General features: G+C 71.8%; 37 protein-coding genes and 1 pseudogene. 22 read left to right on the top strand and 16 right to left on the bottom strand.

The window, feature by feature from the left end; all coding sequences use genetic code 11:
* Window positions 1-107 precede the first annotated feature (107 nt).
* Together AB0H86_RS40315 and AB0H86_RS40310 are read right to left on the bottom strand one after the other, a co-directional pair.
* Window positions 108-1,478, bottom strand: a complete 1,371-nt coding sequence (locus AB0H86_RS40315; protein WP_362450519.1) for a trypsin-like serine protease — start codon at window positions 1,476-1,478, stop codon at window positions 108-110.
* Between the two features lie 136 nt (window positions 1,479-1,614).
* The gene (locus tag AB0H86_RS40310) at window positions 1,615-3,237 is read right to left on the bottom strand and encodes an alkaline phosphatase D family protein (RefSeq protein ID WP_362450516.1); all 1,623 of its coding nucleotides are present in this window, start codon (window positions 3,235-3,237) and stop codon (window positions 1,615-1,617) included.
* A 265-nt stretch (window positions 3,238-3,502) separates the two neighbouring features.
* Between AB0H86_RS40310 and AB0H86_RS40305 the strand changes: the two genes are divergently transcribed.
* Window positions 3,503-4,702 carry a glycoside hydrolase family 64 protein gene (locus AB0H86_RS40305; RefSeq protein WP_362450514.1) on the top strand — a complete coding sequence of 400 codons (1,200 nt, stop codon included), beginning with the start codon at window positions 3,503-3,505 and terminating at the stop codon, window positions 4,700-4,702.
* Window positions 4,703-4,715: 13 nt separating this feature from the next.
* Here the strand turns inward: AB0H86_RS40305 and AB0H86_RS40300 are convergent, their stop codons facing one another.
* The gene (locus AB0H86_RS40300; protein WP_362450512.1) at window positions 4,716-5,582 is read right to left on the bottom strand and encodes an isocitrate lyase/PEP mutase family protein; all 867 of its coding nucleotides are present in this window, start codon (window positions 5,580-5,582) and stop codon (window positions 4,716-4,718) included.
* A 301-nt stretch (window positions 5,583-5,883) separates the two neighbouring features.
* Between AB0H86_RS40300 and AB0H86_RS40295 the strand changes: the two genes are divergently transcribed.
* The 6 genes from AB0H86_RS40295 to AB0H86_RS40270 all read left to right on the top strand — a co-directional run bounded on the left by AB0H86_RS40295 (window position 5,884) and on the right by AB0H86_RS40270 (window position 13,262).
* The gene (locus AB0H86_RS40295) at window positions 5,884-7,014 is read left to right on the top strand and encodes a substrate-binding domain-containing protein (RefSeq protein ID WP_362450632.1); all 1,131 of its coding nucleotides are present in this window, start codon (window positions 5,884-5,886) and stop codon (window positions 7,012-7,014) included.
* A gap of 125 nt (window positions 7,015-7,139) precedes the next feature.
* Window positions 7,140-8,471 (top strand): extracellular solute-binding protein, encoded by a 1,332-nt coding sequence (locus AB0H86_RS40290; RefSeq protein ID WP_362450510.1) that lies wholly within the window; start codon window positions 7,140-7,142, stop codon window positions 8,469-8,471.
* A gap of 27 nt (window positions 8,472-8,498) precedes the next feature.
* Window positions 8,499-9,479 (top strand): sugar ABC transporter permease, encoded by a 981-nt coding sequence (locus AB0H86_RS40285; protein WP_362450508.1) that lies wholly within the window; start codon window positions 8,499-8,501, stop codon window positions 9,477-9,479.
* Window positions 9,476-10,339: a carbohydrate ABC transporter permease gene (locus AB0H86_RS40280; protein WP_362450506.1), complete on the top strand. Its 864-nt coding sequence runs from the start codon at window positions 9,476-9,478 to the stop codon at window positions 10,337-10,339. The genes AB0H86_RS40285 and AB0H86_RS40280 overlap by 4 nt, the downstream gene beginning before the upstream one ends.
* 41 nt (window positions 10,340-10,380) lie before the next feature.
* A complete protein-coding gene (locus AB0H86_RS40275) occupies window positions 10,381-11,361 on the top strand; it encodes a hydroxyacid dehydrogenase (protein WP_362450629.1) in 981 nt (326 codons plus the stop codon).
* Window positions 11,358-13,262, top strand: coding sequence for a DUF2264 domain-containing protein (locus AB0H86_RS40270; RefSeq protein WP_362450505.1), 1,905 nt, complete (start codon window positions 11,358-11,360; stop codon window positions 13,260-13,262). The genes AB0H86_RS40275 and AB0H86_RS40270 overlap by 4 nt, the downstream gene beginning before the upstream one ends.
* A 64-nt stretch (window positions 13,263-13,326) precedes the next feature.
* Here the strand turns inward: AB0H86_RS40270 and AB0H86_RS40265 are convergent, their stop codons facing one another.
* Window positions 13,327-13,560, bottom strand: coding sequence for a hypothetical protein (locus tag AB0H86_RS40265; protein ID WP_362450627.1), 234 nt, complete (start codon window positions 13,558-13,560; stop codon window positions 13,327-13,329).
* Window positions 13,561-13,872: 312 nt separating this feature from the next.
* Window positions 13,873-15,192 carry an endo-1,4-beta-xylanase gene (locus tag AB0H86_RS40260; protein WP_362450503.1) on the bottom strand — a complete coding sequence of 440 codons (1,320 nt, stop codon included), beginning with the start codon at window positions 15,190-15,192 and terminating at the stop codon, window positions 13,873-13,875.
* A gap of 356 nt (window positions 15,193-15,548) precedes the next feature.
* Here AB0H86_RS40260 and AB0H86_RS40255 point away from each other — a divergent pair, with 356 nt between their 5' ends.
* The 6 genes from AB0H86_RS40255 to AB0H86_RS40230 all read left to right on the top strand — a co-directional run bounded on the left by AB0H86_RS40255 (window position 15,549) and on the right by AB0H86_RS40230 (window position 26,372).
* Window positions 15,549-17,132 carry an acyl-CoA carboxylase subunit beta gene (locus AB0H86_RS40255; RefSeq protein WP_362450501.1) on the top strand — a complete coding sequence of 528 codons (1,584 nt, stop codon included), beginning with the start codon at window positions 15,549-15,551 and terminating at the stop codon, window positions 17,130-17,132.
* A gap of 110 nt (window positions 17,133-17,242) precedes the next feature.
* Window positions 17,243-19,051 (top strand): fatty acyl-AMP ligase, encoded by a 1,809-nt coding sequence (locus tag AB0H86_RS40250; protein WP_362450499.1) that lies wholly within the window; start codon window positions 17,243-17,245, stop codon window positions 19,049-19,051.
* The gene (locus tag AB0H86_RS40245) at window positions 19,048-23,238 is read left to right on the top strand and encodes a type I polyketide synthase (protein WP_362450497.1); all 4,191 of its coding nucleotides are present in this window, start codon (window positions 19,048-19,050) and stop codon (window positions 23,236-23,238) included. The genes AB0H86_RS40250 and AB0H86_RS40245 overlap by 4 nt, the downstream gene beginning before the upstream one ends.
* A gap of 60 nt (window positions 23,239-23,298) precedes the next feature.
* Window positions 23,299-24,231, top strand: coding sequence for an alpha/beta hydrolase family protein (locus AB0H86_RS40240; RefSeq protein WP_362450494.1), 933 nt, complete (start codon window positions 23,299-23,301; stop codon window positions 24,229-24,231).
* 122 nt (window positions 24,232-24,353) lie between these two features.
* Entirely contained in the window at window positions 24,354-25,598 is a 1,245-nt protein-coding gene (locus AB0H86_RS40235) for a helix-turn-helix domain-containing protein (RefSeq protein WP_362450492.1), read from the top strand.
* A 132-nt stretch (window positions 25,599-25,730) separates the two neighbouring features.
* Window positions 25,731-26,372, top strand: a complete 642-nt coding sequence (locus AB0H86_RS40230) for a cutinase family protein (protein WP_362450490.1) — start codon at window positions 25,731-25,733, stop codon at window positions 26,370-26,372.
* 63 nt (window positions 26,373-26,435) lie between these two features.
* On the opposite strand, the gene AB0H86_RS40225 is transcribed toward AB0H86_RS40230, so the two are convergent.
* The 4 genes from AB0H86_RS40225 to AB0H86_RS40210 all read right to left on the bottom strand — a co-directional run bounded on the left by AB0H86_RS40225 (window position 26,436) and on the right by AB0H86_RS40210 (window position 31,227).
* Entirely contained in the window at window positions 26,436-28,157 is a 1,722-nt protein-coding gene (locus AB0H86_RS40225) for a hypothetical protein (RefSeq protein ID WP_362450488.1), read from the bottom strand.
* Between the two features lie 169 nt (window positions 28,158-28,326).
* Window positions 28,327-28,500, bottom strand: coding sequence for a CsbD family protein (locus tag AB0H86_RS40220; RefSeq protein ID WP_362450486.1), 174 nt, complete (start codon window positions 28,498-28,500; stop codon window positions 28,327-28,329).
* Window positions 28,501-28,632: 132 nt separating this feature from the next.
* Window positions 28,633-29,514: a YegS/Rv2252/BmrU family lipid kinase gene (locus tag AB0H86_RS40215; RefSeq protein ID WP_362450484.1), complete on the bottom strand. Its 882-nt coding sequence runs from the start codon at window positions 29,512-29,514 to the stop codon at window positions 28,633-28,635.
* 114 nt (window positions 29,515-29,628) lie between these two features.
* Window positions 29,629-31,227 carry an FAD-binding oxidoreductase gene (locus AB0H86_RS40210; RefSeq protein WP_362450482.1) on the bottom strand — a complete coding sequence of 533 codons (1,599 nt, stop codon included), beginning with the start codon at window positions 31,225-31,227 and terminating at the stop codon, window positions 29,629-29,631.
* Between the two features lie 77 nt (window positions 31,228-31,304).
* On the opposite strand from AB0H86_RS40210, the gene AB0H86_RS40205 reads away from it, so the two are divergent.
* Together AB0H86_RS40205 and AB0H86_RS40200 are read left to right on the top strand one after the other, a co-directional pair.
* Entirely contained in the window at window positions 31,305-31,901 is a 597-nt protein-coding gene (locus AB0H86_RS40205) for a TetR/AcrR family transcriptional regulator (protein ID WP_362450480.1), read from the top strand.
* Window positions 31,898-33,523 (top strand): glycerol-3-phosphate dehydrogenase/oxidase, encoded by a 1,626-nt coding sequence (locus AB0H86_RS40200; RefSeq protein WP_362450477.1) that lies wholly within the window; start codon window positions 31,898-31,900, stop codon window positions 33,521-33,523. The genes AB0H86_RS40205 and AB0H86_RS40200 overlap by 4 nt, the downstream gene beginning before the upstream one ends.
* A 16-nt stretch (window positions 33,524-33,539) precedes the next feature.
* Here the strand turns inward: AB0H86_RS40200 and AB0H86_RS40195 are convergent, their stop codons facing one another.
* The 4 genes from AB0H86_RS40195 to AB0H86_RS40180 all read right to left on the bottom strand — a co-directional run bounded on the left by AB0H86_RS40195 (window position 33,540) and on the right by AB0H86_RS40180 (window position 37,613).
* Entirely contained in the window at window positions 33,540-34,178 is a 639-nt protein-coding gene (locus tag AB0H86_RS40195; RefSeq protein WP_362450476.1) for a methyltransferase domain-containing protein, read from the bottom strand.
* Between the two features lie 157 nt (window positions 34,179-34,335).
* Window positions 34,336-34,623, bottom strand: a complete 288-nt coding sequence (locus tag AB0H86_RS40190; RefSeq protein ID WP_362450474.1) for a hypothetical protein — start codon at window positions 34,621-34,623, stop codon at window positions 34,336-34,338.
* Window positions 34,616-35,449, bottom strand: coding sequence for a lysozyme (locus tag AB0H86_RS40185; RefSeq protein WP_362450471.1), 834 nt, complete (start codon window positions 35,447-35,449; stop codon window positions 34,616-34,618). The genes AB0H86_RS40190 and AB0H86_RS40185 overlap by 8 nt, the downstream gene beginning before the upstream one ends.
* A 133-nt stretch (window positions 35,450-35,582) precedes the next feature.
* The gene (locus AB0H86_RS40180) at window positions 35,583-37,613 is read right to left on the bottom strand and encodes a DUF1996 domain-containing protein (protein WP_362450469.1); all 2,031 of its coding nucleotides are present in this window, start codon (window positions 37,611-37,613) and stop codon (window positions 35,583-35,585) included.
* A gap of 345 nt (window positions 37,614-37,958) precedes the next feature.
* Here AB0H86_RS40180 and AB0H86_RS40175 point away from each other — a divergent pair, with 345 nt between their 5' ends.
* A complete protein-coding gene (locus tag AB0H86_RS40175; RefSeq protein ID WP_362450466.1) occupies window positions 37,959-38,558 on the top strand; it encodes a hypothetical protein in 600 nt (199 codons plus the stop codon).
* A gap of 79 nt (window positions 38,559-38,637) precedes the next feature.
* Here the strand turns inward: AB0H86_RS40175 and AB0H86_RS40170 are convergent, their stop codons facing one another.
* Window positions 38,638-39,051 carry an SRPBCC family protein gene (locus AB0H86_RS40170; protein ID WP_362450463.1) on the bottom strand — a complete coding sequence of 138 codons (414 nt, stop codon included), beginning with the start codon at window positions 39,049-39,051 and terminating at the stop codon, window positions 38,638-38,640.
* A 190-nt stretch (window positions 39,052-39,241) separates the two neighbouring features.
* Between AB0H86_RS40170 and AB0H86_RS40165 the strand changes: the two genes are divergently transcribed.
* The 3 genes and pseudogenes from AB0H86_RS40165 (at window position 39,242) to AB0H86_RS40155 (ending at window position 40,786) form a co-directional block, all read left to right on the top strand.
* Window positions 39,242-39,775, top strand: coding sequence for a DoxX family protein (locus AB0H86_RS40165; RefSeq protein WP_362450460.1), 534 nt, complete (start codon window positions 39,242-39,244; stop codon window positions 39,773-39,775).
* Between the two features lie 35 nt (window positions 39,776-39,810).
* A pseudogene (locus tag AB0H86_RS40160) lies at window positions 39,811-40,066 on the top strand (metallophosphoesterase family protein); the annotation flags it as partial.
* A gap of 156 nt (window positions 40,067-40,222) precedes the next feature.
* The gene (locus tag AB0H86_RS40155) at window positions 40,223-40,786 is read left to right on the top strand and encodes a hemerythrin domain-containing protein (RefSeq protein WP_362450457.1); all 564 of its coding nucleotides are present in this window, start codon (window positions 40,223-40,225) and stop codon (window positions 40,784-40,786) included.
* Window positions 40,787-40,822: 36 nt separating this feature from the next.
* Here AB0H86_RS40155 and AB0H86_RS40150 read toward each other — a convergent pair whose 3' ends face one another.
* Both AB0H86_RS40150 and AB0H86_RS40145 read right to left on the bottom strand, forming a co-directional pair.
* Entirely contained in the window at window positions 40,823-41,350 is a 528-nt protein-coding gene (locus AB0H86_RS40150) for a hypothetical protein (RefSeq protein WP_362450454.1), read from the bottom strand.
* A 529-nt stretch (window positions 41,351-41,879) separates the two neighbouring features.
* Entirely contained in the window at window positions 41,880-42,881 is a 1,002-nt protein-coding gene (locus AB0H86_RS40145; RefSeq protein WP_362450624.1) for a LacI family DNA-binding transcriptional regulator, read from the bottom strand.
* A gap of 371 nt (window positions 42,882-43,252) precedes the next feature.
* Between AB0H86_RS40145 and AB0H86_RS40140 the strand changes: the two genes are divergently transcribed.
* The 3 genes from AB0H86_RS40140 to AB0H86_RS40130 form a co-directional block, all read left to right on the top strand.
* A complete protein-coding gene (locus AB0H86_RS40140; protein WP_362450451.1) occupies window positions 43,253-44,179 on the top strand; it encodes a sugar ABC transporter permease in 927 nt (308 codons plus the stop codon).
* Between the two features lie 4 nt (window positions 44,180-44,183).
* Window positions 44,184-45,131 carry a carbohydrate ABC transporter permease gene (locus AB0H86_RS40135; protein WP_362450448.1) on the top strand — a complete coding sequence of 316 codons (948 nt, stop codon included), beginning with the start codon at window positions 44,184-44,186 and terminating at the stop codon, window positions 45,129-45,131.
* An 86-nt stretch (window positions 45,132-45,217) separates the two neighbouring features.
* Window positions 45,218-46,113, top strand: an 896-nt coding sequence (locus tag AB0H86_RS40130; RefSeq protein WP_362450446.1) for an extracellular solute-binding protein, incomplete at its 3' end; no start/stop codon positions are given.

Genomic DNA, 46,113 nt, shown 5'->3' with positions numbered 1-46,113 from the left:
TTCTAAATCCACTTCTGTTACTCACTGACTGCCCCCCCCCCCCCCCCCCCGCGGGGGGGGCCCCCCCCCCCCGGCCCCCCCCACCGCTCAGTCGCTCTCGGACGTCGTCAGGCGCGCTGCCACAGAGCGGGCGTGGCGGCGGGCTGCAGCACTCCCTGCGCCTGGTGGCTCTGCAGACACAGATAGGTGACACCGTTGTACGTCACCCGTGCTCCGGTGTCGTAGACCCGGCCGCTGGCCCACGAACCGTTCGGTTCGGCGGGGGTTGTGGGGGGCTCGGCCTGCGCGGTGTTCGTCTTCAGGACGAGTCCGTAGGTGGTCAGCACCGGGTTGATCGGCTGGTAGAAGGTGGTGCCGCCGGTCGTGCAGTTGCCGGAGCCGCCCGAGAGGACTCCCTGCGCCTGCGCGCCGGAGACGTAGGGGCCGCCCGAGTCGCCCGGCTCGGCACACACCGTCGTCCGCGTGACTCCGGTGATGGTGCCCTCCGAGTAGGTGACGCTGGTGTCGTGCTGCTGGATCGTGCCGCAGTGCCAGCCGGTGGTCGATCCGGAGCGGCAGACCGCGGCGCCGACCAGGGCCTGCGCCGAGCCGGCTACCTCAATGTTCTGGTCGCCGGCTCCCTTGACGTAGGGCGTGGCGGTCCAGTCGCTGTTGGCGGCGACCCACGACATGTCGCGGCCGGGGAAGACGGAGCCCTGGAAGGCGCCCTGCGCCACCTTGTTGAAGCCGGTGGTCGTGTCCCCCGTGCTGCCGCAGTGCCCCGCGCTGACGAAGCCCTGGCGCTCCGCCTTGGTGACGGCGAAGCCGACGGAGCAGCGGGCGGTGTCCTTGATGTAGTAGGCGTCGCCGCCCCGGATGTCGTACAGGGCCCGCGGTTGTTCCGCCGACACCTTCACGTCCACCAGTTTGGCGTCGATTCCGGCCATGGCGACGAGAGCGTCCGCGGCGGCCCGGCTGGTGGCCTGGAGCGTCACGCGGTTGGTGCGCACGTCGACGTAGCGGACCGGTGTCTTCTGGGCGGTGCCGGCGGTGATGGCGCGGTCCAGCTGCGACTTGGCGACCCTGAGTTCCTTCAGACGGTTCTTGACGACCGCGGCCTTCGCTCCTCCGGCCTCGATGGCGGCGGTGTCCGCGGCGTCGGTGGTCGCGACGGTGAGGTCGGCGGAGGTCGCGCCCTGCACCCAGGCGCCCGCGAAGCGCTTACCCAGGGCGATCTGCAGCCGTCCCGCCCGGGCGCCTGCCTCGGCCTCGTTCTCCAGTCGGGTCCGGGCCTGAGCGTCCGTCAGTCGCAGATCGTCCCGCAGCGCGCGCAGCATCTCGGGCGCCGGCTTGTCGGCTCCGAGTGTCCGCGCGGCCGAGGGCGCGTCCACCGCCGGTACGGGGGACACGGCGGCCGACGCCTCGGGCAGTTGGGTCAACACCAGGGCGCCGAGCGCGGTCACGGCGGCGCAGGCCGCTGCGATGTGTCGGTTGGGCATACACGTCTCCTTGATCTCAGGGGAAAAACGCCTCGAAGCAGAGCCTTTGCCGCAAGCCGGGCGGATGATGTCCCGCGTGCGCCGGTTCCGCGTATCGGACGACATGGGGAACCCGCCCGGCGCAACGGGACGCCTCTCACGCGGGCTTGAGTCCCGGGTCGCCGGCCTCGGTCACGAAGGACGCGGCCGTGGTGATTCCGGCGCCCGGAGTCGTCACGGCCGGGACGGTCCTGAAGTCGGCGCGTGCCGTCTGCCTCCCGAGCTCGACCCGTGCGTAGCCGCGCCGGCCGTTGGCGAACCTCAGGTGCGGATTGGCCCGCATGTAGGTGTCCCAGTTGGGGGGCTGCTCAGCACCGTCCTGGCCGCTCGCGACGGAGGTGGCGGCGATCTCCGTACCCAGGGTCCTGGACGCCGGGTCGTCGAACGCGTCCTTGATGTCGAAGGCGTAGCTCACATGGACGTCACCTGTGAGCACCATCAGGTTCTCGACTCCGGCCGACTTCGCTCCGGCGAGGATCCGGCCGCGGGAGGCGCGGTAGCCGTCCCAGGCGTCCATGGACACCAGTGCCTGGGCGTTGAGGTCCAGCCTGCGCTGGGAGAAGCAGACCTGTTGGGGCATCACGTTCCACAGCGCGTCCGCGGACCGCCACCCGTCGATCAGCCAGTTCTCCTGCGTCTTCCCCGTCATGGTGCGGGAGGGATCGTCCGACTCGGGTCCGGGTACGTGCAGAGTGTCGCCGTACGCCTGGTCGGAGCGGTACTGGCGGGTGTCGAGCACGTCGAACTGGGCGAGGGTGCCCCAGTGGAGCCGGCGGTAGAGCCGCAGGTCGGGTCCGACGGGCATCTGGGCGCCGCGCAGGGGCTGGTTCTCCCAGTACGCGCGGTAGGCGGCGGCTCGGCGCAGCAGGAACTCCTGGGCGGGGCTCCCGTGCTCGTCGACGGTGCCCGCGTAGTTGTTCTCGGTCTCGTGGTCGTCCCAGGTGACGACGAACGGATGCGCGGCGTGGACCGCCCGCAGGTCCGGGTCGCTCTTGTACAGGGCGTACCGCAGCCGGTAGTCCTCCAGCGTGAGGGTCTCGCGGTTGAAGACGTCGGGAAGGGTGCCGCTGGGGTAGCGGCGGGCGCCGCCGGAGGAGTTGACGGCGTACTCGTACAGGTAGTCGCCGAGATGGAAGACCACGTCGACGTCGTCCTGGGCGAGATGCCGGTGAGCGGTGAAGTAACCGTCGTGGTAGGCCTGGCAGGACACTGCGGCGAACGTCATCGTGGTGGCGGCAGCGGTACGGGCGGGGGCCGTGCGGGTGCGGCCCGTCTCGCTGATCCAGCTTCCGGTGCGGAAGCGGTAGTAGTACTCGCGGCCCGGGTCGAGGCCATCGACCTCGATGTGCACGGTGTGGTTGTACTCGGGGAACGCGGTGCCGACGCCGTCGCGGACGACGACGGCGAACAGCTCGTCCTGGGCCACCTCCCATTGCACCGTGGCGGCGAGTCCGCCCATTCCGCCGCCCGGCTCGAACGGGGAGGGTGCCAGCCGGGTCCACAGCACCACCGAGTTGGGCAGTGGGTCTCCGGAGGCGACCCCCAGGGTGAACGGGTCGTCGGCGAGCTTGGCGGTGTCCAGTTTTCCGACGGCGGCCGCGCCCGCGGCCGGGACGTTGGTGGCGAAGGCCAGCGCGGCCGCCGCGGCGGTGAGGGAGAGGAATCGGCGGCGCCCGAAGTGACGGGCGGCGGCCCGCAGTTCGCGGTCTACAGAGCTCATGGGGTCCTGGTCCACGGTCGGCGGTGCGTAGGCATGCCGGTTCCACGAGCCCGAACCGACACATAGCGGACGTGCGGATCCTAAGGAGACAAAGATCGAAATCCCGACCATCACACGGCTCGCTAGGCCACCCGTGGGGCGGCGCGCGTCATCGCGTACGGCCGTGGACCGACGCGCTTATTGACATGCACTCGTCGCAGGCGCAACGTTGAGAGCGCTCTCAGATAGGTATGGACCAACCTCGTTCCCCCCACGGAGGTGGAGAGTGCTCGAAAGACTCAAACCCCGGCTGCTGCCCCTGACCATGGCGGCCGCGCTGCTTGGATCGCTGCTCGCGTTCGCGGCGCCCTCGTCCGCCAGGGCGGCGGTACCGGAGACGATCCCGCTGAAGCTGGCCAACAACTCCGGCCTGGGCCAGCCGGTGTACGTCTACACCATCGGTACGTCACTGACGACCGGCCAGCAGGGCTGGGCCGACGCGAACGGCACGTTCCACGCCTGGCCCGCCGGAGGCATTCCGCCCGTGCCGGCGCCCGACGCGTCGATTCCCGGGCCGGCGGCGGGTCAGACGAAGACGATCCGGATCCCCAAGCTCTCGGGCCGGATCTACTTCTCGTACGGGCAGAAGCTCGTCTTCAAGCTGACGACCGGCGGTCTGGTGCAGCCGGCCGTGCAGAATCCGAGCGACCCCAACCGCGACATCCTCTTCAACTGGTCGGAGTACACGCTCAACGACTCCGGTCTGTGGCTCAACAGCACACAGGTCGACATGTTCTCCGCCCCCTACGCGGTCGGCGTCCAGCGCGCCGACGGCAGCACCGTGAACACGGGACACCTGAAATCGGGTGGGTACAACGCCGTGTTCAGCGCGCTGCGGGCGCAGTCGGGCGGCTGGGCGGGGCTGGTACAGACCCGCTCCGACGGCACCGTCCTGCGCGCCCTCTCCCCCGGCCACGGTATGGAGAGCGGGGCGCTGCCCGCCGCGGTGCTCGACAATTACATCAACCGGGTCTGGCAGAAGTACGCCACCGCGACCCTGACGGTGACGCCCTTCGCCGACCAGCCCGCCACCAAGTACTACGGCCGGGTGTCGGGCAACGTCATGAACTTCACCAACGGCGCCGGAGCGGTCGTCACCACCTTCCAGAAGCCCGACGCCGACAGCGTCTTCGGCTGCCACAAGCTGCTCGACGCGCCCAACGACGCGGTGCGCGGGCCGATCTCCCGCACGCTGTGCGCGGGGTTCAACCGGTCCACGCTGCTCGTCAACGCCAACCAGCCCGACACCTCGGCGGCGAACTTCTACCAGGACTCGGTGACCAACCACTACGCCCGGACCATCCATGGGCAGATGGCCGACGGCAAGGCGTACGCGTTCGCCTTCGACGACGTCGGTCAGCACGAGTCGCTCGTCCACGACGGCAGTCCGCAGCAGGCGTATCTGACCCTGGATCCGTTCAGCTAGACCGTCGTCCTGATCAACAGGCCGTGGGGGCACCGCCGTCATCGCGGAGGCGTGCCAGGTTGCGCTCCAGCAGCGCCGTGGATTCGGCGACCCCCACGCCCCCTTCCTCCGCCACCGGCGCGAGCCGGCCGTCGGCCGCCTTCAGCTCGGTGAGCGCCGCGTCGATCGCCCGGTGTGCCGCGAACAGACAGGGCGTGCTGTAGATCGCCATGTCGACGCCCAGTTCGGACAGCTCGGACAGCGAGAGGCGCGGGGATTTTCCGCCCGCGATCTGGTTGAACAGCACGGGCTTGTCGCCGACCACGTCACGGATCCGGCGGATCCACTCCACGCTGCGGACCCCGTCCACCAGCACCACGTCGGCGGCGGTCGCGGCAAGGGACTTCGCCCGCAGCAGGATGTCCTCCTCCTCGGTGGCGTCCGTGCGGGCGACCACGACCAGGTCACGGCGGGTGGCGAGGACCGCCGCCAGCTTGTCCAGGTACTCCTCCAGCGGCAGCACCTGTTTGCCGTCCGCGTGCCCGCAGCGGCGCGGGCGCTTCTGGTCCTCCAGGATCACTCCGGAGGCCCCGATCCGTTCGAGGTTCTCCACCACATGGCAGGCCACCTCGGTGTCGACATAGCCGTCGTCGATGTCGACCAGCAGGTCGTGCCGAGGGAAGGCGCCGCGCAACCGCTGGACGAACGCCACCATGTCCGGCCAGGCGAGGAACCCGATGTCCGGCAGGCCGTAGTGGGACGCGGCGAAACCGAACCCGGAGACGAACATCCCGTCGTAGTGCCGCGCCGCGAGGGACGCGGAGTACATGTCGTGGACGCCGATCAGCGGGGTGGTCCCCGGTGCGGCGATCCGGTGGCGCAGAGTGCTCCCGTACGTCAACGTGTGGCTCCTCCTCGGGCGCGGTGCCCGGTGTCGTGCGGCGGTCGGACGTGCGGGGGCCGCCGCCACTCGGTGGCCCTTCGCCGACGCCGGATGATTGAGACGCCAGATGATTCACGGGCCCGGCCGCCGGGCGCGCGTTCGGACCGGGCGCGCTCACTCGCCCGGCGTAGCGCATTCACCGCAGAAACGTCACTCGACCGTGGGCGCGCGCATGGAGTACGTGTGGCCCCGTTTCCCGGGACGATCGTTATGATGGCGCGCATCGCTCAAACGAACATTCATGCGCTCGGGAGGCCTCGTGCGGGAGCCGGTCGATCTCAGGCATCAGCGGATCGTGGCCGCGGTGGAGGGGCGGGGCACCGCCCGGGTCAGTGATCTCGCCGCCGAGCTGCGGGTGTCGGTGGTGACGATGCGCCGGGACGTGGAGGACCTGGCCCGCGCGGGCAGGCTGCGCCGCGGACACGGCGTGGTCCACTCGACCCGGCCCGCACAGCACTTGCCCGCACAGCACCTGCCCGACAGCGGCGGCACCCGCACCGGCACCCCGGCCCCGGACGGGGACACGGTGGCGGTGGTCGTACCGGAGCGGCACTCGTACCTGTACGAGACCCTGCACGGCGCGCGCACGGTGCTCGCGGAGGCCGGCCTGCGTATCGCGCTGCACATCGCGCCCCAGACCGCCGGAGCGGAGCGCCCGTTGGCGGAGCGGGCGCTCGCGGCCGGCGCACGGGGGCTGCTGCTGGCGCCCCGGTGGCGCACCCCCGCGGTCGAGGAGGCCGACTACGGATGGCTCGCCGCGCTGGAGGTGCCGGCGGTGCTGATGGAGCGGCGGCCACGGGCGGGCAGCGCCCTGCACGCCCTGGACTCGGTGTGTTCGGACCACTGGTACGGCGCGCATCTCGCGGTGGAGCACCTGGTGGCGCTCGGCCACCGGCGGATCGTGTTCGCGACCCGGGACGACAGCCCCACCGCGCGGAGCCTGCGGGCCGCGTTCACCGAGATCGCCGGGGAGCATCCCCTGGTCGAGGAGTGGGCGTGGGCGCTGAGTTCGCCGGGGGTCGGCAAGGACGGGCCGTACACGGCGCACGAGACGGCGGACGTTCCCGCGCTGCTGCGCAAGCTCGGTGCGACGGCGGCGGTGCTGCACAGTGACGTGGACGCGCTGATGGTCGCCCAGCAGTTGGCGGAGAACGGCGTGCGGGTGCCGGAGGACTGCTCGGTGGTGGCGTACGACGACGTGCTCGCCGGGCTCGGCACCATCCCGCTCACCGCCGTGGCCCCGCCCAAGGCCGAGGTCGGGCGGGTGGCCGCGGAGTTGTTGTCGCAGCGCCTGAAGAGCGGGCACGGCACCGGGTCGCCAGTGCGCCGTGTCCAGTTGTTGCCGTCGCTCACGGTGCGGGGCTCGACGCGGCAGCCGATAGCCCCGTAGGAATGAGCGTTTGACCGCTTTATTTTCTTCTGATCGATCTATTGACCGTTTGCGGTCGGCGCGATGAGGATTCCCGTGTCCCGAACCGCCGTGTCCCACCGACACGCAGAGCCGCGGGAGGCGCCATGCTCGGTCGGCCCAGTCGCCGATCCGTGCTCGCCGCGACGGCCGCCGTACCTCTGTCAGGAGCCGTGAGCGCCTGCAGCGGGACGTCGGATTCCTCGTCGCGCAGCACGGGCAAGACCACGCGCGTCACGTTCTGGTCCGCCCTGCGCGGCAGCCAGGAGGTGGTCGACGCCTTCAACAAGACCCACGACAGCGTCCAGGTCGACTTCCAGCAGATCCCCTCCGGAACCCAGGGCGGCTACGCGAAACTCAGCAACGCGGCCCGGGCCGGCAACGCCCCCGACGTCGCCACCATCGAGTACCCGCAGATCCCCGGGTTCGCCATCGACGGTGTCGCCCGCGACATCACCGACCTGGTCGGCGACGGTCTGCGCGGCAAGCTGCTGCCGCAGGCGCTCGGGCTGACCACCTTCCAGGGACGGGTGTTCAGCGTCCCGCTGGACGTCGAGCCCATGGTGATGCACTACCGCGCCGACCTGTTCGACCGTTTCGGCCTCCAGGTCCCCGGCACCTGGGACGAGTTCGCCGAACTGGCCCGCACGGTGCGCCGCGAGGCGCCCGGCCGGCGGCTGGTGCTCTTCCCCACCGACGGGGGGACCCAGTTCGCCGCCTACTCCTGGCAGGCGGGCGCCCGGTGGTTCGACACCGGCAAGGGTGCCTGGAACGTCTCCCTCGCCGACGCGCCCACCCGGCGCGTGGCCGCGTACTGGCAACAACTCATCGACCGCGACGACGTGTTCGTGAACGCCGCGGACAGCAGACAGTCCGACGCGCAGATCGCCGAGGGGCTGGCGCTCACCCGGCTCAGCGGCGCCTGGGACGCCGGCGCGCAGATGAACGCGCGCCCGGAGCAGAAGGGCCAGTGGCGGATCGCGCCGCTGCCGCAGTGGGACACCGGGCGCCCGCAGGTCGGCACGCACGGCGGCTCGACGTTCGCCATCACCAAGGACAGCCGGGTGCCCGAGGCCGCGATGGAGTTCATCGAGTGGCAGGTGTCCCATCCGGACTCGCTGCGCGCCCGTCTGTCCAGCGGAGCCAGCAGCCAGTACCCGGCCGCCTCCGCGCTCGTCGCCGTGGGACGCGAGGCGTTCGACCGCTCCTACTACGGCGGCCAGGACATCTACGCCCTCTTCCAGCAGGAGGCCGAGAAGATCCGGGACGGCTGGGTGTGGGGGCCGCGGATGACCGCCACTCTGAAGGTCATGCAGGACAACTTCGCCCGCGTCAGCGGCGGCCAGGGCTCCCTCGTCGCATCCGTGCGCGCGGCCCAGGACGGCACCATGCCCGACCTCAAGGCCCTGGGCCTGTCCACCACCCAGCACAGCACCTGAGCCGCCCGAAAGGCAGGTGAACTCCCCATGACCGCGACCACCACCCAGCCCCCGTTGCCCGCCTCAGCGCCACCGAGCGCCGCACCGGCCGTCGACCGGCGCGCCCGCAAGGCTGCCCGCCGTCGCCAACTCACCGCCTGCGGCGTGCTGATGACGCCCTTCTTCGCCCTGCTGGTCACCGTCTTCTTGATCCCCGTCGGTACCGCCGTCTACCTGAGCTTCTACAGCGACGACCAGCCCGGCCTCGGCTTCGGCCCCGAACGCACCGTCTTCGTGGGCCTGCGCAGCTACGGGGCGGTCCTGACCGACCCGACGTTCCTCGGCGGTCTCGGCACCGTCGCCCTGTACTGCCTGATCTACATCCCGCTCATGGTCGTCGGCGCGCTCGCCCTGGCCCTGCTGCTGGACTCCGGTGCCGTGAAGCTGCGCGCCTGGGCGCAGTTGGGGCTGTTCCTGCCGCACGCGGTGCCCGGCATCATCGCCGCCCTGATCTGGCTGTACCTGTACACGCCCGGAATCAGCCCGGTCATCGACCTGTTCGCCCGCGCGGACATCACGATCGACCTCCTGGGCGTGCACACCGTGATCCCGTCCATCGTGAACATCGCCCTGTGGAGCAACCTCGGCTACAACATGGTGGTCTTCTACGCCGCTCTCCAGGCCGTGCCCCGTGAGGTGATCGAGGCGTCCGTGGTCGACGGTGCCGGGCCGGTGCGTACGGCGTTGCAGGTCAAGACGCCGCTGGTGCGGGCCTCGATCGTGATGGTCGCGATGTTCACCCTGATCTGGGCGTTGCAGCTGTTCACCGAGCCGATGCTGCTCAGCCAGTCCTCCCCGATGATCAACTCCCGGTTCTCGCCGAGCATGTACATCTACGACGCGGCGTTCACCCGCAACAACTACGGCCTGGCGGCGGCCGCCTCGGTCGTCCTGCTGCTGTGCACGATCGCCCTGTCCTACGGCGTCACCCGCTGGACCAGCCGTGCCGACGCCCAGGAGGTCCGATGAGCGCCACAGACAGAACCCTGCCGCGCCCGCGACTGCTGGGCCGTACGACGGTCAATGCCGTCGTCCTCATCTCCGTTCTCTACACCCTGCTGCCCGCGCTGTGGCTGGTGCTCGCCGCGTCGAAGAGCCGGGACGCGCTGTTCGGCAGTGACCTGCTGTCGCTGAGCGACTTCTCCTTCGCGCAGAACCTGCGCGACCTGTTCGCCATTGACGGCGGCCAGTACGGGCGCTGGTATCTCAACAGCCTGCTGTACGCGGTGCTGGGCGCCGGAGTCGGCGCACTGGTGAGCGTCGCGTGCGGCTACGCCTTCGACAAGTACCGCTTCCGCCACAAGGAGAAGATGTTCGGCCTGGTGCTCGCGGCGGTCATGGTCCCGCAGACGGTTCTCGCGCTGCCGCTGTATCTGATGGCGTCGCGGGCGGGGCTGGTCAACACCTTCTGGGCGGTGTTCATCCCGGTCCTGTTCAACCCGTTCGGCGTCTACCTCGGCCGGATCTTCAGCCAGGGCTACGTCCCCGACGAGGTGCTGGAGGCAGCCCGCATGGACGGCGCGGGCGAGCTGACCGCCTATGTGCGGGTGGCGCTGCGGATGCTCGGGCCGGGGCTGGTCACGGTGTTCCTGTTCCAGCTCACGGCGATCTGGAACAACTTCTTCCTGCCCATGGTGATGCTGTCCGACCAGGACCTGTATCCCGTCAGCCTGGGCCTGTACCAGTGGAACAGCTCGGCGACCGTCTCGCCCGAGTACTACCCGGTGGTGATCATGGGCTCGCTGCTCGCCGTCCTGCCGCTCGTCCTCGCGTTCGTCCTGCTCCAGCGTTTCTGGCGCGGCGGGCTGACCGCGGGAGCCGTCAAGTGAGCGCCCCGGGGCCGGGGTTCCGCCCGCGGGCCGCCCTGGCGATGTCCCAGGACGCCGCCCGGGCCGTCCTCGATCCCGCCTCGCTCGACGCCCTTGCCCGGATCTGCGATCTCGCCCCGCTTCCGGTCCTCCACGACCTGAGCACACCGCGCGCGCACGAGGTGCTCGCCGACGTGGATCTGCTGGTGACCGGCTGGGGCTGTCCTGAGCTGGACGCGTCGGTGCTGCGGGCCGCGCCCCGGTTGCGGGCCGTGGCGCACACGGCGGGCAGCGTGCGCGGCCATGTCACCGACGCGTGCTGGGAGCGCGGCATCGAGGTGTCCTCCGCCGCCGCGGCCAACGCCGTGCCGGTGGCCGAGTACACCCTCGCGATGATCCTGCTCACCGGCAAGCACGTGCTGGAACGGGCCCGGGACTACCGCACCTCGAAGCGGCGCGCGAACTGGCTGCGGACACCCGGCGAAGTCGGCAACTACCGCCGCACGGTGGGCATTCTGTCGGCCTCGCTCGTGGGCCGCCGGGTCATCGAACTGCTGCGTCCGCACGATGTCGAGGTGCTGCTCCACGACCCGTACGTCTTGGGCCCGGAGGCGGCCGAACTCGGTGTCCGGCGCGTGGAGTTGGCGGAGCTGTTCACCCGCTGCGACACCGTCAGCGTGCACACCCCGTTGCTGCCCGCGACCCGCGGTCTTGTGAGCCGTACGCTGATCGACTCCATGCCGGACGACGCGGTGCTGATCAACACCTCGCGCGGTGCCGTCGTCGACCAGGAGGCGCTCACGGACGCCCTCCTGGACGGTCGGGTCCGAGCCGTCCTGGACGTCACCGATCCCGAGGTGCTTCCGCCCGACCACCCGTTGTGGACCTGCGAGAACGCGCTCATCACCCCGCACCTGGCCGGCTCCGAGGGCAACGAGTGGCGCCGGCTGGCCGATCACACGCTCGCCGAGATCGAACGGTGGGCCTCCGGCGCCGGATTCCGGCATCCCGTACGACGCGAAAGGCTGGCCTTCCTGGCATGAGCATCCCCTTCGAACTGCCCGCGGAGGACCGCGAGTCCAGCCCGTACACCGGCTACACCCGAGCCCACTGGGAAGCGGTGGCCGACGGGCTGCTGACGTCGGCGTGGCGCTGGGCCACACCCGGCGGCGCGCTGCTCGACCTGCCCGGCCGGCCCTCACGTTCGGGGGTGCGCTCCGACGGACTGGAGGGCTACGCCCGGACGTTCCTCGCCGCCGCCTTCCGGGTGGCGGGCGCCGGTGGCGACGATCCGCACGGCTGGCTGGACCGCTACGCGCACGGCCTCGCCGCCGGCACCCGCACCCCCGGCCGCGAGGACACCGAGTCCTGGCCGCTGATCCTCGATCACGATGTGCAGGGCCAGCCCATGGTCGAGTCGGCGTCGGTGGCGCTGGGGCTGCGGCTGACGGCCCCCTGGCTGTGGAAGCACCTCGACGGCGACGTGCAGGACCGGGCCGAGGAGTGGCTGCGCGGGGCGCTGCGGCACACTCCGGCGCCGAACAACTGGTACCTGTTCCCCTTCACCGTCGCCGGGTTCCTGGAGTCCGTCGGCCGGGGCGACGCCGAGACGGCGGCCGTGCGGGAACGCGCGCTGGAGCTGATGGAGACCTGGTACCGGGGCGAGGGCTGGTACGCCGACGGCGACGGACGCGCCTTCGACCACTACAACGGCTGGGCGCTGCATCTGTATCCGGTGCTCGACGCGCACCTGGGCGGCGACACGGAACGGTCCGCGCGCTACGGCCCCCGCCTGCGCGCCCACCTGGAGGGGTTCGCGCTGATGTTCGGCGCGGACGGGGCGCCGCTGCACTTCGGCCGTTCCCTGTCCTACCGGTTCGCGGCCTCGGCGGCCGTCGGCCTGGGCGCCCTGACCGGGGACACCCCGCTCTCCCCCGGCACCTCCCGACGGCTGGCGAGCGGCAGCCTGCGGTACTTCCTGCGGCGCGGCGCGCTGACCGACGACGGTCTGCTGAGCCTGGGCTGGTGCGGCCCGCACGAGGCGACGCTGCAGTCGTACTCGGGCCCCGCCTCGCCCTACTGGGCGTCGAAGGCGTTCGTGTCGCTGCTGGCGCCCGCGGACCATCCGCTGTGGACGGCCCGCGAGGAGGCCGCGCCCGTCGAGGAGGCCGACCGGGTGCTCGCCCTGCCGTCGCCGGGTCTGCTCGTTCAGGCGACGCGCGCCGACGGGATCGTACGACTGCACAACCACGGCAGCGACCATGTGCGCCCGCACGAGGCGGAGGACCCCGCGGCCGACGACCCGCACTACGGACGTCAGGCCTACTCGACCCGCACCGGGCCGACCGCGACCGGGAACATCGCCGACAACCATCTGTCGTTGGAGGTGGCCGGCCGGCGCAGCGTGCGGCGGCGGATCCATCCGCTCGGCGCGGGGCAGGGCGACGGGTGGGGCTGGGCGGCGTCGTGGCATCTGCCCGTGTTCGCCGGTGGGCCGCCCATGGTGCCGGGGCTGCGGGTGGAGAGCGTGACGGTGGCTCACGGGCCGTACGAACTGCGGGTGCACCGGGTGGTCGGGGCTCCGGCCGGAACCCGCGTGACGCAGACCGGGTGGGCCACCGGTCCCGAGGAGGAGGACCTGGTGTCGACGCTGTACGGCCCGCACGGGTGGAGCGTGTCCGCCGAGCCGGCCCGCGCCCCGCAGGGCACCGCGTACACGCCCTGGGCGCGGGTGCCGCGGCTGGTGGGCCGGGCCGAGGGCACCACGGTGCATGTCTGTGTCGCGCTGCTGACCGGCGGGACGGCACCGGGTGACCCGGCTCAGGCCGTCACGTCCGTGACGGTCGACGGTGCCGAGGTCGAGGTGGGATGGGGCGCGGCCGCGGGCGGGGCGCGGACCCTGATCTCGTTCGAGCCGCTGCGGGTGTCGCACGATCCGATGTGACGGGAGGTGCGGGCGCCGGCCGGGCGATTCCGCGCGGCCGGTGCGGCCCGGCCGCCTCACTCGCTCACTCGGCGGGCGCCTTGATGATGTCGCCCTTCTCGTTGATGGTGTGCGTGCTCCAGTACTCGTCCCACTTGTCGCCGACGTGCTCGGGGACCTTGCCCTCCGGGTAGCGGACGTATCCCTTGGGCGGCTCCTCGCCGTTGGTCACGCACGCGCCGCCGGTGCTGCCCACCGTCAGGACCGGGTACTCGCCGCCGCCGCACTGGGCGTCCTCCATGGAGCAGCCGGTCAGCATCGCGGCGGTCACACCGGCCAGCGCGAGGCCCCACACGGTCCGCGTCCGGCGCCCGCTGATCACGCGCGAGGTGGGGCGAACTCGGTTGTTCGTACGCACTTTGACTCCTCTGGGTGGCTTGTGGGACCAGCCTGCGGGAGGTGCGAGAACCGATCATGAGTACGGGTACTCAGATGCGCCGGGTCGGCCTACCCAAGTCGGCGTCGGCCCAGAAGTCGGCCGAGGAGCAGGGGACTTCGCGGACCACGAGCGGGTGCGCCACAGGGACAGAGACATGGCGCCCCCACTCGTGCTCCCGTTTCCCGCCGCACGTCAGGACGCCGAGCACGCCCCCAGTGCCGGAGTCGCCGTGCTGCCGTTCTTCATCACCGTGAACCCGAAGCTCGTCGACGCCCCGGCGGCCAGCGTGCCGTTGCCGTTGGGCTTCATGGTCATGGTGTTGCCCGTGCTGTCCCAGGTGGGCGTGCCGTTCCAGGTGGCGGAGACCTTCTGCGGGGAGGTCACGGTGACGGTCGTGGTCCACGTGCTGATCGCCGAACCGCCCGCCGTGACGGTCACCTTGCCGTTGAAGCGGTCGCTCCACTCCTCCTGCTTGCTGTAGGAGACGGTGCACGCCGCCGTACCGCCACCGCCCGAACTCGAGCCGCCGAGCGCCGTGAGGACGGACGTGTAGGCGGACTTCTTGGCGTAGTTGCCGTCGAACAGCAGCGGTGTGCCACTGGCACGCCAGGAGTACTTGTCGGTGACGCCCCACACCGTGATGCCGGTACAGCGCGACACGGCCAGGCAGGCCTTCACGACGTTGCCGTAGCTGGTGGCCTGGGCGGTGCCGGAACCCTCGATGTCCAGCTCGGTGATCTGGACGTCGACCCCGAGGTCGGCGAAACGCTGGAGGTTGGCCTGGTAGTCGGCGGGCACCGGGGAGGCGCTGTTGAAGTGGGACTGGAAGCCCACGCAGTCGATCGGGACACCGCGCGCCTTGAAGTCCTTGACCAGGTTGTAGACCGCGTTGCTCTTCGCGTTGACACCGTCGGTGTTGTAGTCGTTGTAGCAGAGCTTGGCGGCCGGGTCCGCGGCGCGCGCGGTGCGGAACGCCTCCTCGATGAAGCCGTTGCCGAGCTTGTCCTGGAACGGCGAGCTGCGCCGGGCGCCGCTGCTGCCGTCCTGGAAGGCCTCGTTGACGACGTCCCAGGAGTGGATCTTGCCCTTGTAGTGCTGCATGACCTGGGTGATGTGGTTGTTCATCGCCGTTCTGAGGTCCGCGGCGGCCAGCGTGCCGACCCAGCCGGGGAGTTGGGAGTGCCACACCAGGGTGTGGCCGCGGATCTTCATGCCCTTGCTCTGCGCGTGGCTGACGATCTGGTCGGCCGAGCCGAAGGAGAAGGAGCCCCGGGTGCCCTCGACGGCGTCCCACTTCATCTCGTTCTCGGGCGTCACGGAGCTGAACTCGGTGTCCAGTGTGGAGACGTACGCTGCCTCGCCCAGGTGGTTCGCGGCGACCGCGGCGCCGAAGTAGCGGCCCTTGCCGGCCGCCGCGGAGCCCAGGGTGCTGGCGGCGTCCGCCGTGCCGGACAGGGCGCCGACGCCGGTGGCGGCGAGCAGGCCGGCCAGGCCCAGGGTTCCGATGGACATGCGGGTGACCATCTCGTCCCCTTTCTTCCTGTTGTTGAGGTCATGACACTTCGAAACTTTCGGACTTGACTCCGAAGAGTGCGAGAGACGTTACGACCGGCTCCTCACACCGTCAACGCCTCACGCACGGGCCATTCACAGTTGTCTCAAGAAGGCCGATCGAGAACGTTATTCGCTCTTGGTTACGAAAGTTTCGACGGGCTCTCCGTCGCCCGGACACCGACTGTGCGCTGCCTGTACGTCGCTTGTCACGCCCGGACGAAGCCTCGCCCCTCGACACTCACCTCAGGCAAACACCACCCCGATCCACCCGGTCCCCGCCCGAGTCGCTGCCATATTCGAAGGCGACTTCGGAGGTGGCTGTGACGACTGAGGCGACAACGTCCGAGGCACGGCAGACCGCGTCGTACGTGCCCGACGGCACCGCCGACCGCATCGCCGACCTGGAACGGCGTCGGGCGCGGGCGGTGTCCCCGGGCGGGGCCAGAAGACGCGGGGAGTTCGACGCCCGGGAGCGGATCGACCGGCTGGTGGACGCAGGTTCGTTCACCGAGACAGGGCTGTTCGTCCGGGCCCGGTCCGCCGGGGACGGGGCCCGCCGGCCGCACGGCGACGGGGTGGTCACCGGGACCGGCACCGTCGACGGCCGCCCGGTCTGTGTGTTCGCCCAGGATTCCGGCGTCTTCGGCGGCAGCATGGGCGAGGCGTTCGGCGAGAAGACCATCGCCCTGATGGACCTCGCCCTGAAGACCGGCTGCCCGGTCGTCGGACTCAATGACGGCGGCGGCGCCCGGATCCAGGAGGGCGTCGCCTCCCTCGCCCGCTACGCCGAACTGGTCCACCGCAACGTGCGCGCGTCCGGAGTGATCCCGCAGATCTCGGTGGTGCTCGGGCCGTGCGCGGGCGGGGCCGCCTACTCGCCCGCGATCACCGACTTCACGGTGATGGTGGACGGGGCCTCGCACATGTTCGTCACCGGTCCCGACGTCATCGAGACGGTCACCGGCGAACGCGCCACCGCCGAGGAACTGGGCGGCGCGCACACCAGCAACACCGTCAACGGCAACGCCCACTTCCTCGCCGCCGACGAGGAGGACGCCCTCGACACCGTGCGCGACCTGCTGTCGTACCTGCCCCCCAACAACCTGGAGCGGCCCCCGGAGTACGCCCCGGCCCCGCCGAACGCCGACGGTGTGCCGCTCGACGAGGTCGTCCCCGACCGGCTCGGGCAGGCGTACGACATGCGCGACGTGCTGCGGGCGGTCGTCGACGACGGTGAACTCCTCGATGTCCAGGAGCTGTTCGCGCCGAACATCATCTGCGCCCTGGCCCGCGTGGAGGGGCGTTCGGTCGGGGTCGTCGCCAACCAGCCGCTGCACGCGGCCGGGGTCCTCGACATCGACGCCTCCGAGAAGGCCGCGCGGTTCGTGCGGTTCTGCGACGCCTTCGGGATCCCGCTGCTGACCTTCGCCGACGTCCCCGGCTACCTCTCGGGCGTCCGCCAGGAGCGGGGCGGCATCATCCGGCGCGGCGCCAAGCTGCTGTACGCGTATGCCGAGGCGACCGTTCCCAAGGTCACCGTGGTGGTGCGCAAGGCGTACGGCGGCGGGTACGCCGTGATGGGCTCCAAACACCTGGGCGCCGACGTCAACCTCGCCTGGCCCACCGCGCGGATCGCCGTGATGGGAGCCGAGGGCGCGGTGGGCCTTCTGCACCGGCGCGAACTCGCCGCCGCCGACGATCCCGAGGCGCTGCGCGCGCGGCTCGTGGCCACCTACGAGAGCACCCACGGCACCCCCTATCTCGCCGCCGAACGCGGCTACGTCGACGCCGTCATCGCGCCGCGCGAGACCCGCGACCAGGTCTGCCGGGCCCTGCGCACCCTGCACGGCAAACGCGCGCCGATGCCGCAACGCCGGCACGGCAACATCCCGCTCTGACCGGCCCCACCGGCCCAACTGGCCTACTTGCACCACCCGTTCACATGGTCCCGCCCGACCGACCCGCGCCACCCGCGAGCCGCCCCGCGACGTGAGGAGCCACGCCACCCATGGACAGCCGCCGCCCCCCGCTCGCGCCCCCGTGCCGGACCCTGCCGGAGTACGTGCGGCACTGGGCCGAGACCACCCCCGAACGCCGGGCGTTCACCTTCGTCGACCATCCCGCCCCGCACTCGCGCGGCGTGCACCGCACCCTGACCTGGCGCCGCCTGGACGTACGCGTACGAGCCTTGGCCGCACGGCTCGCCGCCCAGGCCGAACCCGGGGCGCGGGTCGCCCTGCTGTGCCCGCAGGGCACCGAGTACGTCACCGGGTTCCTGGCGACGCTGGCGGCCGGGCTGGTCGCCGTACCGCTGTATCCGCCGAGCCTGCCGGGGCACGCCGACCGGCTGTCGGGGGTGCTGGCCGACGCGACGCCCACGGTCGTGGTGACCACCAGCCGCGCCCGGGCGGAGGTCCGGGACTTCTGCGACCGCGCCACGGTACGGGTCGTCACCGTGGACGACGTGCCCGACTCCGCCGCCGGGGACCGGCGTCCGGTCGCGGTGGACGAGGACGCGATCGCCTATCTGCAGTACACCTCGGGGTCGACCCGGGCGCCGGCGGGCGTGGAGATCACCCACGGGAACGTCGTCGCCAACGCCTGGCAGGCACTGGCCGCCTACGGTGCCGACACACGTCCGGTGACCTGCGTGGGGTGGCTGCCGCTGTACCACGACATGGGGCTCGTGCTGAGCGTCGCCGCTCCCGTCGCCCGCGGGGTGCCGTCGGTGCTGATGGACCCGGCCGCGTTCCTGCACCAGCCGTCGCGCTGGCTGCGACTGCTCGCCGCACATCCGCACGCGATCAGTGCCGCGCCCAACTTCGCCTACGACTACTGCGCCTCGGCCGTCACCGCCGAGCAGAAGGCCGAGCTGCGGCTGGACGGGATCGCCGCGCTGATCAACGGGAGCGAGCCGGTGCGCCCCGGCACCGTCGACCGCTTCCACGCCGCCTTCGCCGCGCAGGGACTCGCCGCGGACACCCACTGCCCGTCGTACGGGCTGGCCGAGGCGACCGTGTTCGTCAGCGCCGCCCGGCCCGGCGAGCCCTTGCGCCGGCTCGCCCTCGACCGGGACGCCCTCGCCTCCGGAAAGGCCCTGCCCGCCCGCCCGGACGACCCGAGAGCCGTCCTGCTCGCGGGCTGCGGCACCCCGGCCGGCCAACGGCTGCGCGTCACCGACCCGGCGACCGGCGCGGTCCTGTCCGAGGGGGAGATCGGGGAGATCCGGGTGCAGGGCCCCAACATCGGTCGGGGCTACTGGAACCGGGCCACCGAGAGCCGCCGCGTCTTCGGCACCGGGCCCGCCGAGCCTGCCGAGCCTGCCGACCGGACCGAGCCGATCGGGTCCGCCGACCCGGCGGCCGGGGGCGGCCGGTGGCTGCGCACGGGCGATCTGGGAACGGTGCTGGACGGTCAACTGGTCGTCACCGGGCGGCTGAAGGACCTCATCGTCGTCGACGGGCGCAATCACTACCCGCAGGACATCGAGGCCACCGTCATGGACACGCATCCGGCCGTGCGCAGGGACCGGCTCGCCGCCTTCTCCGTCCCGGGACCGACCGCCGAGCGGGTCGTGGTGGTGGCCGAGCACACCCGGTCCACCGACGTGGCCGAGATCGACGTACCGGCCCTGGTGCGTGCCGTGCGCGGGGCGGTCTCCACCCGGCACGGGCTGCGGCTCGCCGACATCGTGCTCGTGCCACCGGGGACCGTGCCCCGGACGTCCAGCGGGAAGGTGTCCCGGGCGTTGACCCGGGCGCGCCATCTGGCGGGCGAATACACCGGGGCCGCCGGGACGCCCGAGGTCGCGGGATGAAGGCCGTCGGCGAGGCCGCGCTGCGCCGCCTGATCGCCGAGCGGGTGGCCGCCTGGAACGACATGTCCGTCGGGTCCGTCCCGATGGACCGTCCGCTCGCGGACCTCGGCATGTCCTCCCGGGACGCGGTCGCCCTGGCCGGGGAGTTCAGTTACGTCCTCGGCCGCGAACTGCCGTCGACACTGCTGTGGGAGACACCGACCGGCGACGCCCTGGTGGCGCGTCTGTGCGGCGGGGCGGAGGAAGCCGCTCCGGTCCCCGTGGACGACCGGTCGGCGCCCGGCCGGCCCGGCGAGCCCTACGAGCCCGTCGCGGTCGTCGGGGTCGGCTGCCGGCTGCCCGGCGCGGTGCGCGGGCCCGCCGACTACTGGCGGCTGCTGAGCGAGGGCACCGACGCGATCCGCCGGGTACCCGAGGACCGGTGGCGCGACTTCACCCCGTTCCCGCCCGCCGACGTGCCCGCGTACGGCGGCTATCTCGACGACATCGCCGGGTTCGACGCGGACTTCTTCCACATCACCCCGCGTGAGGCCGCCGTGATGGACCCTCAGCAGCGGATCCTCCTGGAGGTGGTCCATGAGGCGCTCGCCCACGCGGCCGTCCCGGCCGCCTCCCTCGCCGGTACCGCCACCGGTGTCTTCGTCGGGATCTCCGCTCCGGAGTACGGGCAGCTCACCGGCGCCGACCCGACCGCCGTCGATCCCTGGGCGCCGGCCGGCGCCGCCCTCAGCGTGGCGGCGGGGCGGCTCGCCTACGTCCTGGACACACGAGGTCCGAGCATGGCCGTGGACACCGCCTGTTCCTCCTCGCTGGTCGCCGTGCACCACGCCTGCGTCAGTCTGCGCACGGGCGAGAGCGACACGGCGATCGCGGCCGGCGTCAACCTGCTGCTCTCCCCCGCGGTCACCGTGGCGTTCCAGCGAGCGGGAGCGCTGGCGCCGGACGGCCGGTGCAAGCCGTTCTCGGCCGCGGCCGACGGCATCGGCCGCGGCGAGGGCTGTGCGGCCGTCCTGCTGAAGCGGCTGTCGGACGCCGAGCGGGACGGCGACCGCGTGCTGGCGGTCATCCGCGCCACCGCCGTCAACTCCGACGGCCGTTCCGGCGGCCTGATGGCACCCAACCCGGCCGCCCAGCGGGCCGTGTTGAGCACCGCGTACGCGCGGGCCGGCCTCGCCGCGGCGTCCGTCGACTACGTCGAGGCGCACGGCACCGGCACCCCACTCGGCGACCCCATCGAGGCCGGCGCGCTCGACGCCGTGCTCGGCCGGGGCCGCGACCCCGACCAGCCGCTGCTGGTCGGCTCCGCGAAGGGCAACCTGGGCCATCTGGAGTCGGCGGCGGGCCTCGCGGGCCTGGTGAAGACGGTGCTCGCCCTGCATCACGACCGCATCCCGCCCTCCCTGCACTGCGCGGACGGCAGCACCCTGGGCGACAGCCGGCTGCGGGTGGTGACGGAGACCGAGCCGTGGCCCCGCTACGGCGGCACGGCCACCGCCGGCGTCTCCGGCTTCGGGTTCGGCGGCACCAACGCCCATGCGGTACTGGAGGAATGGCGGCCCGGCGCGCTGGTGCCCGACGCGGGCGGGGACCCCGTCGCCCATCTGTTCCCGCTGTCCGACGTGGACGCCGAACGTGTCCGCGACACCGCGGCCCGGCTCTCCGACTGGCTGCACACGCCCGACGGCGGCACCGCTCGCCTCGCCGACATGGCCCGCACCCTCGCCGGACGCACCGGCCGCGGGCGGGCACGCGCCGCCGTGACGGCCCGTGACCGGGCCGAACTCGCGGACGCCCTGGGCGCGTTGGCACGGCAGCGGCCCCACGCACGGGTCGTCACGGGCGAGCGCGAGCTCGTCGGACGCGGCCCGGTGTGGGTGTTTTCCGGGTACGGCAGCCAGTGGGCCGGCATGGGACGGCGACTGCTGGCGGAGGAGCCCGCGTTCGCCGCCGCCGTGGAGAAACTGGATCCGCAGCTCGCCGCGGAGTGCGGGCTGTCGCTGTACGACCACCTGGCGACCGGCGCCGACCTCGACCGCCTCGAGGTGGCCCAGCCCGTCCTGTTCGGGCTTCAGGTGGCGCTCGCCGAGTTGTGGCGGTCCCGGGGCGTGGAGCCCGTCGCGGTGATCGGCCATTCCCTGGGCGAGGTGGCCGCCGCCGTGTGCGCGGGCGCCCTGGACGTGCCGGACGCGGCCCGGATCGTCGCCGTACGCGCCCGGCTGCTCAGCGGGTTGAGCGGGGGTGCGATGGCCGTGGCGGACGTACCGGACGACGAACTGGACGGCCTGCGCCGGGACTTCCCGGGCGTGCATGTCGCTGTGCACTCCTCGCCCCGGCAGAAGGTGGTGACCGGGCAGGAACCCGAAGTCGCCGCGTTCGTACGATGGTTGGAGGAGCGGGGCCGGGCCGCCCGGGTCATGCGGGTGGTCGGCGCGGGACACTCACCGCAGGTCGACGCGCTGCTGCCGGAACTGACCGAGGCCCTGGCCGGGCTGCGGGGGCGGCCGCCGCGCGTTCCCGTCTACTCCACCGTCCTGGACGATCCGCGCGGCGAGTCCCGCTTCGACGCCGCCCACTGGGCCGCCAACCTGCGCCGGCCCGTACGTCTGGACCGGGCGGTGGCGGCGGCCGCCGAGGACGGTCACAGCGCGTTCGTCGAGATCTCCCCGCACCCGGTCCTCGGGCAGGCCGTCGTGGACACCGTCGCGGACGCGCTCGTCGTCAGCACCCTGCGCCGGGGCGCCGACGACTCGGCCGCGTTCACCGCACAGCTCGGCACCCTGTACACCGCGGGGCTGCGGCTGCCCGTGCCGTCCGGCCGGGTGATCGACGTGCCCGCCCCGCGCTGGCGGCATGTGCGGCACTGGTGGACGGACGGCGTCCGTGACCGCCGTACCGAGCCGACCGGCACGCCGCCTCCTCCGGCGCGGATCACGCCGAAGTCCGACCCCGGCTCCGGCTCCGGCTCCGTCGTGGAGCGGCTGCGCCATCACGTCGCCGCCGTCACCGGGCACCCGTCGGCGCGCATCACGCCCGGCACGGTGTGGGCGGATCTCGGTCTGGACTCGCTCATGGCGGTCCGGATCCGGGCGGCCGTGCAGTGCGAGTTCGGGATCGAGCTGTCCCTGCGCGACCTGCTCGCCTCCCCGACCGTCGCGGAGACGGCCGACCGGATCCGGCGCGTCCTCCCGTCGCCGGCGACATCCCCGACGGCGGCTTCTGTGGCGTCTTCGGCGACGGCTTCGGACTCGGCTTCGGATTCGCTTTCGGATGCGGCTTCGGATGCGGCTTCGGCTTCACTTTCCGCTCCGGCTTCCGCTACGGCTTCCGCTCCGGCTTCGGATTCGGCTTCACTTTCGGCTTCGGTGACGGACGCGGGCTCCCCGCTGCGGGTGCTGCGCGGCATCGGTTCCCGGCCTCCCCTCTTCCTCTTCCACGCCGCCGGCGGCTCGACCGACGTCTACCGGCGACTCACCGAACGGCTCGGGGACGACCGGCCGGTGTTCGGGCTGGAGCGGCAGGAGGAGACCGGCACGGTGGCGGACAAGGCACGCCGGTGTGCCGAGGCCATCTCCGCCGCGCATCCCGACGGCCCCTGTCTGCTGGGCGGTTGGTCCTTCGGCGGCTTCGTCGCCCAGGAGACCGCACGGCAGCTGACCGCCGCCGGGCGGGACGTCGACCTGGTGGTGCTCATCGACTCCGTACGGCCCCTCCCCCGGCCCGGCCACACCCCGGCCGACCGGATCCGCGCCCACCTCACCGGGTTCGCCCGGCACGTCGGCGACACCTACGGCGTCCCGCTGGAGCTGCCGTACGACGATCTCGTGGCCCTGGACGACGACGGCGAGCGCATCGACGCCGTGCTGAGGGCCGTGCGCGAGGTCGCCGACGTGCCGTCCGCCGCGCTGGAGCACCAGCGGTCCTCCTATCTGGACCTGCGGATCGGCGAGGCCCACCGGCCGGGCCGGTACGACGGGCGGGTGGTGCTGTACCGGGCCCTCGGAGCAGCACCGCACACCGTGCGCGACCCGGCGTACGAACGCGAGGACAAGGCGCTGGGCTGGGACGAGGTGTGCCCGCGTCTGGAGGTCGTCCCGGTAGCCGGACACCATCTGTCGCTGCTCGATCCGCCGCACGTCGACGAGATCGCCGTACATCTGCGGCGGGTGCTCGCCGAGCCGACCCGCTGAACCGGACCCCGCGCGGCCCGGCCGCGACGGGAACCCCGAGCCGGAACCCTAGGAGCCGCCATGTCCCACCTCTCCGCCCCCGTGCCCCGACGCACCATCACCAAGGCAGCGGCCGCCGCCGGGCTCGCCGTCCTGTTCGGAGCCGGGCGCGCCCGGGCCGCGACCCAGGTCGGGCCACGCACCCTGGACGTGTCCGTGTCCTCCGCGGCGCTGGGCCGCAGCGCGCCCGTGCGGCTGATCCTGCCGTCGTCGTTCGACACCCAGACGAACCAGACGTATCCGGTCCTGTACCTGCTGCACGGCGCCCACGACGACTACACCTCCTGGACCCGGGAGACCGACATCGAGGCGTTCACCCAGGGCCGCGACCTGATCGTGGCGATGCCGGACGCCGGCCCCACCGGGATCCCGACCGCCTGGCGCGACGGGCCCGACTACGAGACGTTCCAGCTGGAGGAGGTGCCCGCACTGCTGCGCCGCGACTACCGGGCCTCGGGGGTGCGGGCGGTGGCCGGGGTCTCCACCGGCGGGTACGGGGCGATGGCGCACGCGGCCCGGCACCCCGGCGTGTTCGGCGCCGCGGCCTCCTACAGCGGCATCCTCGACACCACCGCGCCCGGCGTGCCGCCCATCATGGACACCATCGTGACCCGCGAGAACCTGACGCCCGCCTCGCTCTGGGGCAACCCGATCCTGAACCTCCTCACCTGGCAGAACTTCAACCCGCGCGCCCGCGCCCAGGGCCTGCGCGGCACCGCCCTGTACGTCTCCAACGGCAGCGGAATCGGGGGCGGCGGCGGTGACCCGCTGCCCGGGATCCTGGAGAGCGCGCTGTGGCCCTCCGCGCATCTGTTCACCGGGGCGCTGGCCGTCCTCGGCATTTCGGTGACGACGCACTTCTACTCCGGCGGAGGGCACGACTGGGCGTACTGGAAGCCGGAGTTCGCCGCGTCGTGGCCGATGCTCGCCCGTGCGCTGGGGCTCCCCGAGTGATGTCGGAGCCATGGGGGCACGGAACGGAGCGCAGGGACCGTCCGTCCAACACAGGACGTCCCACTCGCCCCACGGGAAACACCCCACGGGTGAGCCGCTTCCGGGTGAAAGGAGTGTCCGCGATGGCTGTGCCCGCCCCCCACGGCGACCTGACCGGCCCCGGACCCGCACCGGTACCGCCCGAACTGGCCAAACTGCTGCGCGACCAACTGGAGTTGGTCGCCGACGAGGTGCAGGAGGAGGTCGGACGGCAGGTTCCCGAGTACGCGCGGCCCGCCGACGGAACCTACCGGGAGAACCTCAGAGCCGGGGTGGTGCAGGCGCTGACCCTGTTCGTCGACCACATCGCCGACCCCCGCGGACGCGGCGACGCGATCGCCGCGACGTACTACGAACTCGGGCGCGGCGAAGCCCTGGAGGGCCGCAGCCTGGACGCGCTGCAGTCCGCGCTGCGGGTCGGCGGGCTGCACGCCTGGAGGTTGATGGGGCGCACGGCGGAGGAACTGGGACTGGACTCGACGGTGGTGGCCGCGCTCGGCGAACTCGCCTTCCGGACCGTGCACGAGGTCGCCGAGGCGGCGGCCGCCGGCTACGCGGAGGCCCGGCTGCGCAGCACGGACGAACTGGAACGGCGTCGCAAACGCCTGCTCGACCTCTTGCTGGGGGACGGGCCGGTGTCCCCGGAGGCGGTGCACGATCTGGCGCACGGCGCGCGCTGGTCGGTGCCGCGGCAGATCGCCGTCGTCGCGCTCGCGGCCGGCCCGGAGCGGCGCGAGGAGGACCGGCCGCTGGCCGCGGCGGGCGCGCTGGTGGACATGGCGTGCCGGCCGCCGCGCATGCTGGTGCCCGATCCCGACGGCTCCGGCCGGTTCGGCCGGGCGTTCACCCTGGCCCTGCGTGGCCGGCCGGCCGCGATCGGACCGACGGTCCCGCTCACCGAGGCACCGCGGTCGCTGCGCTGGGCCACCCGGGCCCTGGGGCTGATGGGCCGTGGGATCCTGCCCCGGCAGGGGGTGGTGCGGTGCGACGACCACCTCGCGACGCTGCTGCTGCACGGCGACGAACCGCTGCTCGCGCAGTTGCAGGCGCGTGTCCTCACCCCGCTCGACTCCGTGTCGGCGGGACAGCGCCCCCGGCTCGCCGAGACGCTGCTGGCCTGGCTGCTGAGCGGCAGCAACGTCCCCGACGTCGCCGCACGGCTCCATGTCCACCCGCAGACGGTCCGCTACCGGCTCCGGCAGCTGGAGAAGCTCTTCGGCGAGGCGCTGCACGAGCCCGAGACCCGGCTGGACCTCGTGCTGGCGCTACGCGCCGAGGCGTTAAGGGAGCAGGGGACGGAGGGTCGATCAATTCCCTCTCGGGAATGATGCTCATGCGGGCACAAAAAGCCGCGACAATTCCATAATCCGCTGCATAACACTCCGTCAGGAAAGCGAATACGTTCGGGATCGTTCCTTTTCGCAGGCGCGTCACGCGCCCCGCAAGCAGAGGATTCCCCCATGCGTATCCGCTTGTGCCTCGCCGCTCTCTCCCTGGCCGGCGGGGCCGGACTGGCCACCCTCTCGGCCCCCACAGCCACGGCCGCCGCCTGCACCGACATCGACGTCGTCGCGGCCCGCGGCACCTTCGAACCGGGCACGCTCGGCTTCATCGTCGGTGACCCGGTGTATTCCGCACTCCAGAAGAAAATCACCGGAAAGACCCTCTCCAGCTACAAGGTGAACTATCCGGCGGACCTTTCCCTGACATCGGCGGCGCAGGGTAATACGGACCTCGTGAACCATGTCCGGAGCCAGGCCGCCGCATGCCCGAGCCAGCGTTTCATACTGGTGGGCTATTCGCAGGGCGCGAACGTCGTCGACAACTCGATCGGTATCAGCAGCGCGGGCGCGGTGGTCGGCAGCCCGATCGTGGCCACCATCCCCGCCGCCCTCGAACCGAAGGTCTCCTCCGTGCTGCTCTTCGGTAACCCGATCCGGGCGATCGGCAAGAGCGTCACCGGCACCTACCAGAGCCGCACCATCGACTTCTGCGCCAAGGGCGACCCCGTCTGTGAGAACGGAGGGGGTGACGTGGGGGCGCACCTCGGCTACACCGCCGACGCGGACGCGGCGGCGGCCTTCGCCGCCGGCAAGGTCTGAGCCGTACAGACCGGTGGGCCCGGGAGGTGATCACCTCCCGGGCCCACCTGCGTGTACGGCCTCCTATCGGGGTGAGCGCGCGAACCGCGCGAGGTTGGTGGAGGTGGGCTCGGGCTGTCCGTTGTTCTGGACGGGAGCCGCGGTCAGCACGTCGAGGTGCTGGTAGCCGTCGGCGACCACCGGGTGCAGGTCGGCCGGGACCCGGCCCGCCAGCAGCCCGTCGCCCGCGAGCACGGTGAGCGTCGGGTTGGCGGTGAGCCCCTCGGGGTGCACCACCAGCCCCTTCACCTGCGGCGAGGTCGACAGCTGGAGATCGGTGACCAGCTTGGTCGGGAAGTACTGCTCGGTGAAGTCCAGCGGCTGCTGGGCGAGACTGCGGGCCAGCTCCTGGATGTCGGTGACCTCCTTGCCCGCGGCGGTGAACGGGGTGCCGTCCGCCGACCGGTACCCGGGATCGTCGGGGTCGCCCACCCGGTCGTAGTTCCGCCAGGTGTACAGCGGACCGTCCGGCCGGTCGGGGATGGCCTTGTACTCGGTGCCGAACAGGGCCGGTTGTGCGTCGCTGCCGTTGGCGACGGGGAAGTTCTTGTCGGCGACCGGTCCGCCGTCGAAGAGTCCGACGCTGCTCTGCAGGAACGCCAGGGGGACGGAGTTGTCGTCCAACAGCGCTCCCAGGACGGCCGCGTTGGTGAGGCGGAAGTCCTTCACCGCGGGTGTGCCGCTGAGGAAGGTGGCGATGTCCTTGGAGAACAGGAAGCGGTTGGTGGCCTCGATGTTGACGTTGACGGGCAGATAGCTGGGCAGGTCCGCCTCGCCGCCGGGGGCGTCGATAGCGCCGAGCCCCGCGATGGCGAGCAGGGTCATGGTCTCGGGGTTGAGCAGCACGGGCGCGGACAGGGTGCGGGAGAGCACCCCGCTGTCCAGTCCGGCCTGCACCACGCCGTAGCCGAGGCCGATGTCGGGAAGGTCGGTGTCGTCGGGGATGCTGCCGCTGAGGTCGCCGAGCGAGGTGGAGACGGTGGTGTCGAGGGCGAAGTAGCCGGCGCACTGGTTGTGTCCGGCGTCGGCGGTGGTGGCGGGGTCGCCGTCGAAGTCGGCGGTCGCGAAGTACCCGGTGATCACTCCGCCCAGCGAGTGGCCGCCGCACAGCACCTTGTTCTTGCGCAGTTGCCGGTCGGGGAGTTCGGCGGCGAGCAGGTCGTACTCGTCGCGGACGGTCTGCCCGATGCCCAGCTTCGCCATCCAGCCGAGGCGGTCGTTGCCGACGTATCCGTCGAAGGTACGACCGGCGACCTGTTTGCCTCGGTAGTAGTAGTCGACGGAGGTGTGCTGGTCGCCGGAGGCGATGCCGGTGCGGTCCTCCAGGCAGTTGGAGCGCCGGTCCAGGGCCCAGAACTCGATGTGGCTGCCCTGCTCGGCGGCGCGTGCCACGGTGTTGCGGGCGACGCTGTCGAACGCCCCCGCACCCTCCAGGATGCCCGGCTGGGCGACGAGGACCCGGTCGGCGTCGGCCGAGGCGGCCGGTCCGGCGGACGAGCGGTAGCGCAGGTACGACAGCCAGTCGCACGCCGCCGGACGCGCCCCGAAGGACGCCGGCAGCGACACCTTGACCCGCACCACCGACTCGACCACGCCGTCGGCCGGAGCCGACGTCGTCACCGGCGTCTCGGTCCGCGCGCTCTGTGCCTGGGCCCCGGGGGCGACGGCTGTCAGCGTCCCCGAGGTGAGCAGTACCGCCAACGCGGTACTTCGCCACGTTCTTTTTATGCTGCGACTCGTGTTCATAGCGGGGACGGTAGGGCCGGGGCCGTCGTCCGCTCAGGCGGTGCTCACAGGAATTCAGCTCATCCGAGCGCTCTTTGTCACCGGATTACACAGAAAGGGGCGGGACCCCGTCCGAAGAACGGAGATCCCGCCGGGATTCCCTGAGTCGGCAGCCCGGTGCCCGCGGAGCTCAGTGCTTGAAGGTGTCCTTCGCCTTCTCCTTGGTCTGACGTGCGTCACCCTTCGACTGCCCGGCCCGACCCTCGGCCTCCATGCGCTCGTTGCCCACCGCGCGGCCGATCGTTTCCTTGGCCTTTCCCTTGGCCTGTTCCATCTTCGCCTTGGCCTTCTGGTTTCCGGCCACGTTTCTCACTCCCAGCCACGCTCGACTTCTGTGTCCGTACTTCGGGTAGCCACGTCGGCAATTCCCAAACCGTGCGGAGAATTGCGCTCTGATTTCCGATGTGCCGCGTTTTCCGGCCAGGGGAGGCCAGGGTCAGGCCAGCACCTGGAGCGCTCCGGGCAGCACCCTGACCGTCACCGGCAGATCGGCCTCGACCTCGCCGTCGGCGCCGTAGGGCACCGGGCGGTCGGCCTCGACGCGGACCTCCCTCCCGCGCAGGACGCGGACCTCGGGGCGGTGGACGTGAGCACCGGAGCTGAGCTCGTTCATGAGGGCGAAGAACAGCCGGCGCGGTGCCTCGCGGATCATCACGACGTCCAGCAGGCCGTCGTCGAGGCGGGCGCCCGGGGCGATGAGGCGGCCCGACCCGTAGTAGCCGGAGTTGGCGACCACCACCGTGTAGCCGGTGTGCGGATGGTCCTCGCCGTCGACGGTGACCCGGTAACGCACCGGTCGCCAGGTGGCGACCGCTCTCAGCGCGCCCGCGTAGTAGGAGGCGGTGCCGCGCAGGAGTCTCGCGCGGTTGGCGTGCCGGTTGGCCAGCGCGTCCACTCCCGCGTACACGCTGCCGAGCACCACCGTGCGGTCGTGGACGGCCGAGCTGACCTCGATGGTGTCGACCGGGCGTGGCTCGTGGTGCAGCAGGATCCGGGCCAGTTCGACCGGCTCGGCGGGAAGTCCCAGGGCCCGCGCGAAGTCGTTGCCACGGCCGGCCGGAACAATCCCGAACAGCGCGCCGGTGCCGCTGAGGGCTCCGCCGACGCAGCCGGTGATGCCGTCGCCGCCGACGGCCAGGACCACCCGCCCCCGCTTGCCGGCCTGCCGGGCGAGGTCCTGGGCGTGGGGGAGGCTGTGGCTGTACTCGGTGTCCAGTTCGGCCCCCGCCTCCCGCAGCAGCCGTGCGACCGCGAGCAGGGCCGCGGCGCCGGTGGAGCCGCCCGCGGTGGGGTTGACGACGGCGGTGAACTGTCGCATCGGGGTGCCTCCGGGGCTGACGGGAGAACGAGAAGACGGGAAGACAGGTAAACAGGATGACTGGACGGCCGGATGACGAGACGCCTGGACGGCTGGCTCGTGGCGGGGCAAGGGTCAGTCCACCGGCAGCAGGACCCCGGGGTTGAGCAGCCCGGCCGGGTCGAGGCGCCGCTTGACCGCGCGCAGGGCATCGACGCCGAGCGCGCCGGCTTCCCGGACGTACCAGTCCCGGTGGTCCGTGCCCACGCCGTGGTGGTGGCTGATCGTGCCGCCCGCGGCGAGGATCGCGTCGCCCGCGGCGTGCTTGGCCCGGGTCCAGTGCGCCACGGGATCGTCGCCCTGGGCCGAGACCACGGTGAAGTAGAGGGAGGCGCCGTTCTCGTACACGTGGGAGATGTGGCACATGACCAGGGGCGGGGTGCCGGCGTCGGTGAGGGCGCCGGTGAGCGCCTCGCGGACGGCGGCGTACAGAGCGGGGACGCGGGACCAGAAGGTCGCCGTCTCCAGTGTCTCCGCGAAGGCCCCGGCGTCGAGGAGGGAGTCGCGCAGATAGGGGGCCGAGTAGCGGCCGTGGACCCAGCGCTGTCCCGGTTCCTCGCCCAGGGGGGTTCCGCCGCGGGCGCTCAGCACGGCCGCGGCCCGCTCCCGCTGGTACGCGGTGTCCTCCACGGTGCCCTCGAAGCCGACGACGGCTGTGCAGCCGTCGGTCCGCGGCGCCGACGAGGAACCGATGGCCTCGGGCTGGGCGAGGCCGATCAGCGTCTCCGTCTCGTCGGACAGCCGCAGGACCGTCGGGCGCGGCCCGTCCTGGGCGAGTCGGCGCAGTGCTGCGGCGCCCTCCTCGAAGGAGGCGAACCGCCAGCCCTCGTAGCGACGGATCTGCGGGACGGGGCGGATCCGGACGGTCACGGACGTGATGACGCCGAACGCCCCCTCGGAGCCGAGGATCAGCTGACGCAGGTCGGGTCCGGCGGCCGAGCGAGGGGCGCGGCCGCCCGTCTCCAGGGTGCCTTCGGGGGTGGCGAGGGTGAGTCCGAGCACCATCTCGTCGAAACGGCCGTAGCCCGCGGACGCCTGTCCGCTGGAGCGGGTGGCGGCACAGCCGCCGATGGTGGCCCACTCGTAGGACTGGGGGAAGTGGCCGAGGGTGAAGCCGTGTTCGGCCAGGAGCGCCTCGGCCTGCGGGGTCCGCAGGCCCGGTTGCAGGGTCGCGGTGCGGGAGACCGGGTCGAGAGCGAGCAGCCGGTCCATGCGACGCAGGTCCAGGGCGACGAAGGGGCCCCGCGGGCCGGGGGCGAGGCCGCCGACCACGGAGGTGCCCCCGCCGAACGGAACCAGCGTCAGGCCGTGTTCGGCGCACGTCCGCAGCACGGCGAGCACCTCGTCGTGGCGCGCCGGGAGCACGACGGCCGCCGGGAGGTCCGTGATGTCGCCGTCCCGCATCCGCAGCAGATCGGGGGTGGACTTGCCGCGGGTGTGGCGGATCCGGGTCTCCGCGTCGGTGCGTACATGCTCCGCGCCGCCGACGGCGATGACCAAGGCCTGGTGGGCGACGGCGTCCAGGGGTGCCGGCGGGACGGGGATGTCCTCCAGCGGGACGGGTTCCGCGTCACGGGGCTTGACTCCGAGCAGGTCGCGCAACAGCCCGGTCACCGTGTCCGGCAAGGGCTGGGCCCTGGCCGGGTCACCCCAGCCACTCCACAGCATGTCCATGACTGTCGTCCTCACCGGTCGATTCGGGATGTGCCGTCCGGGGCCTTGGACCCCCTCGGGGCGTTACACTGTTACACATGACGCCTATTCGTCACAACGGCTCGGACGACATGGTCCTCGACGCGGTGCGCGACTGCGTGCTGGCCGTCGGTGTCCGCCGCACCACGCTGACCGACGTGGCCCGCCGCGCCGGGGTCTCCCGGATGACGCTGTACCGGCGCTGGCCCGACGTACGCACCCTGGTCGGCGACCTGATGACCCGGGAGTGGGTCGACGTGGCCACCCGTGCCGTGCCCGAACGCCGCCCCGGCACACCGACACGGACCCTGATCGTCGACGGGCTGGTGGCCGGGGTGGACGCCTTCCGCGCCCATCCCCTGTTCCGCAAGATCCTCGACGTCGATCCCGAAATACTCCTCCCCTATGTACTGGACCGGCGCGGAGCGAGCCAGACGGCCCTGCTGGGACTGTTGACCGAGGATCTGCGGGAGGGGCACACCGACGGGTCGGTGCGTCCCGGCCATGCCGAACGGCAGGCGCGGTCCCTGCTGTTGGTCGCGCAGTCCTTCACCCTGTCCCTGCGGACCATGACCGACGAGGACGACACCGAGCTGACCGGCGCGGCCTTCCTCGGGGAGCTGCGGACCATCCTGGAGAGGACCCTCACACCATGAGTCCGACGAGCAGCCCAGCGGCTCGGCCGGTGTTCCCGTCGTCAGGATCGTCGTCGCTCTCCGCCGCCCGGCGTGCGCGGGAACTGACCGCGACCATGGACGGTCCCGTGGTGGACGTCCTGGTCGTCGGTCTCGGCGCGACCGGGGCCGGAGCCGCTCTGGACGCCGCCGCCCGCGGACTGGGCGTCGTCGCCGTGGACGCGCACGACCTCGCGTTCGGCACCTCCCGCTGGAGCTCCAAACTCATCCACGGCGGACTGCGTTACCTCGCCTCCGCGCAGCTGGACGTGGCGCACGAGAGCGCCGTCGAGCGCGGGGTGCTGATGGAGCGCACCGCGCCCCACCTGGTCGGCGCCCAGCCGTTCGTGCTGCCGCTGACCGCGCTGGTCTCGCGTGGTCAGGCCGCCCTGGCGTGGGCCGGTTTCCGCGCCGGGGACACCCTGCGCCTGGCGGCCCGCACGGCCCGGGCCACCCTGCCCGCGCCGCGTCGGCTGTCCGCGGTGGAGACCCGCCACCTGGCTCCGGCGCTGCGCGCCGACGGCCTGCGCGGCGGCCTGCTGTCCTGGGACGGCCGACTCACCGACGACGCCCGCCTGGTGACCGCGCTCGCCCGCACCGGCGCCGCCCACGGCGCCCGGATCCTGACCCGGGTCCGGGCCCTGGAGCTCACCGGCTCCGGCGCCCGGGTACGGGACGAACTCACCGGCCGGGAGGGGCACATCCGGGCCCGGGCGGTGATCAACGCCTCCGGTGTGTGGGCGGGGGACCTGGTTGGCGGCATCCGGATACGACCGTCCCGCGGCACCCATCTGGTCCTGCGCTCGGAGCACCTCGGCCCACTGCCCGCGGGGCTGCACATCCCGGTCCCCGGGGAGACCAACCGCTTCGTCCTGGTCCTGCCCCAGGGCGACGGCCGGGTCTACGTCGGGCTCACCGACGAACCCGTCGAGGGCGAGGTCCCGGACGTGCCCGAGGCCCCGGAGTCCGACATCGGCTTCCTGCTCGACGTCCTCGGCTCCGTCCTGGACGTCCCCGTCCACCGCGAGGACGTCGTAGGGGCGTTCGCCGGTCTGCGTCCGCTGCTGGACACGTCCGCCGCCTCCGGTACGGCGGCCAGGACCGCCGACATCTCCCGCCGGCACGCGGTGCTGACCGCACCGGACGGCGTGGTCACCGTGGTCGGCGGCAAACTCACCACCTACCGGCGGATGGCCGAGGACGCCGTCGACACCGCCGTCACCGCCCGCCGCCTCACGGCCGGCCCGTCCCCCACCGCCTCGCTGCCACTCGTCGGCGCCGCGTCACCGCACGTCCTCGACGGCGTGCGGGCGCCACGGCGCCTGGTCCGGCGCTACGGCACCGAGGCCGCGGCCGTCCATGCGCTCGGGGCGAGCGACGCGCGCCTGCGCGAGCCCGTGGTGCCGGGGCATCCCGTCACCCGCGCCGAACTGCTGTGGGCGGTACGCCACGAGGGGGCACTCGACGCGGCCGACCTGCTCGACCGGCGCACCCGCATCGGGCTGGTACCGGACGACCGTTCGGCGGCGCTGGAGGTGGTGCGGGAAGTCCTGGGCGAGGAACTCGGTGAGGTCCGGGGCGGTGCGTCGGCCGAACGGGGGTGAGCGCGGGCGCGGGTCGTCAGCGTCCGGTGCGCCGGAACCGCCACACGTTGTCGTCGCGGAAGCCCTCGATCCCCTCGGGGGAGACGCTCGGCTTGCGCACCGTGTCCACGGTCTCCACGGACCACTCCCCCTCCGGCAGCGCGAGCGCCGCCGGCAGGCTCGTCGACGTGGGGAACTCCACGTCGAAGGGTGCTTCGTCCTGCCAGGACGGCCAGCCGGCGTGCATGACGATCAGGAGCGTGCCGCCGGGCGCCACCGCGGCGGCGGCCCGCCGCAGGACCCGGTCCTGCTCCAGGGGCACCGGGGACTGCAGGAACTGTGCGGTGACCAGGTCGAAGAGCCCTTCCGGGAACGTCACACCCAACTCGTGCCGCTCCCACCGGACATGGTCGCCGACTCCGGCCTCGGCGGCGTGCCCGGCCGCGCGTTCCAGGGCCGTACGGGAGATGTCGGCTCCCGTGACCCGCCAGCCGCGCGAGGCCAGCCACACCGCGTCCGCTCCCTCGCCGCATCCCAGATCGAGCGCGGTGCCGGGCACGAGACCGGTCACCTCGCGCACGAGCAGCGGATTGGGCCGACCGCTCCAGATACGGTCGTTGCCCTGATAGCGGGCCTCCCAGAACTCGGCGGCCCGCGTGGGATGGATGTCGGTCATGGCGCCTCCTGCGCGGAACACTGCTGGTCGTCGCAGGGAAGTCTCCGCCGTGACAGCACGACGGGCAAACAATGTTGCCGGTTCGGCAACGAGGACGGGGCAGTGATCCCCGGGCGGCCCAAGAGCCGTACGTCCCGCCCCACCTCGCGCCGCCCGGCTACTCCGGGTCCCTGCTGCGCACCGCCGTCGCCACGTCGTCCTGCACCTCCTGCCGCGGCCGGCCCCGTTCCGTGGCGTACTCCGCCAGCGTGGCCTGGGCTTCACGGTCGAGGTCGCGCCAGGCGCGCCAGGCGGTCTCGTAGGTGACGGACTGTTCCTTGGTCCACTTGTGCTCGGTGGGCGGACCGAGGGAGTGCCGCAGCTCTTCGACGCGGTTGTGTGCCTGGTTGGCCGCACGCTGTCTCTCCACCACCTCGTCGAAGGTGGGTGGAGCGTGATCAACCATGGGCGAGTGTCCGGAGCTTGTCGGTCGAGCCGTTGAACTTGTCGCGGTCGCCGACCGTCGGCCCCGTGGAGGTGTACTGCCACATCGTGTACTTGGTCCAGCCGGCCGGCAGGGCGCCCGCGGTCGTGGCGTAGCGGGCGATCCAGAGCGGGTTGGCGGCGAACCCGCCGTAGTCGCCGGTGCATTCGTTCCACCAGCTGGTGGCCGTGTAGATCACGGCGGCCCGGCCCGTTCGTGCCTTGTAGCGGTCCAGGAAGCCGCGGATCCAGGTGACCATCGCGCTCGGGGTCTTGCCGTAGCAGGAGTCGCCGTACGGGTTCCACTCGATGTCGAGTGCGCCGGGCAGGGTCTTGTCGTCCTGGGACCAGCCGCCGCCGTGGTCGACGAAGTAGTCCGCCTGGGTGGCGCCGCTGGCGGTGTCCGGGGTCGCGAAGTGGTACGCCCCGTGGATCATGCCCTGGGTGTACGCGCCTCCGTACTGCTGGGTGAAGTAGGGGTTCGTGTAGTACGTCCCCTCGGAAGCCTTGGCGTAGGCCCAGCGCACTCCGCTGGTCCAGAGAGTCGGCCAGGACACGTTGCCCTGGTAGCTGGCCACGTCCACACCCTCGGTCTGGGTGGCGCGGGTAGGGATGGGTGTGCCGTCGCTGCCGTCGTGGGCCACGACCCCCATGCCCATGAAGGCGGAGCCGCGGACGGGCGAGGGATCCGGAGCCGCGGAGACCGCGGACGGGGCGAGCTGGACGCTGGCGGCGGCGAGCAGAGTGGCGGCCACGAGCAGGCGGGAGCGGCTCAGGGCCGCGGTGATGGATATTCGCACGCTCTCCATCTGACCCGCAGAAGGGCTCCGGTGCCTCGGCCTACTGATCCGTGGGAGTGAACGCCCACGAACGGCCGCCCCCTTCAGCGGCTGGATGGCCGGCTGTCGGGGGCGGTCGTTCGAGGGCGTCGCGCGCCTGGAATCACATGGCGTTTCGCCTGGTGCGCAGGAGCAGGAGGAAGCCGCAGATCAGGAGAACCGCTCCGGCGGCGGCCGGCCACAGCTGCGTCCCGGTCTCGGCGAGGTCGCCGCCGGTCGCCTGCGGTGCGGTCTGGGAACCCACGGGAGGCTGTGCGACGGCGCCGGCCACGGAGGGCTCGGAGCTGACCGCTTCGCCGATGTCCTGGCCTTCGACCTGGTCCTCGACCTGGTCCTCGGGCTCGGGTGACGCCGCGGCGGTGCTCGGCGCGGACTTGGGCGTGGTGTACACCTTCGGGCCGTTGCCGCCGGGCTCGGCGGGCGTGTCGCCGCCCGGTGCCGTGGCGCTCGGCGTGTCGGCCGGGGGCTGCGCGGTCTGCTCGTCGCCGGAGCCACCGGGCTCCGCCTCGCCGTTCCCCTCGCCCGGGGCGTCCGAGGCCGGCGGCGTCGCCGTCGGCTGCTCCTGCGGCTCGCCGCCGGAACCGGAACCCTGGTCGCCGCCTTCACCGGAACCCTGGTCGCCGCCCGAACCCTGGTCGCCGCCGGAACCCTGGTCCCCACCAGAGCCCTCACCGGCGCCGGCGCCCGCGCCGCAGGTGCGGCCCTCGTTGATGCAGTCGACCATCTCGCCCATCAGGTCCTCGTCGAAGACGTTGATGAAGTCGCCGTGATCGGTGACGGGCTTGTGCAGCTGCTCGGGGAAGGAGTCCACGGCGAACAGCGGGGTCGTGCGGCCGCCGTCCTGGAGGCTCGGCGCGTCGACGTCGTAGACGATCCGCTGCACCAGCTGCGGGATGGCCTTGAAGCCGGCCGCGCAGGCTCCGTCCGCCTGCGTGAACGCCACGTGGGTGCGGTGGTTGGCGCTGTCGATGTTGCGTCCGTCCCAGCAGCTCTGGAACTTGAAGGAGCGCACCACGTCGCTGCCCTGCGGGCACAGCGGGTACTTGTCCTTCAACTGCCGGTCCTCGAACCCGGTGCAGCTCCAGGACGCGTTGGCGTTGGCCGTTCCGTTGACGAACGCCTTGGCGTCGCCGGTGATGACGCGCAGCAGCCGCGGCATGGCCGTGACCTCGCTGCGCGGGTTGCCCACGAAGTCGAGGGTGACCTGCTTGGGGGTGACGATCTCGCCGGCGTTGCCCTCGATGCCGCCACCCGGAGAGTTGGCGTCCTGCTCCTGGGTGCCGTTCTGCAGCCGCAACACGGGCCAGTAGTAAGTGGACTTGTCGCCCTGATCCACGCAACTCGTCTCGGCGTTCGCCAGGTCGTCGTCACCGGCGAAGGCGTCGTTGGACTGGTTGCCGACGTAGTCGTGGAAGTGGTGGGCACCGTTGGAGACGCCCGGGGCGACGATCACGTTGTCCGAGTTGAACAGGCCGTTCGCGTTCACTCCGCAACTGGTGGCGAAGGTGCCGCGCGAGCCGTCCGCCTGGACCTTCGAGTTCTGCGCGTTGGGCTGGACGGTGGTGATGTCGGCGTAGTCCCCCGCGACGGGGCCGTTGCCGGCCTGACCGCCGTTGCCCTGCTGTCCGTCACCCTGGTTCTGGTCGCCCTGGTCCTGGCCGTCCTGGTCCTGGCCGTCCTGGGCGTCGCCGCCCTCGTCGCCCTGCCCGCCGTTCGCCTCACCGGCCTGGTCGTCGGACTGGTCGTCGGACTGGCGCAGGGTGCAGGGTGCGAGGGCGTCGAGGCCCGCCGGGCGGTCGCCGACCCGGTCGATCGCGGCGGCGATCCGCTCGATCGTCGCGGCCCGGTTCTCCTTCAGCGGGTCCATGAGGCCCTCGGCCTCCGCGTCGCCGTCGGCGGCGGCCGCCGGGTCCTGCAACCGCTGATAGGCCTCGGCCGTCTGCTGGTCCAGGGCGGCGAGTTCCTTGTCCACCTCCGCCCGCGCCTCATCGGGCACCGTGGTCAACTCGGCGCCTACGTCCGGGCAGTCGACCGTGGCGGCCCTGCGGGTCTCCGCGTTCGCCGTGCCGCCCGAACCGTCCTCGGTGGCCGACGCGTACACATTGACCGCGACAAGTCCACCTCCACCCAGCATCAGTGCTATTGCGCCAAAGGTCGCACGTTGTGCGCCTGTCGGGCGTCTGCGCCTGTTGCTTCCCACGGATACTCCTGCGCCTGTCGACCGGTCGGACATGGAAATCCCCCGTCCCATACGGACCACGGACCCCGGGCGTTCAACCGACTTGGAAATTCACAGAGATCTCTTAGCGACCTTGAGGAACGGAGGCCGATCATCTGGCTTTCCGCGCGGCCTACTTGGTCCGGATCAGCGGTTCGGCCAGATCCGGATCCGTCGTCTGCGGCACATGGACCGAGCACGCGAGGACGAGCGGCGATCGTCCCAGTAGTCTCTCCCGATCGGCGGAGTCGGGAGGGGCCCGTGGGGTGGTTCGGGAGCGGTGACGAGAGCGGCGGGGAGCGCCTGTGGCGCGCCTATCTGGAAGCGGATCACCTCCGTTTCGTCGCCGAGGAGAGACTGCGCGACGTGGAACAGGACCGTACGGCGGCCAGGGAGCGGCTCCTCGGATCCGACGTTGCCCCCGTCCTCCGGGATTCCCTGCGCACCGGCCGGGGTTCCCTGGCGGTCCTGGACCTGCTGCGTCACGTAGGCGCGGATCGGCCGGACATCGTCCAGAGCCTGCTCCCCGAGTTGTACGAGTGCTGTCTGAGCGTCAACAAGCCCGGTGTCTGGGGCCGTGAGGTCATCAGCTCGCTCGCCGGGTCGGTCGCCGTCCACGACGAACTCGCCCCGTTGGTGGAGCGGACGCTGATCGACGAGGTGACCGACGTCCTCGCGATGCGTGCTCTGGTGATGCTCCTGGACGACCTCGGGGACGCCGCGCTCATGGCACGGTGGCGGCACGCCGTCCTCGCCTCCCCGGACGTCGACGTGCGGGAGATCGCGGAGGAGTACGAGGAGTACGAGGGGTGCCTCGCCGGGGAGGAAACGCAGCCGCCGACTCCGCCCGACGGCGGATGATCGGCGCGGCGGCCCGCGTGAGCGGTACGTGAGCGTAGGCCGCGGCGCGCTCCGGTCGGCCGGGGTGCGGGCCGCCGGTTCAGCCGGCGGCGTTGTCGACGCGCAGCCGTACCTGTTCCTCCAGGCGCCGCAGGCTGGAGTCGAGGGAGTCGTGCACGGTCTGTCGGCCCGGGTCATGGCTGTCGTCGAAGAACGACAGGTGCACGGTGACCTCGCTGGCCCCGCTGTCGAGGCCCGCGACCTGCAGCCAGCCTGAGTAGCCTCCCTGGTCGCGGGTGCCCCATTCGAGTCGGAGCTGCTCGGGCCTGGCCCGCAGCAGGGCGCGGGTGTCCTCGTCGCGGCGGTCCCCGTGCACCGTGACGGCCGGCGCCTCGTCGGCGTGCACATGCAGGGTCCCCGGCAGCCAGGCGTCCAGCTGGTCCACGTGGGCGGCCTGGTCGAAGACATGCTCCGGCTGGGCCGGCATCGTGCGGGAACGTTCGTACTCGGTCATGGGCGCACCGTCCCTCGGTTCGGGTACTCGACAGGACGCGTTCCCGGCCTGCCGGAACCGAACCGGAAGGTGCGCCTGGGTCTGTTCGGTCCGTCGATGGCGGGCGGGGCGTCGAATGAGCATGCCCAGGGTGGGGAACCCGGGCCCCACAACCCCTGTTTCCCTGCTTCCGAACCTCCCAGGAGGGCTCATGAGTCTCCTACGCCTGGCCGGCCGCCCCCTGCTCGCCTCCATGTTCGTCGCCGGCGGCCTGAACTCCGTTCGCGAACCCAAGGAGGTGGCCGCGGCCGCCGAGCCCCTCGTCCGACCGGTCACCGAACGTGTCTCCGCCCTGCCCGACCGCACGGACCGGGTCGTACGGCTCAACGGTGCCGTTCAGGTGGTGGCGGGCGTCCTGCTCGGGATGGGACGTGTCCCCCGGCCGGCGGCCCTGGCCCTCGCCGCCACCCTCGTGCCCACCACGCTGGCGGGGCATCGCTTCTGGGAGACGGAGGATCCCGCCGAGCGCGCCCAGCAGCGCATCCACTTCCTGAAGAACCTCTCGATGCTCGGCGGTCTGCTCATCGCGGCCGACGACACGGCCGGCCGTCCCTCCCTGTGGTGGCGCGGCCGTCACTCCGCGCACGACCTGCGCCGTGAGGCCCACCTGGTGCGCCGCTCGGTCCGCGCCACCACTCGGCCCGCCGCCGCGGCCGCCCGGGTACGCGCCAAACTGCCCGCCTGATCCACCGGCCGCGGGAGCCGGAACACGGGTGCGGGGCGCGGGTGGCGCTCACCCACTTCTCCCCCGTGGCCGACACACTCGCCGGGGAGCCGCCGGAGATCTTTCCGTTCCTCGGCAGCTACCTGCCGGCCGAGGCGATCGACACGACCGGCGCCGATCTCGGCGTCCACGGCCACGCCCACGCGGGCACCGAGACACGGGATGACGGTGGGCGGCGTACGGGTGCGGAACGTGGCACAGCCGGTCATCCGGCGGGCGTTCAACGTGCACCAGTTGCACACGACCGGCTGACGGCTGCCCGGTTCCCGCGCGTGACGAGCCGCACGCCGTCGCCTGACTGCGGTGTGCTCCGCCCGGTCCACACCCGGGCGTAGGACGGACGGTCGGGGGCACTCGGGGATCTCGGTGGTTCCGCCCCGGAGCCGCCCCTGGCTGGAGGTGACACGCGTGGGTCACGGAGGAAACGTCATCGACGAGCTGACGACCGATCACCGGGAGGTCGAGGAGATCTTCGGCAAGATCGAGGCGCTGCCGTCGGGCGACAAGAAGCGCAAGGTGTACGCCGACCAGGCCACCATGGAGCTGGTGCGGCACTCGGTGGCCGAGGAGGCCTACCTGTACCCCGCGGCGCGGGAGCACCTGGCGAACGGCAACACCATCGTGGACCGGGAGATCGAGGACCACTCCAAGGCCGAGCAGATCATGAAGGACCTGGAGAGCTGCGAGGCGGGCGACCCCGAGTTCGACCGGCTCATCGGGATGCTGATGCCTGAGATCCGCTCCCATCTGGCCGACGAGGAGGAGAACCTCTTCCCCCAGCTGCGGGCGGCGTGCCCGGCGGAGGCGCTGGACAAGCTCGGCGACAAGGTGCGTATGGCGAAGAAGGTGGCCCCGACCCGCCCCCACCCCTCGGCCCCGGACACTCCTCCGGCGAACAAGTTCCTGGCACCGGGAGCCGGCCTCGTCGACCGTCTGCGCGACGCTCTCACGGGCCGCGGCAAGCTCGACTGACCCCCGTTCCCCCGCGCGGGGTCCGTCACGCCGGGGTCAGGCGGTGAGGGCCTGCCCGGGCCGCAGGCGTCGCACGAGCTGTCCCTGGTGCAGTTCGGCCACGGGCGCGAGGAGGTCGGGGTGGCGCAGGAGGGCCGCGGCCCGGCGGTCCGCGTCGCCCGGCGCGGTCAGGCGACGGAACTCGACGGCCGCGGCGGCCGTGTGGCTGTCCTCGACGACCTCGGCCACCGCGAGGCAGGCCAGCTCCGGGTCGGTGAGCAGACAGGCGGCCCAGCTCGCGACGACCTCGTCGACCCAGGTGCGCCAGGCCACCTCAGCCGTGTCCTGGGCAACTCTCCCGTCCGCGCCCGTGACCCAGTCCAGCCGGGTGGTTCCGCCGGATCCGGCCAGGTGGACCAACTCGGCGTCCATCGGCGTCGGATAGCGGAGCCACGCGGCGACGGTCACGGCCTGCCGGGCCTGCACCTCGCACAGGGCAGAGGCCAGCGCACCGCCGCCCGACGGGTAGGCACACGTGAGCCACTGGGCGGTCGCCGCGATGAGCGGGGAGAGAGCTGCGAGCACTTCCGGGCCGTCCGAAGGGTGTCGAGGGACGTTGTCGGTGGCGGGACATTGTCGGTGGCGGAGACAGCGAGACTGCACAGCACGGTAGCCCGCGCACCGATCGCCCCGACATGCCGGGGGCCTCGCCGGTGACGTGGCTTCGGCCACACCAAGCCGGCCAGGCCGCCCGGCACCCCACCGAACCCGACCACGTCGGCACCCTCGCCACCGTCAGCACCCTCCGCAGACACCGCACGCACCGCAGGCACCGCAGGCAAGCTCCTCCCGGACCCACAGCAGACGCAACTTCCGCCAGTGCACGCGACAGCCCGCCCCGGAGGCAGCGGCCAGCCAGGCCCAGAGCCACCGGCCACCGCCCGTCGACCCGAAGACCGCGTCCGACGGCCCCGCACAGCCACGCACAGCCACGCCCCGGAGACAGCGAGCGGCCAGCCCGGCCCAGAGCCACCGCCCACCGCCCGTCGACCGCGAAGACCGCGTCCGGCGACCCCGCACCGCCAAGCCCGCAACACCCGCCCGCCCCGCGACCTCAGCGCGCCCCGTGATGTCCGGGCGGCGGCCCCGTGCTCGCCCGCTCCACCAGCCGGGTAGGCACCAGCGTCGTGCCCCGCTCCGGCCCGTCCTGGCGCATCTTGCGCAGCACGGCCTCCACACAGAGTCGGCCCACCTCGGCGAAGTCCTGGTGGAGGGTGGTCAGCGGCGGCAGGAAGGAACTCGCCTCGGCGATGTCGTCGAAGCCGATCACACTGACGTCCTCGGGCACCCGCCGCCCGCGTTCGTGGAGGGCGCGCAGGAGTCCCAGAGCCATCTGGTCGTTGGCCACGAAGACGGCGGTGCACTCCTCGCGCGCGGCGAGTTCGAGACCGACGCGGTAGCCGGACCCCGCCGACCAGTCGCCCCGTACGAGTGGCGGCGCGCTGCGGCCCGCCTCGGCCAGAACCGCCCGCCAGGCGTCGGCGCGACGCTGCGCGGCGAACGAGCCCTCAGGACCGCCCAGATGCCATACGGTCCGGTGTCCCAGGTCGAGGAGATGGTGTACGGCCGCTCGGCTGCCGCCGGCCTGATCGGTGTCCACCACCGTGTAGCGGTCGCCGGCGTCGGAGTCCACGACGACGACCTGGACGTGCGGCGGCAGTGTGACGGTCGCCGCGTCCAGCAGATGGACCTCCATGATCACGATCACCGCGTCGACGGCGAGCTCCTCCAGCCGGCTGAAGGCGCCCCGCACCTCGTCCTGGGTGGGGACGGCGACCGGGAGCAGCGTCACCGCGTACCCCTCGTGCGCCGCGGAGGTGGCGATCGCCTCCAGGGTGCGCACGTTGCCCGTGGTGGACAGCGAGAAGGTGATGACGCCGATGGTGCGGAACTCGCCGCGTTTGAGCGCGCGGGCCGCGCTGTTGGGCCGGTAGCCGAGCTCCTTCATGGCGGCGAGCACCTGCCGGCGGGTCTCCTCGTTCACTCCCGCGTAGCCGTTGGACACCCGGGACACGGTCTGCGACGAGACACCCGCCAGCCGGGCGACGTCCGCCATGGAGGCGCTGGCCCGGCCGCCGCCCCGGGTACGGCCGGGGGTGCGTTTCGGACCGTCGCCGGTCACGTCCGCGGGCCCGCCCGCCGCGTCAACGGCCGGACCGGGCACGTTCGTCGGCGTTCTCTCAGACGTGTCCACTCGGCGTCCGCCACCTCTCCACCGCTGCTCGCATCACGGTTTCCCCAGGGGACCTTGACCCCCGTCAACGGGGCAGTGTAGACATGCCGCCATCGGATGTTTACGTAAACATAACAGCACACCGCATCCTCGCGATGGCCGATGTTTGCGTAAACATCGCGGTGGGGCGCGGCACCGGCGACGGATGTCCCCGCCACCACCGGGTTCCAGGACGTGGACGAGCGAGGAACGACATGACGACGCTGCAACCGCCGGCGGCCGCCGAACCGCGGCCGGCACCACCTCCGGCGAAGAGGGACCGCCGCTCCTGGACGGGATGGGGTTTCATCGGTCCCTTCGTGGCCGTGTTCGCGCTGGTCTTCCTGGCGCCGATCGCCTACTCGATCTACCTGAGCCTGTACCGCAACCAGTTGATCGGCGGCAACACCTTCGTCGGCCTGGACAACTACACGCAGGCCCTGCGGGACGACCAGTTCTGGGCGTCGCTCGGCCGCGTCTCGCTCTTCCTGTGCGTGCAGGTGCCGATCATGCTCGGCATCGCGCTGCTGGTGGCCCTGGCGCTGGACAGCGGACGGCTCTACGGCAAGAGCTTCTTCCGCATCACGATCTTCTTGCCGTACGCGGTGCCCGCCGTGGTCGCCACCCTGATGTGGGGCTTCATGTACGGCACGGAGTACGGGCTGGTGGGCGACATCAACCAGGCCTTCGGCGTCACCCTGCCCGACCCGCTCTCCCCCGACCTGGTGCTGGCGTCGATCGGCAACATCGTGACCTGGGAGTTCGTCGGCTACAACATGCTGATCTTCTACTCGGCGCTGCGTGTCATCCCGCACTCGCTGTACGAGGCGGCGGAGATCGACGGCGCCGGACAGTTCCGGGTCATCACCGCGATCAAGCTGCCCGCGATCCGGGGCGCCCTCGTGATCGCGACGATCTTCTCGATCATCGGCAGCTTCCAGCTCTTCAACGAGCCGAACATCCTGCGGAAGCTGGCCCGCAACGCCATCACGACGGACTACACCCCGAACTTCTATACGTACTCGCTGTCCTTCAACGGCCAGCAGCACAACTACTCCGCCACGGTGGCCATCATCATGGGTCTGATCACGATGGTGATCGCCTATGCCGTGCAACTGCGCGGCATGCGCAAGGGAGCGTGACCCGATGAGCACCCCTGTCACCACCGCCTCCCCCGCCACACCCGCCGAGACCGGCGGCCCCGGCAAGAGCGCGCCGCGGCTGCGGGGCACGCGCCGGCACTCCGTCAGCCGGCCCAAGCGCAGCGTGCTGCTGACGGTCATGATCTCCCTTCTGGTCATCTACACCGTGGTGCCGCTGATCTGGCTGGCCATCAACGCCACCAAGACCCAGTCGGGCCTGGCCGATTCGTCGGGGCTGTGGTTCGCCCACGACTTCGCCCTGTGGGACAACATCCGGGACACGTTCACGTACGACGACGGCGTGTTCACGCGCTGGCTGCTGAACACCCTGTTGTACGTCGTGCTGGGCGCCGGCGGGGCCACTCTGCTCGCGGTCCTGGGCGGCTACGCGCTGGCGAAGTTCGACTTCCCCGGCAAGCGCGGCATCTTCGCGATGGTCATCGGCGCGGTGGCCGTCCCCGGTACGGCCCTCGCGGTGCCCACCTTCCTGATGTTCAGCAAGATGGGCCTGACCGACACCCCGTGGGCGGTGATCATCCCCTCGCTGGTCTCGCCGTTCGGCCTGTACCTGATGTGGGTCTTCGCCACCGAGGCCATCCCCACCGAACTCCTCGAGGCGGCCCGCATCGACGGGGCCGGCGAGGCGCGCACCTTCTTCACGGTCTCCCTGCCGCTGCTCGCCCCCGGCATCGTGACGGTGCTGCTGTTCACCACGGTCGCGACCTGGAACAACTACTTCCTGCCGCTGATCATGCTCAAGGACTCGGACTGGTACCCCCTGACCCTGGGCCTGAGCGTCTGGAACTCCCAGGCGGAGACGATCGGCGGCGAAGTGATCTACAACCTGGTGATCACCGGTTCGCTGCTGACCATCGTGCCGCTGATCGCCGCGTTCCTGCTGCTGCAGAAGTACTGGCAGTCGGGTCTCGCGGCCGGAAGCGTCAAGGAGTGATCACCGCGACCCTCCGGCCGCCCCTCAGCCCCACATTGCCCACCACCCTCACCCTGTCCCACCCACGAAGAAGTGGAAGCATCTCGATGCGCAGAACGACCGGCCGCCTGCTGCGCGGCCTCGCCCTCCTCTCCACCCTCGCCCTGGGGGCCACCGCGTGCGGCGGCTCCGACGACGACTCAGGCCAGAAGGCGGTCTCCGCCGGGGACATCCAGGCGGCCCTGAAGAAGGGCGGCACGGTCAACGTCTGGGCCTGGGAGCCCACGCTGAAGTCGGTGGCGGCCGACTTCGAGAAGAAGTACCCCAAGGTCAAGATCAACCTCGTGAGCGAGCGGTCCGGCGACAAGCACTACACCGCCCTGTCGAACGCCATATCGGCCGAGAAGGGCGTGCCCGACGTCGCCCAGGTCGAGTACTTCGCGGTGGGCCAGTACGCCCTCACCAAGGGCCTCACCAACCTGACAGCCTTCGGCGCCGACAAGCTCGCATCCGAGTACAGCCCGGGTCCGTGGAACGCCGTGAGCGAGGACAAGGCCGTCTACGGCCTGCCGATGGACGCCGGCCCGATGGCGCTGTTCTACAACAAGAAGATCTTCGACAAGTACAAGGTCGCGGTACCGACCACCTGGGACGAGTACGTCGAGGCGGCCCGCAAGCTGCACAAGGCCGACCCCAAGGTCTTCATCGCCGCCGACGCGGGCGACCCGGGCCTCACCACCAGCCTGCTGTGGCAGGCCGGCTCACGCCCCTACAAGGTCGACGGCACGAACGTGAAGATCAACTTCGCTGACGCGAGTGCCAAGAAGTACACGGACACCTGGCAGAAGCTGATCGACGAGAAGCTTCTCGCGCCCATCAACGGCTGGACCGACGACTGGTACAAGGGTCTGGGCGACGGCACCCTCGCCACCCTGCCCAGCGGCGCCTGGATGCCCGCCAACTTCGTCACCGGCGTGCCGAACGCCAAGGGTGACTGGCGCGC

Source organism: Streptomyces sp. NPDC050997 (assembly GCF_040660135.1).
In the GTDB taxonomy this organism is placed as follows: domain Bacteria; phylum Actinomycetota; class Actinomycetes; order Streptomycetales; family Streptomycetaceae; genus Streptomyces.
Note: the sequence above shows the minus strand (reverse complement) of the source record. Positions and strands in the feature narration are given on the sequence as shown.

Excerpts from the sequence above, each read along its gene's own strand:
- AB0H86_RS40315 (WP_362450519.1), bottom strand. The coding sequence starts at position 1,478 with ATGCCCAACCGACACATCGCAGCGGCCTGCGCCGCCGTGACCGCGCTC.
- AB0H86_RS40310 (WP_362450516.1), bottom strand. The coding sequence starts at position 3,237 with ATGAGCTCTGTAGACCGCGAACTGCGGGCCGCCGCCCGTCACTTCGGG.
- AB0H86_RS40290 (WP_362450510.1), top strand. The coding sequence starts at position 7,140 with ATGCTCGGTCGGCCCAGTCGCCGATCCGTGCTCGCCGCGACGGCCGCC.
- AB0H86_RS40285 (WP_362450508.1), top strand. The coding sequence starts at position 8,499 with ATGACCGCGACCACCACCCAGCCCCCGTTGCCCGCCTCAGCGCCACCG.
- AB0H86_RS40280 (WP_362450506.1), top strand. The coding sequence starts at position 9,476 with ATGAGCGCCACAGACAGAACCCTGCCGCGCCCGCGACTGCTGGGCCGT.
- AB0H86_RS40275 (WP_362450629.1), top strand. The coding sequence starts at position 10,381 with ATGTCCCAGGACGCCGCCCGGGCCGTCCTCGATCCCGCCTCGCTCGAC.
- AB0H86_RS40270 (WP_362450505.1), top strand. The coding sequence starts at position 11,358 with ATGAGCATCCCCTTCGAACTGCCCGCGGAGGACCGCGAGTCCAGCCCG.
- AB0H86_RS40265 (WP_362450627.1), bottom strand. The coding sequence starts at position 13,560 with ATGCTGACCGGCTGCTCCATGGAGGACGCCCAGTGCGGCGGCGGCGAG.
- AB0H86_RS40260 (WP_362450503.1), bottom strand. The coding sequence starts at position 15,192 with ATGTCCATCGGAACCCTGGGCCTGGCCGGCCTGCTCGCCGCCACCGGC.
- AB0H86_RS40250 (WP_362450499.1), top strand. The coding sequence starts at position 17,243 with ATGGACAGCCGCCGCCCCCCGCTCGCGCCCCCGTGCCGGACCCTGCCG.
- AB0H86_RS40245 (WP_362450497.1), top strand. The coding sequence starts at position 19,048 with ATGAAGGCCGTCGGCGAGGCCGCGCTGCGCCGCCTGATCGCCGAGCGG.
- AB0H86_RS40240 (WP_362450494.1), top strand. The coding sequence starts at position 23,299 with ATGTCCCACCTCTCCGCCCCCGTGCCCCGACGCACCATCACCAAGGCA.
- AB0H86_RS40235 (WP_362450492.1), top strand. The coding sequence starts at position 24,354 with ATGGCTGTGCCCGCCCCCCACGGCGACCTGACCGGCCCCGGACCCGCA.
- AB0H86_RS40230 (WP_362450490.1), top strand. The coding sequence starts at position 25,731 with ATGCGTATCCGCTTGTGCCTCGCCGCTCTCTCCCTGGCCGGCGGGGCC.
- AB0H86_RS40225 (WP_362450488.1), bottom strand. The coding sequence starts at position 28,157 with ATGAACACGAGTCGCAGCATAAAAAGAACGTGGCGAAGTACCGCGTTG.
- AB0H86_RS40215 (WP_362450484.1), bottom strand. The coding sequence starts at position 29,514 with ATGCGACAGTTCACCGCCGTCGTCAACCCCACCGCGGGCGGCTCCACC.
- AB0H86_RS40210 (WP_362450482.1), bottom strand. The coding sequence starts at position 31,227 with ATGGACATGCTGTGGAGTGGCTGGGGTGACCCGGCCAGGGCCCAGCCC.
- AB0H86_RS40205 (WP_362450480.1), top strand. The coding sequence starts at position 31,305 with ATGACGCCTATTCGTCACAACGGCTCGGACGACATGGTCCTCGACGCG.
- AB0H86_RS40200 (WP_362450477.1), top strand. The coding sequence starts at position 31,898 with ATGAGTCCGACGAGCAGCCCAGCGGCTCGGCCGGTGTTCCCGTCGTCA.
- AB0H86_RS40195 (WP_362450476.1), bottom strand. The coding sequence starts at position 34,178 with ATGACCGACATCCATCCCACGCGGGCCGCCGAGTTCTGGGAGGCCCGC.
- AB0H86_RS40190 (WP_362450474.1), bottom strand. The coding sequence starts at position 34,623 with ATGGTTGATCACGCTCCACCCACCTTCGACGAGGTGGTGGAGAGACAG.
- AB0H86_RS40185 (WP_362450471.1), bottom strand. The coding sequence starts at position 35,449 with ATGGAGAGCGTGCGAATATCCATCACCGCGGCCCTGAGCCGCTCCCGC.
- AB0H86_RS40180 (WP_362450469.1), bottom strand. The coding sequence starts at position 37,613 with ATGCTGGGTGGAGGTGGACTTGTCGCGGTCAATGTGTACGCGTCGGCC.
- AB0H86_RS40170 (WP_362450463.1), bottom strand. The coding sequence starts at position 39,051 with ATGACCGAGTACGAACGTTCCCGCACGATGCCGGCCCAGCCGGAGCAT.
- AB0H86_RS40165 (WP_362450460.1), top strand. The coding sequence starts at position 39,242 with ATGAGTCTCCTACGCCTGGCCGGCCGCCCCCTGCTCGCCTCCATGTTC.
- AB0H86_RS40145 (WP_362450624.1), bottom strand. The coding sequence starts at position 42,881 with ATGGCGGACGTCGCCCGGCTGGCGGGTGTCTCGTCGCAGACCGTGTCC.
- AB0H86_RS40140 (WP_362450451.1), top strand. The coding sequence starts at position 43,253 with ATGACGACGCTGCAACCGCCGGCGGCCGCCGAACCGCGGCCGGCACCA.
- AB0H86_RS40135 (WP_362450448.1), top strand. The coding sequence starts at position 44,184 with ATGAGCACCCCTGTCACCACCGCCTCCCCCGCCACACCCGCCGAGACC.